Below are 57,671 nucleotides of genomic sequence, written 5' to 3' on the forward strand. Positions count from 1 at the left end.
CAATGCGGAAAAGCCGTCCTCAGGATTGTCACTCTGAGATGTTTTGTGCTGACAGTTATCAGCGGAACGTGTTATATATTATCATCCAGGCTTATAAATGTCAACAACTTTTTTATCTTTTTTTCTTTTTTATTTCATCACATGTTTTCTACTGTTTTTATGAGAAAAATTTCTGTTTGAATTTTAAATATAAATTTGCTATAATCATCAGCGTACGGATCGACGTACAAATAAATCTTATAGTTACCTAAACAAGGAAAGGGCTTTAATCAGCCAAAATAGAAATAAGTCTTCCAGGCGTAGTCTATTGTGCATTCAGTGGATTAACGCCTTTTTCATTGAAATGAATTAAGGAGGACTGATTATGCCAAAAACAAAATTTCAAGAAGTAATCTATGGACTGCTGATGACCTTTTTCATGGTTGCAGCAATGGAACTCTATAATACCGGCCTGCGTACGCGCGGACTGACAAATGCCGGTATTCTCTATGCCTTTCGTGAGATGGTCATTATTTACCCGATCTGCTTTGTGACGGGCTTCTTCTTTATCGACCGGATTGCGCCAAAGATTGCGTTCCGTCTTGTAACCCCGGGCGAAGATAAACCGATTTTCGTCACGCTTGCCAGAGCGAGCGTCACCGTCGCTTTCATGTGCCCGATCATGAGCTTCTGGGCCACTGTGATTTTTAAACATCCCGGTGTTGAATTTATTCCGGTATGGCTTCAGACATTTGTCTGCAATTTCCCGATGGCCTTTTTCTGGCAGATTTTCTTCTGCGGCCCGCTTGTGCGCTTTATTTTCCGCATGATTTTCGAAAGAAAGAGTCGTACCGAAGTCTGTACAGCCGAGTAATACGGTCAGCAGTCTTTCGCTTTCACACAAAAAGCGCCCGCACTTTTATTCGTACGGACGCCTTTTTTTACTTATTATCTGATCTGAAGGAGCTTGTCCTTTAATTCCTGCTCCATCTTTCGCAGTTCTACTTCTGCCTCCTGACGCTTTCTACGCCCGTCTTCCTGAATCTGCATTACTTCATCCAGAGTAGAAATGAGTGATTCATTGGTCGCTTTGAGCGTTTCCATATCTACAATGCCTCTTTCGGATTCCTTTGCGGTTTCTACCGTTGCCATCTTCAGAGTCTCTGCATTTTTCCTTAACAGCTCATTCGTCATATCTGTCACTTCACGCTGTGCTTCTGCTGCCTGTCTGGAATGTGCAACACCAAGGGCAAGTACCATCTGACTCTTCCAGAGCGGAATGGTATTGACAATCGTGGACTGGATTTTTTCTGCCATAATTGTATCATTATTCTGTACCAGACGAATCTGCGGCGCAGTCTGGATGGATACCATCCTTGTCAGCTCCAGATCGTGAATCTTTTTCTCAAATCTCAGACACATGGATTCCAGATCTCTGGCCGACTGCGCATCTTCAGCAAGACCGCTTCTCTGCGCTTTCAGTTTCATTTCTGCAAGATCTTTCTCCCTTACGTCTTTGAGTTTCTTTTTTCCGGCCATGATATACATGGTCAATTCTTTAAAATAGGTCAGATTTAATTCATACATCTTGTCCAGCAGGGCAATATCTTTCATAAGCTGAACCTGATGCCCTTCCAGTACTTTGCAGATCTGATTGACATTCGTCTCTGCACTTGCATATTTTGATTTCAGATTCTGCAGTTTGTTTGCCTGCTTTTTGAAAATGCCGAAAAATCCCTTTTCTTCCTCTTCATCAAAATTTTTCAGTTCCTGTACAACGCCGCTCAAAAGATCTCCCACTTCGCCAAGATCTTTCGTCCGCACATTATCAAGCGCCGTCTCCGAAAAATCGGCCATCTTTTTCTGTGTTCCGGCTCCATACTGGAGAATCATGGTCGAATTCGTCAGATCGATCTGGTTTGCAAACTGCTCTGCCATTTTCCGCTCTTCGTCTGTCAATACGTTTTCATCCATAACCGGCTCTTCTTTTTCCTCCGGTTTGATCTCCTGTTTCGTATCCTGAAACGGATCCAGGGTCAATACCGGACCTGTCTGTAAATCTTTTAAATCCTGACTCATGATTTCCCTCCTGTTTTAAAATCGTCTTCTGTAAGTCCTTCCTGTGCCAGCATCATTTTCAGCACAGTAATATCTGATGAAACATCCCAGGCTGTTTCCTGAAACAGGTCATCCAGAAGCTTCTCAAATGCGATATTCAGCGTATCAAGTGTATCTTCGATTTCTTTTTTAGAGTTCAGAATATTTTCACCCTGTACCGGCTGGTGATCCAGCTCCTCATATGCTTCCAGCAGTTTCACCGCCGTCGGGAGATAATATTCCATCAGCTTTTCAATGTCATCCACCGCATCCGGGTCCTGCTCCACTCTTTCAAAGATCCGCTTTGTCAGCTCTTCCATCCTTGAAATCTTTTCGGATACAACTTCTCCCGGTATCGCATCATTACACTCTTTCAGCTTCCGGATATAGTTCTGCCCGGTCTCGATTACGGTACGGATCTGAGGATCCATCTGCTGCCTCTTTCTGGCACGCTCCTCCTCCCTTGTTTTCGCTTCCCATGCCTTTTTCTTTTTCTCTTCTTCTTCGTTCTTTCGGGCTTCCTGCTGCTTTTGCATCAGCTCCCGATACGCGTCATAAGCATCGTTGCTTGTAATCAGGCATGTATTTGTATCATCCAGGTGTCCCTGTAAAAACCAGCGCTTTTCGATCATCCATTCCAGATCTTTTAAAACGGTTTTCTCCTTTTTCCTTGTCCGTCTGGCCAGTTCGCTTACATTACAGTATTCTTTTCCCTGCAGTTCAGAGAGATAACTCTGAAAACGCCTTACACGCCCAAGCTTCTTCAGCCCGGCCGCCCCGATTCCTCCAAAAATCACTGTAAATATCAGAAGCGTAACAAACCCAAACGTAAGGCCTGCATTTTGCTCCAGCAAAAGCATAGTCAGACCGGTGAAAATGAACCCAAGCAAAAACACTGCTCCAATTCCAAGTCCTGTAATGGAAAGTGCCATGCCGGCTGCTTTCTTACCTCCGGTTCCGGCGTACAGTACCGGCCGCTTCAGCTTGCTTAAGTCTACTTTTGCCCAGTCTTTTTTTGTGCTTTGCTCTCCGCCTGCACTCTGTCTGGCGCTCCCTGAATTTTTCCTGAAGCTTCCCGCCGCACTGTTAATCGTATCGGTAATCGTCTGATTCAGACTTCTGAAATCCATCGAATCTACGGCATCCTGAACAGTTCTCCTGATGTCTTCTCCGAATCTTTCCCAATCCCAGTAATTTCTCATTTCTGCATCCTTTCTTCCGTTTTTAAAACGGATCCATGCAATTATTATACTTTATCACTTTTAACACTTCAAGAGATTCCACCATGCCTGAGTAAATTTTCATACCTTCTCTGTCATCCATTCACCCCCACCGGACAGGCACAAATTTCCAACAAAAAAAGAAGCGGTTTGACGCTTCCACTCCTCTGATACCACGTGTAAAGACGGATACCAATACTTTAAATATCAGCACCCGTCTTTACTTTGATTCTTCAATCATTCGTTTACCTCTTTCTTCCGGATTTCATTTTGGTAAATAAGTTTACGTTTTTGGTGGTCTGTACCTCTCTTTCATAAACTTGATGTCCCGATACTCAGCGCCTGTATTTTTCTCGGAACGTCCAACACCTGTGTTGAAAGGAAATAACAACTGAATGTTTACGGCTCGCGTCCGTCTTACAATTCTGGTCTGTTATTTTATGGTTATATAATAGCACCATAATTTCGTTTTGTCAATATATTTATCTATATTTTCTTCATTAATTTATTATTTCCTTTTGCAATATTTATTTTCAGAATATTTTGTCTTTTTCGGATTGTCCTTTCACAATCTCAGAGATTCAGAAAAGACAGGGCATAAAACCCTGTCTCATTCATCCTTATCGCATCCGTTCTCCCATACCATTCATAAAGTCTTCAATGACCGGAAGCCGCTTCACCCGTCTCAACTTGATATCAGTAATCTCACAAAGCTCTTCGAGCGCCGCCTCTACAATGATATTGCTGACACGGATCTCTCTCGGTGCGCCAAACTGTCCGATAAACTCGATCAGGCTGTTTGCCAGTGATTCCAGCTGATCCTCCTCCGGCCCGAGAATCTGCGCTTTCATAATCAGCTCTGTCCTGGCCTCCGCTATCACAACCATTCTCATACTTCCCGGACGGTCGTAGCTTTTGTCATTGATTTTTGCGGCCTGATATGCCACATCCATTTCAAGAACGTAACGATTATTTGGTACATTTTTTAACGTCTCTATGATTTCTGCATCATTCAGTTTCAGACTCCGGTAATTAAAGGAGACAAACGGAAGCTCTTCCGCACCCCAGTAATGATTATCCGTATCCGGATCTATGGAATACACATACATTTCTCCACCCCGGAAGTTTACATTTACCTCCTCGCTGCGGTATGTAAGAACCGCCTCTTCCAGAAGCTCCAGATAATAGCACATCCGATGCACTTCGTCCTGATTCAGCTGATATGGATAATAGCCTTCTTTATAGGAACGGAAATAGAGCCACTGATTTTTCCCACGATATTTATATCCTGTATCTTTGATGATTTCTCTCTCTTTTTCCGTCAGCTCTTCTCTGTTTCCCCAATAGCAGGCCAGACTGCTCTGATTTCCCATTACAAACTCCGTTGACAAATTGAGTGCTTCCTGATTCAGCATCATCATAAACGTATTGAGATCCCTGTACCCCTCATATACAACAATCCCATAATATTCTCCGCCTTTTCCAAGAATGCTGACAAAGGCTGCATCCTCCTTTTCTCCTTCTCTCAGGCAAATCAGATCCAGATCCCAAAAGTCCTCCCACGGCTTCAATTCCCTGATTCTGGTCGCCACATCATATAGTTTTTTCCATTCTTCCCTGCCGGCTTCCTTCCTCATGCTTTTCACCTCAATTTCCTTTAGTTTTATACAAAACATTAAATGATAAGTTAATGTTAATCCCTTTTTCCTGTATCGTCAATATCCAGTTTGTCTGCCTGCTTAACTCGTCTCGTTATTCAAATCCCCGGATTCGTTCTATCAGGGAATGTTGTTTCATCATTTTCTTCCATGCAATAAAAGGTGCTGTCATACAGATCAGAAATACGACTGCAATTCCGCATACGAGCGGTAAAACCGGTACGGCGAATGGAGCGCCGCGGTAATTCATGGACTGGAAGATTCCATAGGTTACTGCAAGTCCGGCAGTCATGGTAATCAGAAGGGATCCTGCTGCGTAAAGCAATCCTTCCAGAAGCAGCATCCATTTCATCTGCCGGTCAGTCATTCCGATGCTTTCCATCACTGACAGTTCCACCAGCCTGTTCTGCACACTGCTGATCGAGGTATTGATATAATTCATAATACCGATCAGTGCCAGAATAAACACAAGCCCGGTTCCTACCAGCATCATATTTCCCTGTGCCTCCCGGATCGTTTCCATCAGATCAATTTTGGATTCCATCGATAAATCTCTGTATCCGGAAAGCTCTTCCAGTTCACCAAGAATCCTGTCTTCTGTCTCCTGATCATATGTTTCCTCATAATAGATCCCCATCTTAAAAAGCATTGGTTCTGCCGCAAATTCTTTGAGCGCCTGTTCTGAGACAATGATGGTCGGCGGATATCCAACCAGCGCCGTATAGTAATTGTCATCCGTCAGGCCTGCAATGGAAAATGTCTTCGTATGTTCCGGATTGGAATACTCTGCGCAGGTCACCTCTTTTCCCTCGACATCCGAACTTGTAAAATCCAGACCGTCCCGATACAGAATGCAGGTATCGCCCCGCATAAATGCTTCTTCATCCACCGGCTCTGCCAACGCCTGATTCAGATTTTCAAATGCTGCCTGATCGATCCCGATCATGGAAGTGCCAAAATTTTCAGGATGTTCCTGATATTCTTTCTTCTCATCCTCATAAGGAATCGTCATCCACATTTCATAAAATTCTTTCATCCACATGTCGGAAAACTCCGGTTCCCATGGCACAATGATCTCCGCAAAAAAGACCGGATGTACATTTTTTACACCTTGTGTCTGCTTCATGTTCTCCAAAGCGGAATCATCCAGAACCGCTTTCCTTTCCTCCTGTGTTTCTTTCCGAATCGTGTCATTTTGTACAACCAGATCCAGATCCATGGAGTTGGATGTATATTCTCTTGCTCCCTGACTGGAAAAAAGAGTTGCCAGACACAGAAATATCGAAAGCCCGGAGGCAAGAGAAACCATCACAACCCCTGTCTTCTTTTTCTCTTTCGTGATTTGTTTCTTTGCCAGTCTCCACAGCACCTTTCCTCTTCCGGTCTTGCCGGAATAGCTTCTGTTCTTCTGCGGCCGGTAGCCAATCGCTTCCAGCGCCGAACATCCTGCCGCGATCTTTGCCGGTTTCCTTCCCGCCGCCATTACCGTTATTCCTACAATCAGAATGGTAAGCGCAAAGATCAGCGGATGAAAGGAAATCTGCACCTGCCCTGCCTGCCCGGTCCGGATTCCAAGTGACTCTACCACAAAGGGGATCAGGAAAAAGGATACTGCACACGCGAGAAGGATTCCGCATGCAGCGCCGCCCCCTCCGATTACCGCCATCTGCCGGTAAATCATGCTGTAAATCTGCCGTTCCGTCATTCCAATCGTCTGAAGAAGTCCGTAATACCTTGTATTTCCTGCCACTGACAGATACATGATATTATAAATCAGAAGATAGGCACACAGACAGATCATGGCGGCCAGCCCGATCATACCCGTCACAATGGAGATCGAAAAGCTCATATCCTCTGAAAAGAACATTCTCTGCTGCTTTCCAAGATTCATATCCTCAATCAGAGCATTCTGCTCTTTTTCCGTCATCAGCTTCTGCCGGATATCCATATAAAACCGGCCGGAGGCAACATCCGAAACCTGGTAGCCGGACGCTTCATAAAAACTTTGGGAGACATAAAATATCTTTTTCTCACCGTAGCCGCTCCATTTTCCGGAAATCCGGAACTCTTTTTCAAACGATCCTTTTGGCGTTCCGACCGTCATTCGAAATGTATCACCGATATCGAGATTGCCATAGCCACATTCTTCCAGTGCCTTCTCCGTCACCATGATTTCATTTTCCTGTTTCGGATACTCTCCCTCTACAGACGTCCGGGCCGGTTCCATCATGGTGTCCCAGAACGTCGGATCCGCCCACATCAGTCCGACGTTTGGGGTATTGTCCTTGTCTGTCGCCTCTACATATCCCGACACCGCGCAGATTCCGGTCCGTAGAATATCTTTGTTTTCGTCGCAGAATTCTTGCTGCTCTTCCGTCACTCCATACATAATCGCATCAAACTCAGCTCCGTTCATTCGGATATTCTGGATCCTCTGCATTTTAAAATAAGTCACTCCGACTGTCAGCACGCTGAAAAGAAGAAAGGCGGACAATAAAACAGCGAAAAACATTGTAAGCGTTTTTCTTTTGTTTTTTACGAGCGCACTTTTTGCCAGTCTGGAAATGATCTGCCCATTATTATTTTTCATCGTGAAGGCCCCTTTCTTTCACGATTTTTCCATCTTCGATATGGACAATCCGGTCCGCCATCTGGGCAATGTCCATATCGTGGGTAATCAGGATCACCGTCTGCCGGAACTGTTTTGCAGCCACTTTCAGAAGCCCCAGCACGTCATGGCCGGATGCGCTGTCCAGATTTCCGGTCGGTTCATCGGCAAGAAGAATCCGTGGTTTTGATGCAAGCGCCCGCGCAATGGCGACTCTTTGCTGCTGGCCGCCGGACAGATTGCTCGGAAGTGCTTCTTTCTTTTCCTGAAGCTTGAGAAGATCCAACATCTCTTCCATAAATCTTTTGTCCACCGGGCGCCCGTCCAGTTCAATTGGCAGTACGATATTTTCGTATACATTCAAATCCTGCACCAGATTATAATTCTGGAAAACAAATCCAACCTTTCTGCGGCGGAATACCGTCAGCTGCTCTTTATTCATTCCGGCCAGATTTCTCCCGTCTATGCAGACGCTTCCTTCCGTGGGAGTGTCCAATCCGCCCAGCATGTGAAGAAGTGTGCTTTTCCCACTGCCCGATTTCCCGACAATCGCCACAAATTCCTGCTCTTTTACTGTAAAATCCACGCCGTCCAGCGCCTTAACAATGTGTTCCCCCAGCCTGTAATACTTTTTCAAACCTTTTGCTTCTACCATCCATTGACTCATAGATACCCTCCTCACTTTCTGCTGTCATTTTTATCTACACTTAAAGGATATCTGTCAAAAATCACAAACCTGTCTCATTACGCAATATTCTCGGTTTTGTGATTTTCCACATTCTGCTCCGGACTTTCCGGAAGATAGAGGCAGAAAACAGATCCCTCGCCTTCTTGGGATCGGACTTCGATGTATCCGTTCTGAAGTTCCAGAATCTTTCTTGTGAGATAGAGGCCGATTCCGATTCCAGGCTCTTCGTGCACCTCCGGTTCCCGGTAAAAGCGTTTAAAAATCTCCGCCTGTCGTTCCAGTGCAATGCCTTTTCCATTATCCTGAATACTGATTTTTGTAAAAATCTCCTGTCTGGTCACACTGATATGAATCTCCCCGCCTCGCTGCGTATATTTCACAGCATTATCCAGGACATTAAATATCGCTTCTTCCGTCCATTTACTATCATGAAGAAGCCACAGTCTGTCCGGGCACTCTACATAAAGCGCGATCTGTTTTCCCGCAGCCGCCGGCACAATCTCTTCAATCGCCTTCCGGATTGTAGTGCACAAATCAGAAGTTTTCATCTGCACCTGAATCAGCCCCGTCTCCAGCCGGGACATTTTCACCATGCTTTGGAGAAGAAATTCCAGCTTATCCGCCTGCTTGTCCAGGCTGTTCAGGAATTCTTCCTGACGGTCCGGCTGCGTCTCTTCCCGCAGAAGCGAAAGGTATGCCTTCATATTAGAAAGCGGGGTTCGCGTCTGATGGGAAATATCGGAAATCAGGCTTTTCAGTTCTTCCCTGCTTGCCCGGTTTTCTTCCTCTTTCTGCTTCCAGATCCGTCCAATCTGGTTCATTCTGACACTGCATTTTCCAAACAAGGTATCTTCCACTTCTTCTGTCGTATCCGGTCCTCTCCCCGACAGAAGCGCATCCATATTTCGTTCCAGCTTTCCTTCAAAAGTCAGTACGTCCTTCTTTAATTTGACATATTTAAGTCCAAGAACAAGCAAAGCCGCTGTCATCAGACCCGCCAGTATTATGCTCCAATCCATTGATATCCCATCCCGTATACATTTGAAATATATTTGTGCTCTTCATCCTCGATTTTCCCGCGCAGCCTGTTGATGTTGACTGCCAGCGCATGCTTGTCGACAAACTGATTTCCACCGTCCCACAATCGTTCCAGCAGCACATCATAGGTGAGCAGCTGCTTTCGGTTCATCAAAAACTGGCGCAAAAGCCGGAATTCTGTCGGTGTAAGAAGACATTCTTCCTCTCCCGCAAAGACTTTTGCACCATCGATATCCACTTTCAGCCATCCATCATCGTACTCTTTCGAATCATCCGGGATCATATGTTTCAGTATAATACTGATTTTTTTTAACAGAATTTTCATGGAAAACGGCTTCGTCACATAATCCACGGCTCCCATGTCATATCCGGCCAGAGCGTCCTCCTCCAGATCTCTGGCAGTCAGAAACATCACCGGAGTTTTTTTCTCGTGGTTTACCCAGTCGCAGAAAGAAAATCCGTTCCCGTCCGGCAGATTGACATCCAGAATGATCAGCTGGAGTTCTTCCTTCCGGCAGATCTCTTTGGCACTTTCCACGGATGACGCTGAAAAAACGCGATATCCCTCTTTTTCCAACACCAGGCAGATGGCATGATTCAAATCAAAATCATCTTCTACAATCAATAATGTCTGCATCCTTTTCCCTCCCATCTTTCTTGTTCCATCGTATCATATTTTGGTAGTTTTGGCTTTCTTCAAGGGAAAAATCACAGGATTGTGATTGTTTTGTAGTTTAGATGAGATATCTGGCGACGAGCTCTTCGATTCGTTTTGTATTCAGGATTGTTTTCCCCGTCTCAAATGTGAGGATCAGTCTTTCGCCCGGGAAAATGTCATTTTCTTCGTATGCGTTGATTTTTCTGACCGCATTTTCAGCGTATTCCGGACTGTCCATTTTCCCATCATGCTCCCAGTAAATTTCCTTTCCGGTCTTTTTAGACAGGAATGTAAAATCGGGATAAACAGTGCCAAAACCATTGAGATAGAGCGGACACTCATATTTATACGGAATTCCTTTTCTGTAGAAATAATCGGCCAGAATCTTCTCTGATTTCGACCGCACCCTCTCCCCTTTGTCAGTCATGATTACAGGTGTACCCTCACGGAATTCTTTCCGTTTATATTCTCCGGATTCCCATTCTTGTATCTGCTGATCCCATGATGGCTCCACCGGACAAATCAATTTTCTTCTTTCAGGATGTTCCTTCATGAATAGGTTTTCTATTTCATCATCCTCATAATCTTTTGCGATCCTTTTTAGCTGGCCAGTCTCTTCTCGGCAAGTTTCAACACTTTTTCATCATATGCTTTCTGAGCAAGTTTTTGCGGCAGTTCCTCATCGGCTTTCGGAATATATGCTCCATTTCTCTTTTCTCCCGGCATGCAGTGATAATATTGAATCCACCCCCTGCTTTTAGACAGGCGTAAGGATCCCGGCGGAGCATCTTTTACCTGTTTCCTCGTTTTGGAAAGAATCTTTTCTAATCTGTCCTGTTCCTTCAGCAGCATTTCTTTGATACCTGTCATATCATTTCCCCTTCCATTTCTGCATAGTATCGTTTGAATCACGACAATGCTGTCTTATTTTAGAAACCGTACGGTTAATACAAACTTTTTTGCTGAACTAGCTGTAGTCCAAATCGCGCCATACGGTTGTAATTTCATTTTTGTCAAATACAACTGTAGCTTTTTGTTATGTCATACGGTTGAAAACTAGTTTCCTAAAATTGTAACCGTAGTTTTTCATGATACTGTACGGATGTAACTTATTTTCCTGGAAATATAACCGTACTTTTTCTCTGCTTACTACGGTTGCAATTTCATTTTTCTTTAAAATAACCGATGCATGCTCTAAATCATACGGTTAAAAATAGATATTTATCTCATGGAGCCGAATTCGTTTCCGATTGCCACGGACAAGATAAAAAATTTCATATATATAACCGTACAAGCAGTTTCATTTGGAATTGTTTTGGCTGATTTTTGCCTTTGAATATGTTCGAATACTAAGATTTGCTTTGTGATTTGTTTTAGAAAAATCCCGGAAGCCGAGACTTCCGGGATAAAAATTCTTCTGATATTCTTCGTAAACGTGAGATTAACGTTTGGAGAACTGTGGTGCTCTACGAGCTGCTTTGAGGCCGTATTTCTTACGTTCTTTCATACGTGGATCACGTGTAAGGAATCCGTTTGCTTTTAATACTGGTCTGTATTCAGCGTCTGCCTCAAGTAATGCTCTTGAGATACCATGACGGATTGCACCAGCCTGTCCTGTATATCCGCCTCCGTGTACGTTTACTAAAACGTCAAATTTATCTGCTGTTTCTGTAGCAACGAGCGGCTGACGAACTACTACTTTTAATGTTTCAAGTCCGAAATACTCGTCGATATCTCTTTTATTGATTGTGATTTTACCTGTTCCCGGTACTAAATATACTCTTGCGATGGATTTTTTTCTTCTTCCTGTTCCATAGAATTTTGCACTAGCCACTGTAATTTCCTCCTCTCAACCTTTCCTTAAAATGTCAGCACTTCTGGTTTCTGAGCTGCATGAGCATGTTCTGGTCCAGCGTACACGTGAAGTTTCTTGATCATTGCTCTTCCTAAAGGTCCCTTCGGAAGCATTCCCTTAACAGCAAGCTCAATTACCTTTTCCGGTTTCTTTGCCATCATTTCTTTCAGAGTTGTCTCTTTCATTCCGCCAACATATTCGGAGTGGTTGTAGTAGATCTTCTGATCCATCTTCTTACCTGTTACTTTAACTTTGTCAGCGTTGATTACGATTACGTAATCTCCTGTATCTACGTGCGGTGTATAAACCGGTTTGTTTTTTCCTCTTAAAACATTTGCAATTCCAGAGCAAAGACGACCTAATGTCTGTCCTTCTGCATCAACTACATACCATTTTCTTTCAATCTTATCTGGATTAGCCATATAAGTCTTCATTGGTTGACCTCCTGTTTACAATCTCTATTTTCTTCTATAAACTCATGTATCTATTGGGAAATCAGTCCGCTCCGGGGCTTTGGTGCAAACTGTTTTCTTCTCACGCCATACTGCTTTATTATATTATGCTGCCTCTTCTGTGTCAACCTTTTTTTCACTTTTTTCTTGATTTTTCGGCAGTTTCAGGTCCCGTTTTCTTTTCTGCGCAGGGACCCGTTGAATCTTATTTTTTGTCGTGCTAAACTGATACTATTCTTTTTCAAATAGAATAGCACAAACTAACAGAAATGAGGAGGCTTTTTATGTGGGCTTATCATAGTATTTTTTATCAGATCTATCCAATCGGGTTCTGCGGTGCACCGGTGCACAACGATGGCCAGACCGTTCCCCGTATCCGCAAACTGCTCGACTGGACAGATTATCTTTCGGATCTTGGAGTGGACTCCATTCTTCTGAATCCGATTTTTGAGTCCGATAATCATGGATATGATACAAGAGATTTCCGTAAACTTGACTGCCGGCTTGGCACCAATGATGATTTTGTCGAAGTCTGCCAGGCGCTCCACAGCCACGGAATCCGTGTGGTACTGGACGGAGTATTCAACCATGTCGGCCGCGGTTTCTGGGCATTTCGCGATGTTCAGGAAAAGAAATGGGATTCTCCTTATAAAGACTGGTTCTATATTAATTTTGACGGGGACAGCGGATATCATGACGGCTTCTGGTACGAAGGCTGGGAAGGGCACTACGAACTGGTCAAACTGAATCTTCAAAATCCTGCCGTTGTGGACTATCTTCTGGACTGCGTCAAATACTGGATTGACACCTTCGACATCGATGGGCTGCGCCTGGACGTGGCTTACAGCCTGGATCACAATTTTATGCGGCGGCTCCGGAGCTTTGTTTCCGGCATCAAACCGGATTTTGCCTTGATCGGCGAAGTTTTATTCGGAGACTACAATCAGATCGTCAACGATGACATGCTGCACAGCTGCACCAATTATGAATGTTACAAAGGACTTTTTTCCAGTTTCAATGATATGAATCTGTTTGAGATTGCCCATTCTCTGAATCGGCAGTTCGGCCCGGAACAATGGTGTATTTACCGAGGCAAGCATCTCATGACCTTTGTGGACAACCACGATGTCACACGAATTGCCAGCATCTTAAAACAGAAAGAACATCTGTATCCGGTCTACGGTACTTTGATGACGATGCCGGGAATTCCATGCATTTATTATGGAAGCGAATGGGGAGAAGAAGGCATGAAAGCACCGGACAACGATTACGCGCTCCGTCCTTGCTTTGACGCTCCAAAACCAAACGAACTGACTTCCTATATTAAAAAGCTGATTTCGTTCCGCCAGAAAAGCGATGCACTCTGCAACGGTTCCTATCGAAATGTAATGATTACCAACCGCCAGCTTATTTTCGAGCGCAGGACTGACCGGGAACAGATTTTTGTTGCCATCAATGCTGAAGGAACCGAATTTACGGCAAATCACGGCGAACTGCAGGGCGAGGTCCGCGATCTTGCAGCAGACACACGCTTTACAATGAACGGACAGCTGACCATGAAGCCATACAGCGTACAGATTCTCGTATTTGATCCGGATTCCCACCCGGAATACGATACAGTAACTCAGAAAGAAGCGGAACAAAAAGGGGAAGAAAGAAACATCGAATGTAAAACCGCTGAATCTTATGCTTCTTCCGATTGCACAGCGCAAAACACAACGCTGTCCCTTGCCGACCTTACCGTCGTCCTCGGATCCGCATCCCCAAGACGCACCGAGCTTCTGACCCAGGCCGGAATCCCGCATGTGGTCTGTCCTTCCTCCTGCGAAGAGTACATCACCAGCTCCCGCCCGGAAGACGTTGTGCAGGAACTTGCAGAACAAAAAGCCCAGAACGTCTACACAGACCGGCTTGCCTCCCATCCAGGAGAACCATTTCTTGTGATCGGCTCCGATACGGTCGTATCAAACAACGGAAAGATTCTCGGAAAACCATCCGGCGAAGAAGAAGCACGACACATGATCCAGTCTCTGCAGGATCATACCCATCAAGTCTACACCGGCGTCAGCCTTATCTTCCATGACGGTGCAGACACAAAGACAAATACCTTCTTTGAAAAAAGCGATGTGGACGTCTATCCAATGACAAACACTGAAATTGATTCCTATCTCGCCACCGGCGAACCATACGATAAAGCCGGCGCATACGGAATCCAGGGCGCATTCGCCATCTACGTCCGCGGCATACACGGAGACTACAACGCCATCGTCGGCCTCCCGATCGCACGGATCTATCAAGAACTCAAAAAATGGATACGGTTTTAAATTTTGACTATTATCGGGGACGTGTTCCGGTGCACCGGAACACGTCCCCGATGAACGTAAAACCTCCGCCAGCCCAGTAATTCCAAAGGCTGGCGGAGGTTTGTTGATTTTTTCACAGGTACACGACGTGGGCTATTTTTTGTACCAGATCATGCTTTCGTACGGGCGTAGTGTCCATTTTCCTGTTTCCGGCATGGCTGCATCTTTGTAGTTTCCGAGGATGCACTGGTATCCTGTGAGATCCATATCTGTCTTCCATTCGGTTTCTTTTCCGTAGAAGTTATTAACGACGATCATATTTTCGTTCTGATAGTGTCGTTTATAGGCGAATACTGACGGATGTTCCTGGGCGAGTGGTGTAATGTCGCCATAAGCTACTACGTCCAGTTCTTTCCGAATCCGGATCAGTTTCTGGTAGTAGTGGAAGATGGAGTCTTCATCTTCCAGCTGCTGTTTTGCATTAATTTCTGTGTAATTTGGTGTGACGCCGATCCATGGTTCTGTGGTTCCGTCAGTGAATCCGGCGTTTGGTGTATCATCCCACTGCATCGGTGTGCGTCCGTTATCCCTGGAATGAACCTGTATGATGCGGAATGCATCGGATGCCGAAAGGCCTTTATCCTGCAGGATGCGGTAGTGGTTGATGCTTTCTACGTCCCGGTATTGGGTGATATCGGTGAATTTGGCGTTGGTCATTCCGATTTCTTCTCCCTGGTACACGTATGGGGTTCCGCGGAGCATGTGGATGATAGTTCCGAGCATTTTGGCGGATTCTTTCCAGTATCGGCCTTCGTCTCCGAAGCGGGATACGACTCTTGGCTGATCGTGATTACACCAGAAGACCGCATTCCATGCGTTATGCTGTTCCATTCCGGTCTGCCAGTCGAAGAGGATCTGTTTTAACTTTCCGAAATCGGCCGGTACGAGAACCCATTTTTCATTTCCCATAAAATCAACTTTTAGATGGTGGAAGCTGAATACCATGGAGAGTTCTCCGGTATCGGCCCCTGCGTACCGGAAGCAGTTTTCCATGGAAGTGCTGGACATTTCCCCAACAGTGATGATCTCCGTATCGGTTCCGAAAGTCATGTCATGGAGTTCTTTCAGGTATTTATGGATGTTTGGTCCATCTGTGTAAAATCTTCTTCCATCTCCTTCGTAATCATCCTCAAAACGGTCTTTGCTGATCAGATTGACCACGTCAAAGCGGAATCCTTTGACTCCTTTTCCCATCCAGAAGAGGACTACCTTCTGGACTTCTTTTCGTACATTTTCGTTGTCCCAGTTGAGATCCGGCTGTGTTACATCGAACAGATGCAGGTAGTATTCATCAAACTTTTCTACATATTCCCATGCGCTTCCGCCGAATTTACTTTCCCAGTTGGTCGGTGGTTCCCCGTTTTCTTTCCCTTTTTTGAAGAAGAAGAAGTCTTTGTAATACGGATCTCCCTCCATTGCTTTTTGGAACCATTCATGGCGGCTGGATACGTGGTTGAATACCATATCAAACATCAGACGGATCCCTCGCTTGTCCGCTTCGCGGATCAGTTCTTCTACATCTTCCATCGTGCCGTAACGTGGATCGATATTGTAGTAATCTTCCACATCGTATCCATTATCGTTCTGCGGTGATACGAAGAACGGTGTCATCCAGATGTAATCGACTCCAAGTTCCTGAATGTAGTCCAGCTTCCGGATGACTCCTCTTAAATCCCCGAGGCCGTCTCCGTTGCTGTCATAAAATGATTTCGGATAAATCTGATATACCGTACTTTTCCTGAAATCTGTCGTTTTCATCATACTTTCCCTTCCTTTTTATTCAAACGAGATCACTGTTGTCTTTCCTGCCTCTGCCGTCTGTCCCGGCTTCATCTGAATATTCTTTGCACTTCCTTCTCCTGTCACAATCAGCATGGTGGTTGTTGGATGTCCTGCCGCCTTGATCTTCTCCGGATCAAACTGGATCAGCGGTGTGCCGCATTTGACATGATCTCCCTGAGCTGCAAGAAGTTTGAATCCGTCTCCTCCCATGTCTACCGTATCGATGCCTACATGGATCAGAATCTCCATACCATTTGCAAGTGTCAGGCCGCATGCGTGTCCAGTCTCGGCCATTACGATGCTGACTTCTGCATCTGCCGGAGCTACCACTGTCGTGTCGGTCGGTTCAATAGCAACACCGTCTCCCATGATTTTCTGTGAAAACACATTGTCATCTACTTCTTCAATCTGAATCACGTTTCCGCTTAAAATTGCTTTGATTTCTGTAACCGGTTCTGACGGTGTTTCTTCTTTTGCTTCTGTTTCCAGAACCGCTTCTGCTTCCGGGGCTTCTGCCAAAACTTTTTCCCGAGCTTCTTTTTCCACGAGACCTCTGTCTTCTGCTGAAAGTTTCTTCATTCCTACGAAGAATGTCAGCAGGAATGGTACAACGATCGCTTCTGCCATGGCAAGCAGGAAGATCAGATAAAATTCCGGCTTGATGGAAATGATGCCCGGAAGTCCGCCGACACCGATACTCAGTGCCTGAACACCGCATCCTACGGAAATCATGGCCGCGATGGCGGAACCGATCATACCGCAGATCAGCGGGAATCCGTATTTTAAGTTGACACCGAAAAGGGCCGGTTCTGTAACTCCGAGATAACAGGAGATACATGCAGGAACATTCACCTGCTGTGCCCTTTCATTTTTCTTCTGAAGAATGGACATGGCCAGTACACTGGATCCCTGCGCGATGTTGGAAAGTGCGATCATCGGCCAGAGAATCGTGCCGTCATACGTGTTGACAAGCTGTGTATCGATAGCGTTTGTCATGTGGTGAAGGCCCGTCATGACAATCGGTGCGTACAGCAGTCCGAACAGCCCTGCAAACAGCCATCCGAAATTGGACATCAGGCCGCCGTAAACGACATCTGCGATGGCATTCCCGATTGTCCAGCCGATCGGTCCTACTACAGTGTGGGCAATAATTACTGCCGGAACGAGAGAACAGAACGGTACAACAATCATACTGATGACTTCCGGACAATGTTTCTTAAAAAACTTTTCCAGATAAACAAGTACAAAGCCTGCCATCATAGCCGCAATGACCTGTCCCTGGTAACCAATCATCTCTACCTTTGCGAATCCGAAATCCCATACCGGAATCTCACTTGCCGGAGTGTCCGCTACGCTGAATCCATTTAACAGCTGGGAAGATACCAGAGTAAGTCCAAGGATAATACCAAGGATCTGTGTCGTACCCATCTTCTTTGTGATGGACCACACAATACCAACCGGCAGCAGATGGAAAACGGCTTCGCCGATCAGCCACAGAAAGTTGTAAGTTCCTTCCCAGAACTGATACATATCCGCAAGACTCTTTGTTCCATTTTCAAAAAAATTGATCTCTCCGATAATATTCCGGAATCCGAGAATCAAACCTCCGCAGATCAGGGCCGGGATCAGCGGGGCAAAGATCTCGCCAAGCGCTCCCATAATCTTCTGCACCACATTCTGATTTGTCTTGGCCGCCGCCTTTGCCGCTTCCTTGCTGACTCCTTCGATGCCTGCGTAGGAAGTGAACTCGTTGTAAAATACGGACACATCATTTCCTATAATTACCTGATACTGCCCTGCCTGTGTGAATGTTCCTTTTACTGCCGGAATCTCTTCAATGGCCTTCTCATCCGCTTTCTTCGGATCCACGAGTACGAAACGCATTCTCGTCATACAATGGGAAACAGCCTGGATGTTTTCTTTGCCGCCGATCAGCTTTAAGAGCTGCTTCACGTCATTTTCGTATTTCGCCATGGTTCTCTCTCCTTTTCTTTTTATTGCGAACTTGTTTGAACAACTCGAATATAGCATACTTGTTTAAACATGTCAATCGTTTTTTTATAACTTTCTCTTGATTTCTGCATCTCTTCTCTTTATACTGTAACTAAGATGTTTAAACAAGAAAGGAAGTGCTCCATTTGCCAAAAGCGAAATACGATATGATTTACCATGACCTGAAACAGAAAATTGAAGACGAGACCTATCCTTATCAGGAGCTTCTCCCTTCTGAGCACATTCTTGTCAAAACATACGGCTGTTCCCGCAACACTGTCCGCCGTGCCCTGGCCGAACTGACTTCTGACGGATATGTTCAACCCATGCACGGGAAAGGTGTCCGCAACATTTTTCAGCCTGTCGAACAGGCTGCCTTTACAGTGGGCGGGATTGAATCCTTTCAGGAATCCGCTCTCCGGAACAACAAAGTTCCTTTCACACGGATTCTTCAGTTTTCCGAGCTTTCCGCCGATAAAAAAATCGCCAAAAAAACAGGATTTGCTTTCGGGACACCGCTTTACTACATACAGAGGCTGCGTTATCTGGATGGAATTCCTCTGATCCTTGACCACAATTATTTCAATGCCGAACAAATAAAAGGTCTGACCCCGGAGATTGCCCGTCATTCCGTCTATGCTTATCTGGAAAATGAACTTGGAATGACCATCGCAACAAGCAAGCGTACCATGACTGTGGAACATATGACTCAGGTGGATGAAACCTATCTGGATCTGAAAGACTATAACTGTCTTGCCGTTATTACCAATCAGACCTATGATGACAACGGTATTCAGTTTGAATACACGCAGTCGCGGCACCGCCCGGATTATTTCCAGTTCCAGGATGTTGCGGCAAGAAAGAAAAAATAAAGCCATCCGGATCTCCTTGTTTCCGGATGGCTTTGTCCTCTGGCTTTGCTTTTGATACATTTCTTACTTTTATTCAGTTATTCACATGATGATGCGGAGCATAGGAATCTATCGTCAGACCCTTGAACGCATATCCAAGTTTACGGTAATGTTCAATAATTTTCGGGAGCGCTTTTACTGTCGTATCCTTTGCATCAGTATCATGCATCAGGATATTGATATGCTTTGCGCAGGATGATGTTGCTTCCGCGACAAGCTTTTCTTCCGGGACATTATTTCCGCTGGCATCCGTAGAATCACAGTTCCAGTCAAAATACTGATATCCTTTTTCCTGAACCGCTTTTGTCAGTCTCGTCATCAGCCCCGGTACATACTTTTTACTGATGGTATTACTTGAACCTCCCGGGAACCGGATCAGGCAGGACTTCTCTCCGGTGACATTTTCCACCATATCGGATATTTCCTGAAGATCTTTAAAATAATTTTCTTCCGATGCGTAGACTGAAGCATAGTCATGCGTATATGTATGAAGACCGATGGAATGTCCCTTCTCATAAGCAAGACGGATCAGATCATTCTTTTTCTGATTATTTCCGGTAACAAAGAAAGTTCCTTTTACTTTATACTGATCAAGAATATCAAGAATTTTCTTCGTATTATCCGATGGTCCGTCATCAAATGTAAGATAAACGATCTTCTCATCCCACTCCGGATTTGCTTCCACCGTAATATTCTGCACGATTTCCTCCTGATTTCCGGAACGGTCTTTTGCAGTATAAACCGCCTGATAAGATCCAGGCACGGCAAGATCTACATTTTCAGAATGAATCTCCAGGGATGGTGACGGATCCATATCATCTGTCACAGTTACCCCCTGAGAGAAATCCAGTACCTTTCCCTGCTTCACCGTCAAATCCTGTACTCCCTGGATTTCCGGCTTTTGCGTATCTTTTTTTCTTGTCAGCACCGCGTCTTTGACCGTCTGATTGCCGCTCGCATCTTCTGCCAGGATCTCCACCGTGTAATTTCCTTCTTCATCCCAGCTTCCTTCCTCCGCAAAACGGACCGTTACATCAGAAAGGTCTTCCGTCTTTTCCACAAACATCTCCGGTTTGATTTCTTCTGTCATGTCAGTGGTATAATCCTTTACTTCCAGATCCGGCGGAGTCGTATCTCTCACCTTTACTACCGCTTTTTCACTGTGGTTTCGCCAGGTATAAACAATCGGATAATCTCCTTCTTTCGATATATCAACACTGGATTTTACAGAAACCTCCTCCGGTTTTCCAAACCATACCTTTTTTATCTGGTCCATCGGATCAAATGCCTCTCCCATCTCATGTTCGATCACACCGCCTTTCAGCTTCAGTGGATGTGTGAAGGTATATAAAAATCCTCCTGCGCCGGCTAACACAAGCAGTATCAGAACCGTCAGGCCTATTCTTATAAATAACTGCCGTTTTCTTTCTTCTTTTACGTTGCTTCTCTTTCTGTGTTCTTTCATAACTTTTCTCATGCTTTTTGTATCCTTATCTTATGTTGTCGCTTTTTGTAGTCATCAGAATAGCACCCCCTCCCACCATAGTCAATGAATCATTTTTTAAGATTTCTTAAAATTTATTTATTATATTCATATTTGTATTTAATTTAATAAACTTTCTCTCTATATTACTTGTTTGTTACGTAATTATTAATATTTATCTTCAATTTAAGAACATAAAAGGCTGTATCTGACTGACAGACACAGCCTTTCTGCTCCTCATGATTCTAATGCCTTTATCCTTTGATATGGAATGCGTCAAATCCCGGATATACCGCATAACGGGACGGATCCTTGTCACGAAGTTCCAGAGCTTCAAATTCACCAGTGGAAGCCCCGCCTTGGTCACTGTATGAAATTCTTCGTTTACTTATCTTTTTCTGTCCCATACAAAAAAAGAACCAGAGGAACTACTCCTCTGATTCTTCAATCTTTTCCAGTATTCGTTTTTTATAGGAAAGAAACTCTTCTGTCAGCTGGAAATCGTTTCTTCTTGGTTTTGGCTCTTCAATGCGGATCTCATCGATGATATGTCCCGGTTTCCCGCCGAGGATATAAATCTGGTCCGACAGAAGCACCGCCTCATCAATATCATGGGTGATAAATACGGTAGACAGATGAATCTGCTCCATCACATCCAGATACCACCGGTGCATGGACCGTTTTGTCAGCGTATCCAGCGCGGAAAACGGTTCATCCAAAAGAGCCAGTCTGTCTGAAAACAGATAAGTCCGAAGAAGCGCCGCCCGCTGCCTCATTCCTCCGGAAAGCTGTGCTGGATATTTTTTCTCAGTCCCAGCAAGTCCGAATTCTTCAAAATACGGGGCCGCTTTCTTTCTTGCTTCTTTCTTCTTCATGCCGCCAATCACAAGGGGAAGGGCAACATTATCCTCCACCGTGCGGTACGGCAGAAGCAGATCTTTCTGAAGCATGTAGCTGACATTGCCCGGCTTTCCCGTGATCTCCTCCCCGTCCAGAAACACCTGTCCCCGGTCCGGCTTCAGCAGTCCGGAAATCACATTAAACAGCGTCGTTTTTCCGCCTCCGCTGACACCAAGAAGGCTCACCAGCTCCCTGTCATGGATCTCGATGGAGATATCCTCAATAATTGTCCTTCCATCAAAGGATTTTGTCACACCTGACACTACTAAATCTGCCATCTTTCCTCCTTGCTACTCCGGAAGATATTCGTTGGAAAATCCGGTATTTTCCGGAATTTCGTTCTCGGTAAGTCCATTCTCATTCAGCCAGTTGTAAAACAGATTCCAGCGATCCGGATCGATATAGCCCCATCTGTCCGCATCTGCGATATACTGATCTTTCAGATATTCCTGGCTTGCCTTTACAAGCTCCTGATCAAGTTCCGGTGCTGCCTCGCACAGAATCTCCGCCGCTCCATCCGGATCTTCGATCGCATCTTCATATCCTTTCTTCACCGCACTCAGGAATTTCTTCGCGGTCTCCGGCTCTTTTTCCAGAAACTCGTTATTTCCAATAATTACCGGCGTATAATAGTCAAATGCCGGGTTGATATCCTTAAAAGCGAAATAATCGGTTTCCAGTCCTGCAACTTCCGTTGCCACACCTGCCCAGGCATAGAAAATCCAGATGGCATCCACGGATTTGGATTCCAGAGCGGACACTTCGTCCGTCACGGTACTTGGAATCAGCTCAACTTTACTGAAATCACCGCCGTCTGCCTCCACAACATTTTCCATCATTGCTTTCTCGATCGGAGCGTCCCAGGTGGCATATTTCTTTCCCTCCAGGCCTTTCGGAGTATCCATCCCTTCGCCCTTTCTGGAAATAATGCCTGATGTATTGTGCTGGACAACCGCTGCCACCGCTGTCGTCGGAAGTTCATCTTCCCCTACAACACCCGGCGCCATCGTATCCTGGAAGGAAATCCCGAACTGAGCCTTTCCCGAAGCAACCAGCGCATCCGCGCCATCCTCCGGCGGCTGTACAATTTCCACTTCCAGACCTTCATCCTCAAAATATCCTTTTTCCTGCGCCACATAAAGGCCGGTATGGTTGGTATTCGGCGTCCAGTCGAGCACGAACGTAATCTTTTCTTTCTCATTTTCCCCCTGCGAGGTTTCACCAGAACCACAGGCAGCCAGGGAGAGCGCCATACATCCTGCGGTTAATACTGCAACAATTTTCTTTTTCATCTAATGTTTCTCCTCCGTCTGTTCCCAGGCCATGCACTTTTTCTGCAGCAAATCTACCAGCTTCATCAAAACAAGGCTGATTACCGAGATCAGCAGGATAACCGCAAACATTTTATCAAATGCAAATGCCTTTTTTACCCTTGTCATATACACGCCAAGACCGTTAAATCCTCCGAGCCACTCGGAAATCACTGCTCCTACCACTGAATAGGACGCCGAAATCCTTAGGCTTGAAAAAAACTGGCCCATGGCTCCCGGAAGCTTGATATACCGGAAAATCTGAACTCTTCCCGCTCCCATGGAACGCAGAAGATTGATCATGTCCCGGTCCGCCGACCGGAATCCGTTCAGAAGTCCCACCGTCACCGGGAAAAAGGTCACAATGACAATCAGAATCACCTTTGGAAGCATCTCATATCCAAACCACAGCACAAGAAGCGGGGCAATAGCTACCGTTGGAATCGTCTGGGTAACGACAATCAGCGGGTAGAGAGCCTGATACAGTCGGTCAAACCGATCCATGATGACTGCCATCACAAAGCCCAGAACCACCCCGCAGAACAGACCGAGAAACGCCTCTGCAAGCGTCACTTTCGCATGTTCCATCAAAAGTGGGAAGTCACTGATTAAAGCCTGTACCACCTCCACCGGCGACGGCAGCATATATCCCGGCACCAGGCCGGCCGAAGCTGCCACCTGCCATATGACGATGATGACCACAAGGGCCGCAGCGGACCAGAGCCTACTCGTGATGCTTTGAAACTTTCTTTTCAATGGACAGCACGTCTCCTTCCGGTCTGTAGCTGACTTTGATATACGCTGCTACATGCGGCGCGCCTGCACGCACAGCAATGTGCTGACATTCTTTTACAATGTCCATCAGCTCATCATAATCACCCTCTATTGTTGTCTCGAAAGGTCCCACGTAACAGTTCAGGCCTGTACTTTTGATATAGGCAATTACCTCGTCTACAATACGAATCAGTTCCTCATCGTTTGCCGCGTCCGGTAAGGACTGGATTGCTACACTTGCATTCATTTTCTCTTTCCTCCTGTAAATTTATCATAATGAAACAAAGTGGGTAAATCACAAAAAAACTCTGCCGGAACGCCTCCGGCAGAGATATCTTATCGTCCATGGGTACGAGACTGGTTTTTTCGTCCATGCAGTACTCCACTTCTGCAATATGCTCCCTACGCCGGTATGATCCGGATCAGGTATGAGGGTAAAAGACGCATGCCGGTCCTACTCTCAGCCGGACTGTCTCCGGCTCCCCTTTGTCCTGTATTAGTCTACGACACCTTTCTGCCTGTTGTCAAGAATTTCCTTTATTGGGGACGTGTTCCGATGCATCGGAACACGTCCCCAATGATATGATTAATAAACACTCTTTATTCTTTTATATAAATCTTTTCTATTGATCCGATGTACATGGTATGGTAATCGCGGTCGGAGTACCATTTTGCATCGTTTTCTTTGACATCGAATCCTTCCGGACTCATGAACTGATGGTACTGTTTTTTGCAGAGGATGATAAGTTTTGCCTCTTCGAATGCTGCGGTTCCTTCTACGTTCACTGGTGTGAGTCCGGCTTCTTTGATTTTGTCCCGCTCTCTTCCGGATACGGTTCCGCATAAATTCAGTGCTTTCCGATATGCTTCTTCAAAAAATGTGATGGTGAAGTATTCTCCCTGATCGACAAATTCTTTTGTGTACCGGGTCTGGCGGATGTAGGCTGTAACTGATGGTTTTCCCCAGATTACACCCATGCCTCCCCAGCTTGCTGTCATTGTATTGCAGTGTGTTTCATCTCCTGCTGTAATCAGCATCCATTCTTTTCCGATGGCGGTAAATGGATTCACATTCAGTTCTTCCGGTTTGATTTCTTTCCATCCCATGGCAGTGTTCCCCTTTCTTTTCTTTCAATATTTCTATGATACGCTATCATACCATTTCTTCTTTTCGTCCGTCTACAGTCTCCTGCTCATCCAGGAAATGTTTCTTTCTCAGTTCTTCTTCGATGGCATCGAGGATTTCTTCGCTTTCGGCGCTGATGGTGTGAAAATGACTTCCGCTTGTAATGTTTTTCAGCGGACTGGACTGCCCGGCTTTGATGTCTTCTACAAAATCCATCACCTGTTTTCTTGTCCGGATGCCAAGTTCGGCCCGCAGGATTCCGTACACGTTATGGCTGATAAATACATCTTCCGCAGTCCCGCCGAAATCCACAATCGTATTCAGTTCTTCCATGATCTCATCGTCTGTATGTTTCACCCGGATGACTCTGCTGGCTCTGTGGCTTCCCTGGCAGATGTATCCCCGGCAGGTGGAAACGATCTCATTTCCGGCAGCCCGAAGTACCGCGATATCCTGCACAATCACCTGACGGCTTACTTCAAAGTTTCTGGCAAGCTGAGTTCCGGATACCGGGCTTTCACTTCCCTGAATCTCTTTTAAAATCTTCTGTCTGCGAACTTCTCCGTCCATGGCTTTTCATCCTTTCTCATCATCCTTCGCCTAGTCAACCGGATGCAGGTTTTTCAGCGAAATGTCCAGAATCGGAGCGGAATGGGTCAATGCTCCGCTGGAAATATAGTCTACACCTGCTGCCGCAAGCTGTGCAGCATTTTCTTTTGTCACGTTACCGGAACATTCTGTGCTTGCTCTGCCGTCAATATAATCAACTGCCTCTTTCATCATTTCCAGAGACATGTTGTCAAGCATGATAATATCAGCACCTGCTTCCACCGCTTCTTTTACCATCTCCAGAGTTTCCGTCTCCACCTCGATCTTCCGTACAAACGGTGCGTACTCCCTGGCCATTTCCACTGCCTTTTTAACGCTGCCTGCCGCCCCGATATGATTATCTTTTAACAGTACGCCGTCGGAAAGATTGTACCGGTGATTATAGCCGCCTCCTGTGCGGACGGCGTATTTTTCAAAAATCCGCATGTTCGGCGTTGTCTTTCTTGTGTCAAGCAGTTTAGTCTTCGTTCCTTCCAGAAGTTTTGCCACACTTCTTGTATAGGTGGCGATTCCGCTCATTCTCTGAAGATAGTTTAAGGCCGTGCGCTCCCCGGAGAGCAGTACACGAATGTCTCCTGTCACAACTCCCATCTTCTGACCTTTTTTGACTTCATCTCCATCTTTTACAAACAGGGTGACCCTCGTAGATGGATCCAGCAGAGTAAACACTCTTTCAAACACCCAGAGCCCTGCAATGATACCGTCTTCTTTGCAGATCAGCTCTACTTCTCCTTCACGCCGTTCTCTCATCACCGCATTGGTAGTGATGTCCTCGCTTGTAATATCTTCCTCCAGTGCCTGCATGATCAGTTTATCTGCCACCAGTTTCATCGTAATCTCATTCATCTTGCTTTCCTTACCCTTTCTATCTCATCCAGCACTTCCTCCCGGTATATCTGTGGAAGTCTGTCTTTTTCCTTTTGAATCTGCGCCTCTGCCGCTTCTGCAAGTCCTGCCGTCTCTTCCCGGCTTGCATCGTTCTCCTCCCAGGTCTCCGTCAGATGTCTGGCTGCTCTCGCCCCGAACACCAGACTTTCCAGAAGGGAATTGCTTGCAAGACGGTTTGCTCCGTGCACACCGTTACAGCTTGTCTCCCCTACTGCGTACAGATGCTCCATTGATGTCTTACTGTGTTTGTCGACATGAATTCCTCCCATGAAATAATGCTGTGCCGGGACAACCGGAATCCAGTCTTTTGTCACATCGTATCCTTCTTCCAGACAGCGCTCATATATATGCGGGAAATGGCCTTTGATGACTTCTTCTCCCAGAACGGTCATATCCAGCCATACATACGGCGTCTGGTCTTTTTCCATCTGCTTTCTGATTTCCGCCGTAAGCAGATCCCTTGGAAGCACCTCATTTGCAAACCGTTTTCCATCCGCACCATAGAGCTTTGCTCCCTCTCCCCGCACGGATTCGGAAATCAAAAACCGCCGTCCCGGCTTTTTGGAATAAAGCGTCGTCGGATGAATCTGGATATAATCAATGTGCTCCAGCTCGATATGATGACGCAGGGCAAGCGCCAGCGCGTCCCCGGTCAAATGCGGATAATTGGTCGAATGCTTATAAAGCCCTCCGATTCCGCCTGTTGCCAGAATCGTATACTCCGCCTCCAGGAAACAGTCTTCCCCGTCTTCCTGCGAAGCCACGACACCATAACACCGATTGTCCTTTTCCACCAGATCCAGCATCGTCACATGTTCCAGAATAGTCACATTACTTCTTGTCCGGACTGCTTTCAGAAGTTTGCTCGTAATCTCCTCCCCGGTAATATCCTCGTGAAACAGAATTCTCGGTTTGGAGTGGCATCCTTCCCTTGTATAATCGAATTCTCCGTCTTTTTTCGCAAAATCCACGCCGTAATCAACCAGTTCCCGGATCACGTCTCTGGAAGACCGGATCATAATATCCACGGATTCTACCCGGTTCTCATAATGCCCTGCTTTCAGTGTATCTTCCATGAAACTGTCGTAGTCCGTATCGTCTCTTAACACACAGATTCCGCCCTGTGCAAGAAAGGAATCGCTGTGCTCCACCTCATCCTTCGTAATCATCAGGACCTGTCTGTCTTCCGGCACATGGAGGGCGGCAAACAGTCCGCTCGCTCCGGTTCCTACGATCAAAATATCTGTCTGTATCGTTTTCATTTTACACACCCCTCTGTTATTTCGCAAGCTTCAGCATCTGCTCCATGGCATGTTTTGCCTTTTCACTGACTTCGGCATCCACCTGCACCTCATTACTCTCATCCCGCAGACAATCCCGGATTTTCTCCAGTGTCACCTTTTTCATATCATGACAGCACTGTTCCTTCTGAATCGGGTAAAACTTCTTGTCCGGATTCTGTTTCTTCAGTTCGTACATCACTCCGGTCTCCGTTCCAATCAGAAATTCTCCGGCATCGCTTTCTGCCGCCGCCTTGATAATGCCGGAGGTACTTCCTGCATAATCTGCAAGATCCACCACTTCTTTCGGACATTCCGGATGAACAAACACCAGGGCATCCGGATGTGCTTCTTTTGCGCTTAACACTTCTTCAGCAGTCATCTGATGATGTACCGGGCAGTACCCGTCTCCGAGAATAATCTCCTTTTCCGGTACCTGAGCTGCCACAAAACTTCCCAGATGCTGGTCCGGTATAAAATAAATCCTCTGGTTTGGCAGTGCCTTTACCACCTTCACCGCATTCGCCGATGTCACGCAGACATCGGAATACCGCTTAAGCTCCGCAGTCGAATTAATGTAACATACCACCGCCAGTTCCGGATCACTCTCCTTCATCGCTTTGATTTTTTCCACATCGGCCATATGCGCCATGGCACAGTCTGCCGTCGGATCCGGAAGCAGCACTTTTTTCTCCGGATTTAAAATCTTGGCACTTTCTCCCATAAAAGAAACTCCTGCAAAAACAAGAATCTTTGCATCCGTCTCCTTTGCCACCTTGCTCAGATAAAACGAATCCCCGGTATAATCTGCAATCTCCTGTACCTCACCCGGTACATAATAGTGTGCCAGTATCACGGCCTGTTTCTCTTTTTTCAGTATCTCAATCTCTTCTCTCAAAGAACTCATTGCGGTTTCCTCCCGTATCTTTACTCATTTACACCGCATTATACACCTGATTTTTACAGGTGACAAGACACCTGTTTCAGAATTGTAAATTCTGCTGGCAGAACAAAGAAAAATAAGGACGATTTCAATCGAAATGACAATACAGGAAAGAGAATCTGTGGTACAATAAATTTTCAGGAAATGCGAAAACCTTACGGACAGAAAGTACAATATCTGCGAAGTAAAAGAGACATAAATAATCTACTATAACCAGGAGGTGCAACGAATGGAAGGTGTAAAGCGCTATTGCGTTCGTCTTCTCACTCATAACGAACAGTGGAAGGAAGAATTTCAAAAAGTAAAGCAGTCTATTCAGGAGCAGTGGGCTGATAATGTTCTCGATATCCAGCACGTTGGAAGTACCGCCGTTCCTCTCATCTGTGCCAAACCGATTCTCGATGTGGCTGTCCGGCTCCGGTCGGTCCGGCAGTTGGATCCGTCTTTTCTCGAAGCACTCGGTTATGACTACTGTGGAATCCAGCACGGAAATCCTCTTCACCACTTATTTGTCCTGCGTGGTCCCGGTGAGATTTCTCTTCAGCATATCCACTGTTACGATCAGACCGCCCCGGAATTTGATCAGATTGTCGGTTTCCGGGACTATTTAAACGCCCACCCGGATGCTGCAAGGCAGTATGAAGCATTAAAAAAGGATCTTGCCGAAAAATATCCGGACAACCGTCTGGCCTACACAAAAGGGAAAGAGGATTTCATCCAAAATATCTGTGAAAAATTTTGAGTATAAAAACAGCCGGCACGTTTTCGTACCGGCTGCTTTTTTACGCGCTTATTTTGTTTATCGTTAATGTGCATGCATAAACATCATGCCGAGAAGGATCCCAAGAACCGTGAAAAATGCAGGCATTTTCCCTCTGTAGAGAGCGTTTGCCTCCGGCAGGATCTCGCCAAAATTGACGTAGAGCATGGCTCCGGAAGCAAAGCTTAAGCTGATGGCAAGTCCCATCTGCCCCATGTCGCCGATCCAGTACCCAAGGACGCCTCCGACAATGATCGCCGCCCCGCTCAATGCGGTCAGCAGGACTGCTCTGCCTTTGGACATTCCCGCTGCCAGAAGAGGTGCGCAGATCGCCATTCCTTCCGGCACATTGTGGATCCCGATAAAGATGGCGAGAGTCAGGGCCGGGCTTCCGATCAGGCTTCCGTGGCTTACCAAAGATGCACCGATCGTCATACCCACCGGAATATTGTGACACGCCACTGCAACCATCATTGCGACTCCGGCAGTCATCATCTTCCGGCTCATACGGCTTTTTGCCTGCTCTGCCTTCTGATCCATCACCCGTTCCAGAAGATAGACGGTCAGGAAACCAATGATCACAAAGACGGCAATCCCACCTTTGGACATTCCGGTTTCCAGTGCGTCGTGAAACAGATCCAGACAGACAATGCTGATCATGGTTCCGGACGCAAAGCTCAACAAAAGACTCATCGCCTTATCCGAGCCCTTCCTTACCGTCGTGCTGAGCGCCGCTCCGATTCCGGTTCCTCCGATTCCCGACAATGCTGTCAATACAATAATCGTAATAAGCATTTTCATATTATTTCACCACTATTTTACGGAAATTTTTCTTTCCTCTCCTTAAAACAAAGTCTTCTTCAAAATCTTCCTTCGTGTATGCGGTGTAGGTATCCGTTACCTTTTCGCCGTTGACTGCGGCTCCTCCCTGCTGTACTGCACGTCTTGCCTCAGACCTGGACGGTACCAGACCGCTCTTATGGAGCAGAGTCAGGATATCGATTTTTCCCTCTGTAAAGTCTTCGTCAGTAAGCTCACAGGTCGGCATCTCAGCTGCGCTTCCGCTGGAGAACAGTGCACGGGCGCTGTCCTGTGCCTTCTTCGCCTCTTCCTCACCGTGAACCAGCTTGGTCAGCTCGTATGCAAGAATCTCTTTTGCCTGATTTAACTGGCTGCCTTCCCAGGAATCCATCTTGTCAATTTCTTCCAGCGGAAGGAAGGTCAGCATACGGATGCATTTTAATACATCGGCATCTGCCACATTTCTCCAGTACTGGTAGAATTCAAACGGAGATGTCTTGTTCGGATCCAGCCATACCGCTCCGGACTGTGTCTTGCCCATCTTCTTTCCTTCAGAATTCAGAAGCAGTGTGATTGTCATGGCACACGCATTCTTTCCTAATTTCCGGCGGATCAACTCGGTACCGCCAAGCATGTTGGACCACTGATCATCCCCGCCGAACTGCATATTGCAGCCATATTTCTGGTACAGCATGTAGAAGTCGTAGCTCTGCATGATCATGTAGTTAAATTCCAGGAAACTAAGTCCCTTTTCCATTCTCTGCTTGTAGCACTCCGCACGCAGCATGTTGTTGACACTGAAATGCGGTCCCACTTCACGGAGAAAATCAATGTAGTTCAGATCAAGAAGCCAGTCAGCATTATTGACCATGAGTGCTTTCCCGTCTGAGAAATCAATAAATTTACTCATCTGCTTTTTAAAGCATTCACAGTTGTGCTGAATCTGCTCCGGCGTCATCATGGAACGCATATCTGTTCTTCCGGACGGATCCCCGATATATCCGGTTCCGCCTCCTACCAGGGCGATCGGCTTGTTCCCTGCCATCTGAAGACGTTTCATCAGGCAGAGCGCCATGAAATGCCCTACATGAAGGCTGTCCGCTGTCGGGTCAAACCCAATGTAAAAAGTCGCCTTTCCGTTGTTGATCAGCTCTCTGATCTCTTCTTCGTCTGTAACCTGAGCAATCAGGCCTCTTGCTTGTAATTCCTCGTAAATCTGCATCTTCCTTACCTCTTCTTTCCTTATATTATGTGAACATGATCTGTGAAATTCGTCCGCTTTCGCGTCTATTTCGGCCCTGCCGGGAAATTTCCCCGGACAAAGCGCCCCTCTTTTTCCACCTGTTTCACAAAACGGTTCACTTCTTTTCTTGTCTTTAAGACAATCAGCTTGGTGCCGGAAAGTTTCTTCATATATCCATAGTAATGCGCCTTGCTTCTCCGGTCAAAATTCCAGATCCGTTTTAGAAATCCCGGATCAAACTTCTCCGGACATCCCGGATTCATGCTCGGCCTTGGCTTCCCGTAATTTGTGATCACCCTTCTTAGCACGCTCAGAATGCAAAACCACCGTTTAAAATCCAGATAAATCACGGTGTCGCACACATCCATCCGATGCTCCACTGTCCGTGGAAAATTTCCGTCCATGATCCATTCCGGCTTGCGGATCTCGCTTTGGGTGAGCCGGTCAAACTCATCGAAAGGCTTCCGCTTCCACCCGTTGTCCCATGACAGCGCATCCAGGTAGACAACCGGGAGATCCATGATCTTCCCAAGTTGCCCGGCCAGCGTAGACTTTCCGCTTCCGCTGCACCCGAGAATAACGATCTTCTTTGATTCCTGTCTGTTCTTTCCCCGGCAAACCGGGTATCGCTCTTTTCTCCGGTCTTCCCTCAAAAAAACTTCCATCTTTTCCCTGAGTCGGCAAAACCGCTGATAGATCGGAGGGGCAATCTTTCCTTCTTCTCCCATCCGGACAAACTCCGAAAGACTCACCCACCTGGCATCTGCGGTCTCTCCTTTCTGAAGACGGATTTCTTCAACAGGAACAGTTTTTCTGACAATGTAGAAATCGATAAACGCATACTCTTCCATCTGGGAATCCAGAAGATGAAGCTCGTTTTCCCTCACCCGGATCCCGGTCTCCTCAAACAGCTCCCTTACCGCTGCCGCCCTGCTTTCCTCGCCGGCCTCCAGAGCTCCGCCTGTATTCTCCCATGTTCCCGGATACTTCTCCTTATCCGGAGAACGCAGCGTCAGCAGGATCTCATTTTGGTCATTGACGACACACGCAACCACAACAATATGAAATTCTCCCTTTACCATCAGATCTTTCCTGCCCGCCTGCTTCCCAAGCGGCTGCCGGTTTTCATCAAATAAATCCCATACCTCCATGGCCTGTAACCTCTCAGAACAAAGTTTCCTGGAACAAAGTTTCCTGTTAAATAAAAATCCCCCGTCCTTAGAAAGGACGAGGGTTATGCTCGTGGTACCACCTTTTTTCCCGGAATCAATCCGGCTCAGTAAGACATCTCCTTCCTCCACTCACCATGGAATCCCGGAAATATCCCGGCACTATAACGTGTGCCCTGACGTCACAGCCTACTTACTTTCGGTGTGAAGCTCCAAGATGTATTCACAACAAACTTTTCCTGCACCTCTCATCAACCGGTAACTTTCTGTCTGAACCTGATCTGCTGCTACTTCTTCTTTTCTTCGCCTGTTTTCCTATACGCTTATGTCAAATACTAACCGATTCCCGTGCGCTTGTCAAGCCTCTTTTTCGTGTTTACGCTTTCCATTTCCGTATTTCCATAAGCCCTGGAACCAGAACTTTCGCACTCGTCTCCAGAATAATCCGGCCTTTTTCGGCCGTAGCTCCGCCCGGATCGCCTCCGATACCGATCGGTTTCCCTTCCGCTGTCTTCCAGTCTTCTGAAACCCATCCGATTGTAACATTTCCTCCGGTCTTCAGCGTCTGATTGCCTACAAACGCACTTGGTATTCCCGCCTCGGAAGTCTCCAGCTTCACCAGTGTCTCGTCGACCGCCATCACCATGGATGTCTCCATTTCTCCTCCATGAAAATCGTAATGATTGCCTTCTGATATTGTTGCCTGTACATCCGGATGTCCAAATGCTCCCGATGACAGAATAAACGGCGACATTCCAAGTTCACTCCGAAGCTCACGGCTTAAGATCTGAATCACCGGCAAATTTCCTCCGTGACATACAAGAAATGCGATCTTCCGAAAACCATGGCGGTAAAGGCTCTCACTGATATCATAGAGCAGATGATAGTACGTATCCGGCTTTAAAGTAATGGATCCGCAGAAATTCTTGTGCTCTGTGCTCAGGCCAACCGGAATAACCGGAAACGCAAGAATCGGGAAGTCTGCTTCTCCGGCTTCCTCCAGCGCTTTTCCGAGGTATTCCACCATTGCTTCCGCAATGATGTCATCTGTCCCAAGCGGCGCCTGATTTCCATGCTGCTCCAGTGCTCCCACCGGAATCAGGACGATCGTCTCCTCCTTATCCACCTGTTCCATTTCCAGACGCGTCAGTTCTCTGTACTTACGAATCATACCGTTCCCTCCATCCTTTGACAACTCCCACTTCTTTCAGCCTGTCATACAGAAGATATCCCACAATATAATTCAGCAAAAGCTTGATCAGATTGAACGGGATTGTCGCCAGTATGAGAAACAGCGGAAGATTTCGAATCAGAGGATTGACTGCTCCCACGGTGCGGACCACTTCATCCAGAGAAAGGCCCATCGCCGATGCATAAAGCGGAAGTGTAATGCACGCATTCAGGACACAGGAAAACGCAATCCGGACCGGAAGATTGATCCCAAGCGAAATCACTGCCGCCTTTCTCGTCTGTCCCATCTTTTTGAACACGATCCACAGCGGGAGCACAAACAGCAGCGTCCCTAGAAGATTGGCGAATTCACCGACAAACATTGTCGTTGTCCCAACCGTGATCAGCTTGATCAGAATTTTGATGACCTCCACACAGATTCCGGACACCGGCCCCAGCAGAAATGTCGCGATCACAGAAGGGACGTCGCTGAAATCCACCTTATAAAACGGCGGCATCAAAGGAATCGGAAATTCCAGCGACATCAGGATACCGGCAACAGCCGAAAGCATGGCCGTAATGATGAAGTAGTAGGTTTTGTTTTTTGTTCTCATATACTTTTCTCCTTTCGAATGATGTTACAAATTTCGTAAATCCTTCGAAAGAAAAAAATCCCAGCACCAGGGGCACTGAGATTCTATGTTCACTGTTTCTTCTCCCATCCAGACTGTCACTGTCGGTTTTGGAATTTCACCAAATCAGCCACATACGTGGGTCACGGACTATACCGTCGGTAGGGAATTACACCCCGCCCCGAAGAATTTATTCATTTGCAGTATTATCGTAGCACACTCATATCCATTGTGCAATACATCTGATGCAATTTATGGATTTGTAAGTGCGCGGGCCGTATCCTGCAAAAACGCATCGATCCGCTCCTGATCCTGTTCGAGGCAGCAGGCATACAGCAGGTCCATCATAACCAGAATCGGAAACTGAGGAGAAATCGCATCTCCATACTCCAGATTGTCCAGTGCCGGGACGAGAATCACCTCGTCACAATACTCCATGAAATCCGGGTTGTTCCGCGCTGTCACAAGGACACATCCGGCTCCTCTCCGCTTCGCCTCCTGAAGCATATACTGAACCTCTTCCGTCTGCCCTTTCATGCTGAATCCGATGACCAGAGAGGTTTCATTTTGAAAGACCGCCCGCATCCGGATCATGTCCCGGTCCACGAGAGAATTGATATTCAGCCCGATCCGCATAAACCGAAGCTCGGTCTCTCTGGCGGCAATCCCGGAGCTTCCAACGCCGCAGACAAAAATTCTCTCCGCCTGAAACAGCATCCCGGCAATCTTTTTGAATTTCTTTTCATCAGCCAGATTATACGCCTTATTCAAAAGCTCCTGATAAGTATCCAGCACCCGTCTTGTATTATCTGCAAAGGGTCTGCTTTTCTTCTCCCGAAATGTATCCTCGTACTGATAGATAAACTCCCTGTATCCCCGGAATCCGCATTTTTTTGCAAACCGGGAGAGAGATGCCTCGGAAACATAAAGCCGTTCAGAAACCGCCTTTGCGGAAAAATCCCGCTTCTTTTTATTCTGGATAAAGAAATCCGCGATGGTCCGCTCCAAAGCTGTAAAATTCTCATAGTTGTACTCAATCACCGGTATGATCGACCTTGCGTAGTGCTCCATGTTCTTTTCCTTTCTTCTGTCTGTATTTTACATAACACTACCGAGAGTATAACACAGGTTTCACAAAAATAATACTAACTCTCCCATAGTTTTTGTGTTATAATAAGATTGTTTGAAAATGGCATGTTTGCCGGAAAAATAGGAGGTTTTTATTATGAACGTACCTGAAAGAATCGCAAAATTGCGTACTCTTATGGAAGAAAAGGGAATTGACATCTATGTTGTTCCGACAGCTGACTTCCATCAGAGCGAGTATGTTGGGGAACATTTTAAAGCGAGAAAATTTATTACCGGATTCTCCGGATCTGCAGGAACAGCTGTCATCACAAAAACAGGCGCTTACCTCTGGACAGACGGAAGATATTTCATCCAGGCTGCAAAGCAGCTCGAGGGCTCTACAGTTGAACTGATGAAAATGGGCGAGCCGGGTGTCCCGACTATCCATGAGTTCCTTGCTGATACATTACCGGAAAACGGCACACTCGGATTTGACGGACGTGTAGTTTCCATGGGTGAGGGACAGGATTACGAGTCCATCGCAACCGAGAAACACGGAAAAATCGTTTACGAATATGACCTCATCGACCAGATCTGGGAAGACCGCCCGGCACTTTCTGAGGAACCGGTTTTCGCACTGAATCTGAAATATACAGGTGAGACAGTTGCATCCAAGCTGTCCCGTATCCGTGAAGACATGAAAAATGCCGGAGCAACTGCTCATGTCCTCACAACACTGGATGATATCTGCTGGACACTCAACATCCGCGGAAATGACATCGAGTTCTTCCCGCTTGTGCTGTCCTACGCAGTGATCACCATGGATAAAGTAGACCTCTACATCAACGAGGCAAAATTAAGCAGCGAAATCAAGGCGGATCTGGAAAAAGACGGTGTTGTCTTCCATCCGTACAATGACATTTACGAAGACATCAAGAAAGTCGGATCTGACGAAGTGCTTCTGATCGACCCTGCGAGACTGAACTACGCACTTTACAACAACATCCCGGAAGGTGTTGCAAAAGTGGAAGAGCGTAACCCGGAGATCCTCTTCAAGGCAATCAAAAATGAAGTAGAGATCGAAAACATCCGTCAGGCTCAGATCAAGGACAGCGTTGCACATGTGAAATTCATGAAATGGCTCAAGGAAAATGTGGGCAAGATGACGATCACAGAGATGAGCGCATCTGACAAACTGGACGAGTTCCGTGCAGAACAGGGCAACTTCATCCGTCCAAGCTTCGAGCCGATCAGCTCCTATGGTGAGCACGGTGCCATCGTACACTACACATCCTCACCGGAAACAGATGTTGAGCTGAAAGAAGGCGGACTGTTCCTGACTGATACCGGTGCCGGATTCTACGAAGGTTCCACAGACGTTACACGTACCTACGCCCTCGGAGAGATCCCGCAGATCATGAAAGATCACTTTACACTGGTCGCAATCAGTAACCTCTCCCTTGCAAACGCACGCTTCTTAAAAGGCTGCACCGGAATGACTCTGGACATGCTTGCAAGAAAGCCGTTCTGGGACAGAAACTTAAACTTCAACCATGGAACAGGACACGGCGTTGGATACCTTCTGAACATTCACGAAGGCCCGGCAGGATTCAGATGGCAGTTCCGCGCAGGCGAGATTCAGCCGTTTGAGAAAGGTATGATCATCACAGACGAACCTGGTATCTACATCGAAGGAAGCCACGGTATCCGTCTGGAGAACGAGCTTCTCACATGCGAAGGTGAGAAAAACGAATACGGACAGTTCATGTACTTTGAACCGATCACTTACATCCCGATGGACCTTGACGCCATCAATCCGGAAATCATGACAGCAGAAGAAAAGAAAATGCTCAATGATTACCACAAGACTGTTTATGAGAAAATTTCTCCATACCTTGACAATGAGGAGAAAGAATGGCTCAGAACATACACAAGAGAGATCTAAACCGAAAACTGATTTCAGATGCAGCGATACGGCTCCGGTGCCTTCAGGTGCCGGAGCCGTATCTGTTACTACCATGAACAGGAGATGATATTATGCCATCCATCTATGCACACTACACCTTCGGAGAAATGATGAAAAAAGCATTTCCGGCCGATATCCGCAAGCTGATTTCCCTCCATGAGGATCTGTTTGAAATCGGACTGCACGGCCCGGATCTGTTCTTTTATTACCATGCACTTCTCAAAAACCGTGTCAACCGGACCGGCTACCACATGCACGATGTAAGCGCTGCACCATTCTTCCGGCGCTCCAGAGATGTGATTTTATCCGCAGCCTCCATATCCGAGAAACATGCCCGGTTAGCCTACATTCTTGGCTTTCTCTGTCACTTCACACTGGACAGCGTCTGCCACAGCTATATTGAGAAAAAACTCACGGAAGATCCGGTTACCCACTCCGATATTGAAACCGAGTTTGACCGCTATCTTCTGTTGAAACAGAATAAACGCCCGCTTCACGCAAAGGTGACTTCACACCTCCACGCTTCAACGGCAGGAGCAAAAGCAATCCAGGCGTTTTTCCCGACACTGAGCGTCCGGCAGGTAGAGTCCTCCATTTCTTCCATGATCTGGTACAATGACCTGTTTACAACCTCTGACCGGCTCACACGCAGTCTCGTAACATTCTTTATGCACGCCACCTTTACCTACAAAAGTCTCGGCGGACTGCTGATGAAGGAAAAAGCCAATCCGCACTGCGCGGACAGCAACCTCAGGCTTCACAAACTGATGGAGGCATGCGTGCCGCTTGGCCTCTCACTTACGAAAAATTATGTTGCATTTTTCAATCACGGAGAACCGCTCTCGCCTTATTTCCGCCATACTTTCGGACCAAAACCAGGCTGGGAACATATCCCGGTCTTATCCTTAAAAGAAGAGCGCTGTTACAAACCTGACACGGAGGAACTTTCACAATGAAATGGAAGACAACATCACTGGAAAAGAAATGGATTTTTTACGACGTAGGAAACTCAGCTTTTACTCTCCTGGTTTCCACCATTATGCCGATTTATTTTAACTACCTTGCATCGAGCGCCAACGTCTCGGAAGTCGATTACCTCGCTTTCTGGGGATATGCCACTTCGGCTGCAACGATTATCACCGCCATCCTCGGACCGGTTCTCGGAACAGTCTCGGATTTCAGAGGATGGAAAAAGCGGCTTTTTCTCTTCTCTCTTCTGGTAGGGGCCTGCGGCTGCGTGGTGCTTGGGTTCTTAAGCTCCTGGATCTGGTTTCTGCTGATTTTTGTACTTGCAAAGGCAGCGTACTCTCTGAGCCTGATCTTCTATGACTCCATGCTCACTGACGTCACTACCGAAGAGCGGATGGACGAAGTTTCCTCCCGCGGCTACGCCTGGGGATATATCGGAAGCTGTATCCCGTTTCTGATCAGCCTTGCCCTCGTTCTCTTTTACGAAACGCTGGGAATTACCATGAACATGGCCATGAGCATTGCTTTTCTTCTGATCGCCGTGTGGTGGGTCTGCTTTGCGGTACCGCTTCTTCGAAGCTACAAACAACTGCACTGTATCGAAAACCACGATCATGCAGTCTCCTCCGGACTTCGCCGTCTCGGCCATGTGTTCGGAGAACTGAAGAAAAACAAGAAGGTGCTCTTCTTCCTGATTGCCTTCTTCTTCTACATCGACGGCGTGTACACCATCATTGACATGGCAACCGCCTACGGAACTGCTCTGGGTCTGGATACGACCGGACTGCTTCTGGCACTTCTTGTGACACAGATCGTTGCCTTCCCGTCCGCACTGATTTTCGGGCGTCTGAGTGGCAAATACAAAAACGCAAGCCTGATCAAGATTTGTATCGCAGCATATTTTCTGATCGCCCTTTACGGCATCACTTTAAAAGAACAGTATCAGTTCTGGATTCTGGCTGTCTGTGTCGGAATCTTCCAGGGCGCGATCCAGTCCCTCTCCCGGTCCTATTTCGCCCGGATCATTCCGGCTGAACGCTCCGGAGAATACTTTGGAATCTACGACATCTGCGGAAAGGGCGCATCCTTCCTCGGAACCACTCTGGTCTCCGCAATGAGCCAGCTCACAGGAAACATGAATCTTGGCGTCGGTTCTCTCGCCGTCATGTTCCTGATCGGATTTTTCTTCTTTCTTCGTACCGAAAAATTATCCTAAAACAAAAAAGGATCTCTTCCGGCACGCCTCATTTAAAGGCTGTCCAGAAAAGATCCTTTTTTATTTCTGTATGCTATTATTTATGCGTATTTCCGAACGATCTCCTGCATCTTATCAAAGCACTGCTCCATCTCGTCCACCAGGCGAAACTGCGTCCGCGCACGCACCAGATTGTGCTCCGGATACTCTGTCTTAAAGTAGGTATCTCCCTGAAGATAGTCTGTCAGGAAACGGATACCGCACTCCAGTGTCATCAGTCTGGCCCCCCACGGAAGGCTTTCGATCTCTTCCTTTGTAAGCACATCCTTCGTCTCCTCCAGATATCCTTTTACATAAAGCTCGTACAGAGAAATATCAAAATGGACCAGATCCAGGTTTTTCTCATCCTCTGCCGCTGTCGCCGCGCCAAACCGGATGGAATCACCAAAATCATTCGCTGCAAGGCCCGGCATGATCGTATCCAGATCGATAATGCACAGTCCTTTTCCAGTCCTGGAATCAAAAAGAATATTATTTAACTTCGTATCATTGTGAGTCACACGAAGCGGAAGCGTTCCGTCATCCTGCTGTTTCACAAGCACTGCACAGTCATCCTTGCGTTTCAGGACGAAATCAATCTCCGGACGGCAACTGCCTTTCCGGTTTTTCAGATCCCGTTTCAGGGCAACCTCAAACGCTTCAAATCTCTTAACCGTATTGTGGAAGTCCGGAATCGTCTCATGCAGTCTGGATGCCGGATAATCGCCAAGCTGTTTCAGGAAATGGCCAAAACTGCTGCCGGACTGATAGAACTGCTCCGGCTTCTCCACCAGCTGGTAGCACTCAGAATCCGGGATAAAGTTGTAGCATCTCCACGGCTCCCCTTCACTGTCCTCAAAATAGTTGGCTCCGCTCTTTGTCTTGATATAGGCAAGCGTCTCCCTGTCCGGATCTCCGCCTTCCTCGCGGATCACATTTCTCAGGTATTCGGTTACACCGAAAATATTTTCCATGACACCAGCCGGATCCTTGAATACATTGCTGTTGACTCTCTGAAGAACATAGGAAAGCTCATCTCCATTTTCACCCGGTGTATAAACCGCATACGTCTCGTTGATATGGCCTGCGCCAAACGGCTTCACATAGCTGCATCTCGGTCCAAAACCAAACGCATAGATCGCATCCTCCAGATCACGATTGTCCACACCGTCAATCTTCCGGTGGGTAGAAAAGATCACATCTCCAGCCTCTACCTTCTGTTTGATTCCGATATTACAGTTTGCCTTTACCACACTGTTCAGGCTGATATGAGCACCCTTTGCCACATGGGAATCATGATCGACTACCGCACCACTGTTGATCAGAACTCCGTGTTCGATCACCGTATGCGTATTAATCACTGCCTTCTGCATGACAAATGTACCATTTCCAATGACAGCGCTCTGGCTTACAAAGGCTGTCGGATGAATGATCGCCGGCACCTTGTATCCTGCTTCCATCAGCTTTTCCGTCCAGAAAAGCCGCATATTATTATCACCAAGAGCTGCTACCGCTGTGTCATACTTTTCAAGAAAACTCTTATAATCGCAGCACTTTCCGACAACGTCCTTGTCCTTTACCGCATCATCCAAAAATACAACGTCCTCATAGCCTAAAAGCCATGCTGTCTCCTGAATCATGTGCCCGAATCCGCCGGCACCTAAAATCAATAAACTCTTCATTGCATTTCTCTGTAAGAGATATTCTATTCTCTTATCTTCCCTTTCTCCATATTTTACTCATATCCTCTGCCACCGGGCTAACTCCCTTTCCCGGCTCCTTCGGCGGCAAAAGGCCAGGGCCTTCATCTGGCACCCCGGCCTTAAGTATATCTATTATATCAGATTTCCAGTAAAAAGTCTTATTTTGCCGAAAATTTCTTTACGACTTTTTCCAGAATCTCTGCAATTTTATTACAAGGTTCTTTACAAATCAAAGAAGTTTTTCCGGTATTACTCCCAGATTTTCAAAGAATACTGCCATGTTGGAATACCGTTTGAGTGAATTCCCGTTTTCCATAATAAACTTCCACCAGAAGCAGAATGATCTTCTTAGTCATGCACTCCCACCTTTCCTGCCCGGCGCATGGCCATTTCTATCTCATAAATATTTGTCTCGTTATACAACTTCTCCTTCTGACCTCCCAGCTTGATGCTCCGCAGATAGGACAGCCTGGTATTCTGAGTATTTTTGATATAAATCGATCTGATATATCGATTTTCCGGATTCACTGTTGTATAGATCAGGAATTCATTTTTCAGCACCTCCAGCGGGCGTAAATTGTGTGAAGTAAAGATGAGCTGGCCTTTCGCCTTTTCCTGCATAACTTCCAAACACTCACCTAATAAATACTCATATATTCCGGAATCCAGTTCGTCCACCACTAAGCAGTAGGATGGCCGGTTGTAGCAAGCCACCAGATTACTACAGATGGAAATCAGTTTCTTAATCCCTGCAGACTCATATAGAAGCGGGATACGCGCTCCTCCCCGCATGGTAATCACTTCAAATTGGATACCATCCTTCCCTTGTTCCGTTAACTTATCAAAAGCATTATAAATCTGGATCCGAATATCCGGTACCAGTGCTTTCATCACAATGTTGATCTGCTCAATAGTCTTTTCTACATAAGGGAATATATCTCTAGGTACAATATTTATATCTGTCAACTTCAGCAAGATACCCGTGATCTTCGGCTTCATGGTATCCGGCCAGTCCACATTAAGGGGAATGGCATCCAGATTTAATGCCAGGAGTCCGTAATGTGTATTCTCAATAACTGCCAGATCATACATCCCGTAGTTCTGCAGAAGATGGGACAGAGCATAGATTCTTTCTGTATCTCCGTCTGCTTTTTCAAAGACTTCTTTTGCTTTCCGTGAAAAGAGGAAAGATCCAACTTTAGGGATTTGCTTCTCTTCATCAAATTCTTCTGTTGTCTGACGGGCAATCCCTAACGCCACCATACTTTCCATGTCCTTTTGAAAACGGGCATAATATTTTAAAGGCCGGAAAAGCTCTTTATCCCCTTTTTGATATTCAAAAATAGGGGTAAGACGGGTACGTTTCCCTTCCTCTATTTCCCGTACACTTAGTCTTTCTGCACTGATGCAGAAACTATTTTCCCCGTTTTTCGTAATCTCAACTTCATATACCGCATACATCGTTTTCGCATCCGTCCAGATCTCAAATCCATACTGCACACGGGCAGTCTCTGCAAGAGCATTGATATAATGATAAAAACGAGCCGGCATCCGTCTTCCGGAAAGCAGGCACTTTAACATCACCATGCAATCTACCACAACTGTTTTTCCTGAACCATTCTGACCATAAATTCCAAGGATACTCCCTTTTTTACCCCTTGCAAATTCAATTTTTCCATACTGGACATTTTTAATATTCTCGATCTCCAGCGTAGATAAACGAATGATATGCCGCATAAACATCCTCTCCCTTTTCGTTTTTTTCATTATAGGTTAGGATTTCCAAAAAGTCAATTCTTAATCTGACTTTGTTAATTTTATTAACAAATGACATTTTTAAATTTTAATCAAGGCGTAACAAATATAGCTTGAATAAGATCCTAGACAAATGTCTCTGCCGTATTTCATTTGATACTTAATTGGGATTATTTCGGTGAACACCGTTGAATGTCGAAAGACAGAGCGTCTTTTGGATAATATTAACACGACGTAAAACCTGACTGATAATTCTGATACATATCAGGCAGATTTCGTTTCAGCTTCTTCTTCCATTGCTTGAACAATCTGCTCTACATCTTCGATAAACCCTGCGGCTATCTCTTCTCCTGATTTTAAGGCTTCTTCTATATCCTTCATTCTAAGCTGGATATTTTCATATTTTTCTGTACGATTCCATCTCTCTTCATAAATTTCGCACAAACCATATTTGGTCAACTCATGCATATAGAAATCAAAAGCGCTGGCTAAAAATATGATTTGTGCACGCCAGATATTTTCTGCTTCTTCTTTTTTCCCAGAATGCCAGAGATCATCAGCAACGGTAAACTGCGCATGAATTGCGCATAGTGATTCTTCACAATGCTGTCTAATCTGCCGGATTTCAAACCGTACCACTTTTCTTTGTACTTTTTCTCGTGTATTTCGTTTCTTGACATCAGGTCAAAATTTCTTTTTCCCATGTATCCCCTCCTATTCTTCACCATCTTTCCCTGCTTTTCGGAAAAATACGTGATTCAGCATAGGAATTGCTCCATATTTACCAGACACATAACCCTTGGCAAGATTTTCTGATTTCCGTACATCCTTGATCTCTACGAGGGAATATAAATCCGTCGCCCGATCTTTGTTTAATTGCGTAAACCAAACCTGATCTCTACGAAACAGTTCCCTGTTCAACAGACTGGTATCATGAGTTGAAAAAATCAACTGGGCAAATATATCTTTTTTATAATTCTGAAACAGCTGCACAATTTTATAGATAACAGCCTCATGCAGACTCGCTTCCAACTCATCGCAAATCAATACTTTACCCGTATTCAATATGTCAATCATCGGGCAAATAATTTCAAAAAGCCGCTTGATTCCGGATGATTCCTCACTTAATAAATCTATCTCGAATTGGTCATATACGACTTTCGCTTCTATACGGTTGCCCTCCTGTTCTGGAATCAGGCCCATCAAATTATCAGGAAGTTGTAAATCCCTCTTTAAGTCAGTAAATTTTACCTTTTCTACCTTTAACTTCACATCCTGGATTCCGGTATCCAAAGCGTTCAGCATCTGCAAAAATTCTTCTTTGATAGAAGGATTATCCTGCATAAGACGAATCGAATATTCCGTCCAATTATTCATGGAAGGATTGTAAATCACAATGTCTGTAGTATAAAAGAGAAATGCTTCTTCCAGTTCTCTCACATTACTATAATTGGCAGCACACGAAAGAAATAAACGGTTTTCTTTTAACACATCTTTAATACTGACATCAAAGGATGATTTATAACGGTTTCCCGGCTGAATGTTCATTCTGTCCCGCTCAAATATTTTTACCTGTCTGCCATTTGGAAAATAATACAAATATTCTTCAGTAATGACTCCTCCCTCTATGCTGAAACCATACGCATACCTGACATTATTACGTATAAACTGAATGTCAAACGTGCTTGGATTCTCTTTTTCAGATAATTTATGTGCAGCCTGAGGGATCTTCTGCCCCGGCTGATATGAAATACTGATCTGAACCAGATTGCACATAAACAGCAGGGCGTTGATAAAATTACTTTTGCCAGATCCATTTGCTCCATATATGACAGCCGATCGTAAAACCCGAAAATTGTTATAAACTTTCAAAAGCTCTTCTGATGTGTCGTCTTTTCCCGCGATCATAGAAAATCTGATCTCTTCTTTAATAGACTTAAAGTTCGAACATCTGAATTCTAATAACATTGCGCCACCTCCTTTATATCCTTATGATACCCCTTTTTCTTTATTTTTGCCAACGGATTTGCATTTTTTATGCAAATCACGCATTTTAAATATTTCATTTTAAGTTTTATTTTCTCCATAAGGATTCCATTTATTCAGGTGATGCAACTAATATGAATATTCCAAAATAATTTCCTGCATACTCTCCCCTGACAAATGTCTCTGCCGTATTCTGTTTGTAAATAAGTTGAATCGTTCGGCGAACACCGTTGAAACTCGAAAGGCAGACTGCCGTTCGGATAATGATAAAGTAACATAAAGAATCGGCAGAGACAAGATGCCGGGAAATGAAAATTTTCTAATGTCTGCTGAATGGTCTAGAGGTTAAAATTTTCTCCAGACCATTTTGTTTACAACACCGGTATAGCTTTGAATGATCTTGACTACTTTGGTGCTGACATTTTCTTCGATGTAATCCGGAACCGGAATTCCATAATCCCCGTTCTGGTTCATTTCAACTGCTGTATCCACAGCCTGAAGAAGCGAATTCTCATCGATTCCAGCCAGAATAAAGCAGGCCTTATCAAGAGCCTCCGGCCGTTCTGTAGATGTACGGATGCAGACTGCCGGGAACGGATTTCCAATGGAGGTAAAGAAAGAACTCTCCTCCGGCAGAGTTCCTGAATCCGATACAACCGCAAAGGCATTCATCTGAAGGTGGTTATAATCGTGGAATCCAAGCGGCTCATGCTGTACTACCCGCGGATCCAGTTCAAATCCTGATTCTTCCAGACGCTTTCTGGAGCGCGGATGACAGGAATACAGAATCGGCATGTCGTACTTTTCTGCCAGTTTGTTAATTGCTGTAAATAATGAACGGAAGTTTTTCTCCGTATCGATATTTTCCTCTCTGTGGGCGGAAAGCAGCATATATTTGCCCGGTTCCAGTCCAAGCCTGTCCAGAATATCCGAACTCTGAATTGCTTCCAGATTCTGATGCAGCACCTCTGCCATCGGACTTCCCGTTACATAAACACGCTCTTTTGGCAGTCCACATTCATGCAGATACTTTCTTGCATGCTCACTGTAGGCCAGATTGACATCGGAAATAATATCCACGATCCGGCGGTTTGTCTCTTCTGGCAGACACTCGTCCTTGCAGCGGTTTCCTGCTTCCATATGGAAAATCGGGATATGCAGCCGTTTCGCCGCAATCGCAGACAGACAGGAATTGGTATCTCCAAGGATCAGAAGCGCATCCGGCTTGATCTGGTTCATCAGCTTGTATGAGCAGTTGATGATATTTCCAACTGTCGCTCCCAAATCATCACCCACTGCGTCCATATAAACTTCCGGATCATCAAGTTTCAGATCCCGGAAAAAGACGCCGTTCAAGTTGTAATCATAATTCTGTCCCGTATGGGCCAGAACACAGTCAAAATAGCTCCTGCACTTGTTGATCACCGCGCCAAGCCTGATAATCTCCGGGCGGGTTCCAACGATAATTAATAATTTTAATTTTCCATTTTCTTTAAAATGAATATCTGAATAATCTGTTCTCATATTTTCTCCTATTCTACATCAATCGCATAATACATGGGAATACAGCCTTCTTCCGCTTCTTCCAGAGAAAAACTGATATCATCATCCAGTTTTTCAAATCCGTTTCGCAAATATAAATGATACCCTTCCTCAGTAGAACTCAAAGTAACAAACGTAAATCCAAGATGCTTAACTCTGATTTCTTTAATCTTTTCCATACAGTCAAGAAGCAGAAAATCCGAGGTGTGTATCACCGTTCCGTCTTCTAAATATTCCTGAACAGTCCCTTGATATTCTCTGTCCAATGCAAAACAATTAATATGTACAGCTCCACCTATTTTCCGCCTTATCCCATATTCAGTCTGCTCAATGTAGCCAACACCTAAATTATAGTATCCAACAATTTTTTTATTATCATCTGTTAAAAGTACATAAGTTTTTCCAAAATTATTATCTAATGAAATGGAATCTTTTAAGAATTGATCGAGATATTCATTACCAGAATGGAAAGATGATGCCAGCTTCTGATAGCTGGCATCGTAAAGAACAACATTGATCTGATTATATGCCATACTACTCCTTTGTAATAATTGCTTCCGGCCTCTGAGTCAAAGGATTAACACCAAAAGAGATTTTATGAGTCTTAAAATATTCTCTTCTCGCTTTTGCCTCTTTTGACAATGGCTTTCTGACAGTTAAATCCTTTGATGTAACAAAAGGCTGGTCTGAAATGCGAGCATAATTCATGATAATCCCCCTTTCTGTTTTTCCAAGTATAACACCCGTAAAACAGATTGTAAAGATTCCAGATGCTGTTCTTTTTTATTCTTTCCGAGTGATAATGATTTTATTATACCGTCTCGCCAAAGGTGTCCGGATGCTCCGGATCAAACGGCTCATTTGCCCACATAACCGTCACCAGATTCTCTGTTTCTGACAGGTTGATGATATTGTGGGTATACCCTGGAATCATATCCACTACCGTAATATCATCGCCGTTTACTTCATAATTGACAACCGGATACGGATTTCCATTTTCATCTTCACCGATCTTGCTTCACTGTATCTACATCCATGCTAATTACATCAGAATCTTTTTTCACCGCTGTGATCAGATATCTCGATAATAATAATTCTCTATTATCCTGACGCTCTCTATTGCTTTCAGGTCTATACTTGCAACCCAAACCGTCATATAATGCAACCATTTATCAAAATTTGAACATCTAATCTTTAATTACTATTTTCTAACATAATAGTTAGGCTCATTAGAAATAATACGAGCAGGATTTCCTGCTATCCTACAATTTCCTTCTGGAAATGATTTGCATACTACAGTATTTGCACCTATCATTGTATTGTTGCCAATTTCAATTTTACCAAATATTTTAACTCCAGGTCCTATCCACACATTATCGCCAATCATAGGAACCGAATTTTTCTCAATATTCTGCCCGATATTAACACCCTGATGAATATCACACCACTCCCCGATTTTGGCGTTTTCATTGATAACTATTAATCCAAAATGATTAATTCGCAATCCTGCTCCCACAACATTACATGGTATGGAAAACCCTAATTTTAATCCGTACTTTTTATGCAAAAAACTATACAGTTTTCGTAAAAAAAAATTTGAATTTGTATTAACATAATATTCATGTTTTCGCAAAATTATTTCAAATTTCCAAATATCATCTCCAAAGAAATGTGGTCGTTTATATTCTTTTCCCAGAGCACTTTTATCCATTTTTAAATATTGTTTTAAATCTTCTTTATTTTTTATCATTGTTAAATATATCTCCTATTATTGTAGGATTTCTATAAATTCACACTAAATTGCACCATTTACTTCGCTATTAAATAACTTTTTGTATCTTTCATACAGGCGAGAGTTAGTTAACCGAGAAGTGCATATCTATTTTCTCTCTAATATATCAGCTATCCTCTTGCATGCAAAACCATCCCCATACGGATTCACCGCCTGGCTCATTCTTTGATATTCGTTTTCATCATCTAGTAGTAATTTAAAATTATTATAAATTATTTCTTCATCCGTACCAACAAGTTTTAATGTACCTGCGGCAATGCCTTCTGGTCGTTCAGTTGTATCTCTCATAACAAGCACCGGCTTTCCCAATGAAGGCGCCTCTTCTTGTATTCCACCTGAATCTGTCAGTATCAAATAGCTTCTTGATAAAAAATTGTGAAAATCCACAACATCCAATGGTTCAATAATATGTATCCTGTCATCTCCACCTAAAATCTGATCAGCTGTTTCTCTAACTACCGGATTCATATGAATCGGATAAATTGCCTTTACATCCGGATGCTCATCGCAAACCCGTCTAATCGCACGAAACATATGTTGCATAGGTTTCCCAAGATTTTCTCTTCGATGTGCTGTAATCATAATCAATCGACTATCTTTCGCCCACTCTAATTCAGGATGAGTATAATCTTTTCGAACAGTAGTCTTCAAAGCATCAATAGCAGTATTACCAGTCACATAAATACTTTCCTTATTTTTCCCCTCTTTTAAAAGATTCTTTTTTGAAATCTCAGTTGGAGCGAAATTATAAGTAGCAAGAATGCCAACTGCCTGACGATTAAATTCTTCCGGATATGGAGAATAAATATTATATGTTCTTAATCCAGCTTCTACATGTCCAACGGGAATCTGCAAATAAAAACAAGCCAATGCGGTTGCAAATGTTGTGGAGGTATCTCCATGAACAAGAACCACATCTGGCTTGGCTTCTTCTAAAACTTCTTTTATTTTATTGAGTATATTGGTTGTTACATCAAACAATGTCTGCCGTTCTTTCATAATTGATAAATCATAGTCTGGTTCAACCGAAAATATTTTTAAAACCTGATCTAACATTTGTCTATGCTGACCTGTTACACATACTATCGTTTTCAATGTTTTTCTTTTCTTTAGCTCGTTTACTAATGGGCACATCTTAATAGCCTCAGGCCGAGTGCCAAATACTAACATTATTCTTTTCATTTTTTAACCCTTCTTTATTTTTTTATTAAAATAAATAAATATTTTTTTCCGAAATACATAACTATTACTGCTTCTATTATCAATAAAATTATAATACCTGATGTTTTAAAACAATAGTAGGCTATCATTGAACAACTTAGCAAAATTAAAGGCAAAACTATTCTAGAAAAATATATGGTAATATTAACAAATTTTTTTACGGATTTTAATCTGACAAGCAAAAAAATACCATATGAAATAATGTTTGCTAGTGGATATCCATATATTCCTATAATCGGAATTAAAATAAAAGAAGAAACAATATTAGCTATTGCAGCATAAATTGTTGTTGAAAATGCATCTTTCGTTTTCATCGATGCAGTATAAACTGTTCCCAAAAATGTTGCCGCTGCATTTAAAAGCATTGATATAAATAATAATGGTATAATTCTATTTGCTTCTTCATATTGATCTGACACCATAAACTCCATATATAATCTAACAATTAAAATTAATCCGGAAATTCCCACTATAAGAAACAAAAGCAGTCCATTGAAGTTTTCAGAAAAATATTCATCTTTATCTTCACTGTCTATTTCATAAATAGAATTTTCTGTCCAGGCTAGGAAATAAATTTGCATTACCACTGAAACAAGATTTGGGAATCTCGTTGCTAATGCAATAATTCCATTTGCCGAAATGCCGACAAAATGATTAACAATATATTTCCCAACAATACCATTAAACCACCAACAAATTTGATTAGGTACTAACGGAAGACTATATTTTAACTGTTTCTTTATTTCATTTTTGGTTAAACATTTAAAATCGATGTATTCCCACAGTTTTGTTTGCCAAATACCATAAACTGATATGACTATAGAAGCTACAAGAGGAGCAATTAATAATGAAGTTTCTTTTAAACTATGAATGAGTGCAATATTTACAATAGCTTGTACAAAAGTTGATAATACGCCCGTTATTGCATATTGCACATTTTTTTGTATTCCTCTCAACACTTGTTGATTGAAAATCCCTAGATATAGCGCAATAAAATACATACAAAAAATTGTTGTATATGCAAAATCAGTCACTATGGCATATGGGATAAAACATATCAAGAAAGCCCCAATTCCTACTAAATATATGAAAAAAGCACTTGTGGTAGCCTTCTTTCTTTCTTGTTCATTTTTACAATTAAACAGAAACCGAAATATACTTTCTGTAGTTTGCAAAGTAAAAACAGGACCAATTAAAGGAACCACACTTAAAATCAAATCCACACTACCAAAACGTTCTGGTTCCAAAACACTAGTGTAGAGCGGCAGTAAGAAAAAGGATAATAATTTTGATCCAAAATTTCCAATGAAATAGATCATTGTTGTTTTAATCATTCTTTTATTCCTATTCATTATCTTTTCCTCATTCTATTTAATATTCTGTAAATTTTTACTTTCGCAAGCTGTTTGCAGTTAATTTTTTTATCTAAAGCTCTCAATGAGTCTTGTCCTCGTAACATTTCGAAAATCTCATTATAATTTAAAGGACGCCTTAAATTTTTCATTTGTTGATATTTCAAACAGTCCTGAATATCCCCCTCTTCAACATGAAATTCTTCTGATCTCAAAAGATCGTTGATAATTATATTGCCCTTTTGAGACATAGGAATAATCATACTTCTTCCTTCCTTATTATTTAAAAATCTTGGCCCCCAATAATCGGCTACTCGAATATCTGAACATCCTTGATCTCTAAAGCTACATTCATAACAACATGAATTATATGTTTTTCCTACATTGAAAAAATGAAAAAAGAGATCTTTTTCTTCAGTCTCACAATATTCCATGCTATCATAGTGATATGACATTGTTTTACTTCTCCAACCGTTACGCTTATCTCTAAACTTAAGAGAATTTATTGTTTCTCCATTCAAATATTTTTTCCATACAAGATATGAAGGGACTCCGTGGCAAATAATATCTATCAAAAGAAAATTTTCCCTTTTTTTCTTTTGTATTAAGTAACGATCCACAGATGCTATCTGACAAGGCGTACCAATAATAATTCCTTTTTCTAATTCTGATAAATATTTAAAACCTTCCAAAGAATAACTTTGTAAATACTTTGATCCCGCTGCATTCCATAATTCTTTATCATTAGTAATTAAAATATGCTCAGCACGATTATTTATATAACTATAGTGTACTCCAACAACAGGTATTTGTTTTTCCAAAGCTTTTTCAGAAATAAAAGTGCAAAATCCTCCTGAACTTACATTTTTTAATTTTTCTCTATTTAACCAATATCCAGAATATATCTTTTGATTTTCTACTTGAGGTATGCTTAATCTTTTTATATTTTGTCCACATACTCTAACGCATTGTTTACAAGATATACATAGGTTATAGTCAATTTTGGCCTCATAAAATCCATTTCTATTCAATGCTACCGTAATACAATTTTGTGGACACGCTACTGCACACACTCCACATCCACAGCAATTCGAAGTAATAGTAACTTTTTTATTTAATTCATGTTTTAGTGATTCATTAAGTGCTTCTGACAAATATCTAATAGATCTCTTTTTTTCACGTTCTAAAATTTCATTGCTCTTTTTAAAATTAATATCCAATAAATTGTTTTCAAAATACTTTTGATTATGATCATATAATCTTTCCTGTAATTCAAACATTCTTAGTGCATTGTATACTCTTGAGTTTTGAGACAATTTATTATCTTTAAATCGCTTAAATGTAACAAATGGAACTTTAAAATTAATAGAAAAAATTGTTCCATGAAATGAATCAGTAAAAACACATTTTGCATTTTTTATTAGTCTTAGAAAGTCTTCCGGACCTTGTGATTTTTCTACCACTTCTTTATATTGCATATCTTTAGGCTTTGTCGGCAAGAGAACCAAATTCAATCCATATTTATTGGCCAATTTTCTACATATGGTTATATATTTATCATTATCTCCTAAAAAATAAGCCAAAGCATACGATGAATCTGTATTATTCTGGTGATCTATTATTTTTTCCCATCCCTGTTCATCTATAAGTAAAGTTGGATCTAGTACGACCTCAGGCTTTTTCCCACATATCTTTTGAATTAATGACTGTCCTTCCTTTTCCCTTATAGACAAATAAGAAAATCTAGAGATTAAACGCTTCATTTCTGCCTCTACATATTTATTTTCAATTACTGGGAGACCAATACTTGGCGCATATGCAATTTTTTTATATTCTTCTGCTACAAAATCTAAAAAATAGTTTTTATCAAATACAGTTGGTGCCCATATTTGATCACTTCCACAAACAAATACATCATATCTATCATTTAGCTGATAAAGTTCATTATCAGTCCAAGCTGTTGTTCCTATATTTAAATATTTATTTCGGAACTCGTTGTATTTATCATTCTTTGGTAATTTATATTTTCGCCCCTGTGTTTTATTTCGAATTTTTTTTAATACTTTTAATCCGTAATTTTCTTTAATTCTATAAGCACTCTTTGGCTGATAATTAATTATTTCAACATCCAAATTTAACGTCTTTATAGTTTCCTGCAATGCATATGCCTGTAACAAACTTCCATAATTATCATAAGTAAACCATGTCATAATACCGGCTTTTTTCATTATTTTACTTCCTTTTTTTATGTACTAATCGCTTTATGTTCACTAAAATATTTGTTATATTAGGTCCTAAAAAATTTGTAACTCTATTTTTAAATTTACTTTTTTTACTCAACCATGACCCATCAAAATGATGAATTGTATATGTTTGACTTGTAATCTTTAATTTGTGTGTCTTTACATCTTTTGGACAAAAATATTCTGCTGGGTATAATGTAAACCCTTCAACTGTCTGCTTTTTTCCATTTAGACTTAATCCCGCTTTTATGCAGGCATTAGTTATAAGTGTAACATTTGTTGTTAAATCCATTGTTCCATCTTCTCTAAAAAAATGTTTATCCGTATATTCCGAAAGCAATTTTCCAAAAAAAGGTTGTTTCTTTTCACTAGCCATTATACCAGTTGGAACAGATGTCTTTGTTTCAAATCCTGAAAACGCTTCTTCTGATAAAAAAGGGTCCAGTGGCTTTAGTACCTCCACGTCCGTATCCATATATATTCCCCCATAATTAAATAGTGCATATAATCGAACGTAGTCCGTTACAAAAGCCCATTTTTTTGCCTTATACGCTTCTTCACAATATGAATTAGAAGAAATGTCAAAGTTCGTTTCATTCCATTCTACTATTTTATAATCAGGTAAATATCTTTTCCAACTTTCAATACATCTTTTTGCTAATTGCGGTTTTTCGTTCCCACCAAACCAACAATAATGAATAATTTTAGGTATCATAACATCCTCCTTTTCTGATAATTAGCATAACAATAAAGTAGCATTCCTAAGAAAAACACCCCTAAGTACCCTACCGCTTCAAAAATATATACGAATAATATTCCTATCAATGCAATCAATATATATACAACACATTCATCTTTTACTTTTGTAATTCCTCTTATATAAAGCACAAACAAAACTAACGGAATCAGTGAAATAAACCCGCCATAATATAGTTCCTGAAGATACGTATTATGAGAACTAAAAAATCCCGTCATGGAATATGCTGAATTGATTATTTTATTCATAAAAATAATATTGGCTGATTCTGTCATTCCATTACCCAATAATAAATTTTCTTTTATTATCGGAATAACATTTTCCCAAATATATGTTCTTCCGCTAAAAGTAACATTTTTACCGAAGAAATTGTAAATAAAATCTCTAAAATATACCTGTATGTTTTGGAAAATAATTAGATATACGAAAATTGCATATCCTACAATAATAGAGAAAAAATCAAATTTTTTTACAACATTTTTAAATCCTTTCACGATATATAAGATCAAACAAATTATCCAGGCCATTTTGGCATTTGAAGAATAAAAAAGGAAAATATTAGCCAATGAAAATAACAGCAAATAAAAACTGAAAATCAGGTGTGAATGTTTAGCCTTATTAATTTTAGAATCCAGATAAATGCAGCATATTCCTACTATATATATAACTCCCATCTGATTAGCAACACCAAGAAAATACTGATATTCCCCATATCTGCTAGGATCAACAAGATAGATTATTATATTCAGCGTAAGTAAAACTTTAAATATTAATGCTATTGAAGAAATAAGAATCTTAAAATCTTTCTTTGTATAATATTCCATTAGCATAGCTAATCCTATAGTTGGATATGCAGTCATAATCAATGTTCTTAGGCTATGCCCATTTAAAAGCGTACTTATGGAAATCATAAGATAGTATAAAAAAATTAGTACTATAGGAATTGATATTTTTTTGTACTTAAACAGATACAAAAGTAAAACGACTAAAAAGGCCATTCTTGAAGCATTTGTATAGAAGAAGTTTCCACTAAGCTCCTCAATCACATAAAATCGCATCAATAAAAACAATCCTAGTATAAGTAAACATTTTTGACATAGACTTTTCGGACTCTCGATACGCATTTACCTTCTCCTTGCTATTTTTTTAATAATTTATGAAAAATCAAATACAAATCCGGGCTAATCATAAATAATCCAACTTTAATTTTATTTTTTGTCCCAATTGCTTTATGATATAGTAGCCCTTTATCAACAAATCTCTTCCTTTTAGACTTAGGAATTCTTGCTTCATAAAACATATATAGATACTTTTCTACCAAAGAATTATTCAACAACTTTTTTAGATCATTATCTTCTAACTCGGAATAAATTTTTTCTAATTCTCTAAGAGATGCAAATAAATCTTCCGCGTTTTTCAACTTATTTTTTTTCGTTGTAATAGTATTGGAATTTATAAAATAGTTGTAAAAGCAAAAACGAAGAGGTAATACCCTTGAAGCCGCTAATAATGCTCTAGGAGTAAACTCTTCATCTTCATGCAGTATTCCTTTTTTGAATCTTAATTTTTCATTATCCAGGAATTCCTTTTTATAAATATAAGACCATGATGCCATAAACATTGTTTTATTCTGTAATTCTGTTTTTAAAAAATCATTTCCATTCTTAGCTATTTTCTCTTTTGAGCTATGTTTATAATATTTCTTTCTACCCTCTTCTATTCTTACAAAATCACATGCAATAATGTCATAGTCATGCTTCATTAAAATTTCTGATAAAATTTCACATGTATTATTCCTTATTGCATCATCGCTATCTACAAACAATATGTATTTTCCCTTTGCAGCATCGATTCCTACATTTCTAGCATCAGATAATCCACCATTTTCTTTATCTATAATACGGATTATAGGATATTTTCTAGTATAATCTTCTGCAATTTCCCTACTTGAATCCTGGCTCCCATCATTAATCAATAATATTTCAACATCATCGAGTTTACTTTGATTAATAAGACTCTCCATGCATCTTCTGATATATTTTTCGACATTGTACATCGGTACGACTATAGATATTAACATTTTTTCCCCTTTCTATATTCGTGCTTTCATTCCTTCTAACATAGTTTTATAAATCTGGATCATTGACAAATTCGATTTATACAACTTTCTATGCCTGATTATGTCCAGAACACAAAAGGCATAACAACCATATTTACTAATCTGTTTATACAGTACTCCCTTATCATAAAAATATTTTTTGTCATAGCCGTTAAACCAAGAAGATTCCTCTTGCTTTATATCTGCTATCAAAATTGGTACTGCATATATTTTCAATCCTTTATTGAGACATTCTATCAGAAACAGTGAATCTTCTCCGGCTGAATATTTTGCTCCTCCACCAAATAATGTTGAAAAATGCACATTAGCATATTTCAATCTATCAAGTCTCACAGCGATTCTAGCCGCCCCATATTTCAAACAATTCCATTTGTAAACCCTATGTGTTTTTCTAATCATCTTACGTGCACGTGTTTCATGTCCGATAGTTTCTATATTGAAAATAATGATATCTGCCTTTGGTATTTTGTTAAAATATTTTACTATTTTTTTTGCATAACTATCTTGGTAATGCATATCATCATCAGCTAATATACATATTTGTCTATCCGCATATGCTAATGCCATGTTTCTATTTTTTCCAACTCCTTTATGAGAATTTGAAACAAATTGAATTTTTTTTCCATTTAGTATATTTTCTTTGTAACTCACTTCATTACCTTGGTTTGAAATTACTGCATCTGTTTGAAGATTCATTCTCCTGTAGAGTTCCAGTCCATCGTTTTTCTGTGTTGTTACAACTAAAACCTGCACATCATTTTCACTAAACACTTTTCATTATTCCTCTCACTCTTGATTGAATTATAATCGGGCATTTCTTTATCATATTTTTGGCACTTTTTAATGTTTTTACTTTCACAGATAGACCATTATAATAGACTTTATATGCTTCCTTGATTTTATTTTTTTTAAGATAATCAAGTATTTGTTCACGCTTTCTTGCATCATATTCTCTTGGTTTACCATAAGATTGTGCTGAAATTATTTCTTCAAACTCGACCTTCTTCGTTTTTAAGTATGGAGAAATTTCTTTGAAAATTTCATATCCCTTTTTTGTATTAACAATAACTGCTGATACACCTTCCATATTAGATGCGTATCTTTTTCCCCAAAAATCCCCTATTCTCAAATCAGAATACTCTACCGTACTTCGAGCTTTGCACTTATAACACGAATTGTTGAAACATAGTTCGGAAAAAAACAAATCATAAAACTGATCATTAGTTCTTTTTGATAAAATTTCTTTTTTATCCGCATCAATAAAGCGTGTTGCAAAATTATGCCATCCATAATCTTTAGTTCTAAAGTCTACTTTCAAAAAGGGACTTTGAAATTCTTTTATATAACTTTTCCACAAAGAAACTGGTGCAATACCATGACAGAAAAAATCAATCAATAGTAAATTATCTTTTTTATGTTCTTCAGCCCATTTTCGTAATGCATAAATTTGGCATGGCGTCCCTATAACTGCATATTTATCCTCTTTGTTCTTAGTAATCTCCTTAAATGCTTCTACTGTATAACTTTGAAAATACTTTGATCCTCTATATTTCGTTATACTATTTACATCCGAAG

Annotated in this window: 53 protein-coding genes, 1 pseudogene, 2 riboswitches and 1 other annotated feature (1 of these 57 running past the window's edge); of the genes and pseudogenes, 7 read left to right on the forward strand and 47 right to left on the reverse strand. The window is 43.0% G+C overall.

Features of this window, described 5'->3' with window-relative positions:
- The first annotated feature begins 364 nt into the window (after positions 1-364).
- Positions 365-853 carry a DUF2798 domain-containing protein gene (locus H6A32_RS11735; RefSeq protein ID WP_204864416.1) on the forward strand — a complete coding sequence of 163 codons (489 nt, stop codon included), beginning with the start codon at positions 365-367 and terminating at the stop codon, positions 851-853.
- A gap of 74 nt (positions 854-927) precedes the next feature.
- On the opposite strand, the gene H6A32_RS11740 is transcribed toward H6A32_RS11735, so the two are convergent.
- From H6A32_RS11740 to rplM, 11 genes are all read right to left on the reverse strand, one after another.
- Positions 928-2,058: a toxic anion resistance protein gene (locus H6A32_RS11740; RefSeq protein ID WP_087252747.1), complete on the reverse strand. Its 1,131-nt coding sequence runs from the start codon at positions 2,056-2,058 to the stop codon at positions 928-930.
- Complete coding sequence (locus tag H6A32_RS11745) at positions 2,055-3,278, reverse strand: 5-bromo-4-chloroindolyl phosphate hydrolysis family protein (protein ID WP_087169707.1); 1,224 nt, start codon at positions 3,276-3,278, stop codon at positions 2,055-2,057. The genes H6A32_RS11740 and H6A32_RS11745 overlap by 4 nt, the downstream gene beginning before the upstream one ends.
- 638 nt (positions 3,279-3,916) lie before the next feature.
- The gene (locus H6A32_RS11750) at positions 3,917-4,933 is read right to left on the reverse strand and encodes a DUF7309 domain-containing protein (protein ID WP_138373726.1); all 1,017 of its coding nucleotides are present in this window, start codon (positions 4,931-4,933) and stop codon (positions 3,917-3,919) included.
- Positions 4,934-5,048: 115 nt separating this feature from the next.
- Entirely contained in the window at positions 5,049-7,544 is a 2,496-nt protein-coding gene (locus tag H6A32_RS11755; protein ID WP_204864417.1) for an ABC transporter permease, read from the reverse strand.
- A complete protein-coding gene (locus tag H6A32_RS11760) occupies positions 7,534-8,229 on the reverse strand; it encodes an ABC transporter ATP-binding protein (protein WP_204864418.1) in 696 nt (231 codons plus the stop codon). The genes H6A32_RS11755 and H6A32_RS11760 overlap by 11 nt, the downstream gene beginning before the upstream one ends.
- A 77-nt stretch (positions 8,230-8,306) precedes the next feature.
- Positions 8,307-9,269 carry a sensor histidine kinase gene (locus H6A32_RS11765; protein ID WP_204864419.1) on the reverse strand — a complete coding sequence of 321 codons (963 nt, stop codon included), beginning with the start codon at positions 9,267-9,269 and terminating at the stop codon, positions 8,307-8,309.
- Entirely contained in the window at positions 9,254-9,925 is a 672-nt protein-coding gene (locus H6A32_RS11770; RefSeq protein ID WP_087169702.1) for a response regulator transcription factor, read from the reverse strand. Before H6A32_RS11770 ends, H6A32_RS11765 begins: the two co-directional genes overlap by 16 nt.
- A 97-nt stretch (positions 9,926-10,022) precedes the next feature.
- A complete protein-coding gene (locus H6A32_RS16430; RefSeq protein ID WP_243424916.1) occupies positions 10,023-10,460 on the reverse strand; it encodes a hypothetical protein in 438 nt (145 codons plus the stop codon).
- Between the two features lie 86 nt (positions 10,461-10,546).
- Positions 10,547-10,816: a hypothetical protein gene (locus tag H6A32_RS16435; protein ID WP_243424917.1), complete on the reverse strand. Its 270-nt coding sequence runs from the start codon at positions 10,814-10,816 to the stop codon at positions 10,547-10,549.
- Positions 10,817-11,387: 571 nt separating this feature from the next.
- On the reverse strand, positions 11,388-11,780 hold the full coding sequence (rpsI, locus tag H6A32_RS11780) for a 30S ribosomal protein S9 (RefSeq protein ID WP_087168484.1): 393 nt from the start codon (positions 11,778-11,780) through the stop codon (positions 11,388-11,390).
- Between the two features lie 26 nt (positions 11,781-11,806).
- On the reverse strand, positions 11,807-12,235 hold the full coding sequence (gene rplM, locus H6A32_RS11785) for a 50S ribosomal protein L13 (protein ID WP_087168485.1): 429 nt from the start codon (positions 12,233-12,235) through the stop codon (positions 11,807-11,809).
- A 302-nt stretch (positions 12,236-12,537) separates the two neighbouring features.
- On the opposite strand from rplM, the gene H6A32_RS16920 reads away from it, so the two are divergent.
- Complete coding sequence (locus tag H6A32_RS16920) at positions 12,538-14,577, forward strand: Maf family nucleotide pyrophosphatase (protein WP_204864420.1); 2,040 nt, start codon at positions 12,538-12,540, stop codon at positions 14,575-14,577.
- A 132-nt stretch (positions 14,578-14,709) separates the two neighbouring features.
- On the opposite strand, the gene treC is transcribed toward H6A32_RS16920, so the two are convergent.
- Together treC and treP are read right to left on the reverse strand one after the other, a co-directional pair.
- The gene (treC, locus tag H6A32_RS11795) at positions 14,710-16,377 is read right to left on the reverse strand and encodes an alpha,alpha-phosphotrehalase (RefSeq protein ID WP_243424918.1); all 1,668 of its coding nucleotides are present in this window, start codon (positions 16,375-16,377) and stop codon (positions 14,710-14,712) included.
- 15 nt (positions 16,378-16,392) lie between these two features.
- Positions 16,393-18,372, reverse strand: coding sequence for a PTS system trehalose-specific EIIBC component (treP, locus tag H6A32_RS11800; protein ID WP_204864421.1), 1,980 nt, complete (start codon positions 18,370-18,372; stop codon positions 16,393-16,395).
- 155 nt (positions 18,373-18,527) lie between these two features.
- Here treP and treR point away from each other — a divergent pair, with 155 nt between their 5' ends.
- On the forward strand, positions 18,528-19,262 hold the full coding sequence (gene treR, locus H6A32_RS11805; RefSeq protein WP_430749589.1) for a trehalose operon repressor: 735 nt from the start codon (positions 18,528-18,530) through the stop codon (positions 19,260-19,262).
- Between the two features lie 73 nt (positions 19,263-19,335).
- Here treR and H6A32_RS16450 read toward each other — a convergent pair whose 3' ends face one another.
- From H6A32_RS16450 to nadA, 11 genes are all read right to left on the reverse strand, one after another.
- Positions 19,336-20,778 (reverse strand): polysaccharide deacetylase family protein, encoded by a 1,443-nt coding sequence (locus H6A32_RS16450; protein ID WP_118637753.1) that lies wholly within the window; start codon positions 20,776-20,778, stop codon positions 19,336-19,338.
- Positions 20,779-21,038: 260 nt separating this feature from the next.
- A complete protein-coding gene (locus H6A32_RS11815; protein ID WP_204864422.1) occupies positions 21,039-21,191 on the reverse strand; it encodes a hypothetical protein in 153 nt (50 codons plus the stop codon).
- Between the two features lie 21 nt (positions 21,192-21,212).
- Positions 21,213-21,962: an ABC transporter ATP-binding protein gene (locus H6A32_RS11820; RefSeq protein WP_204864423.1), complete on the reverse strand. Its 750-nt coding sequence runs from the start codon at positions 21,960-21,962 to the stop codon at positions 21,213-21,215.
- A gap of 12 nt (positions 21,963-21,974) precedes the next feature.
- Positions 21,975-22,976 carry an ABC transporter substrate-binding protein gene (locus tag H6A32_RS11825; protein WP_204864424.1) on the reverse strand — a complete coding sequence of 334 codons (1,002 nt, stop codon included), beginning with the start codon at positions 22,974-22,976 and terminating at the stop codon, positions 21,975-21,977.
- A complete protein-coding gene (locus H6A32_RS11830) occupies positions 22,977-23,750 on the reverse strand; it encodes an ABC transporter permease (protein ID WP_087168491.1) in 774 nt (257 codons plus the stop codon).
- Entirely contained in the window at positions 23,719-24,015 is a 297-nt protein-coding gene (locus tag H6A32_RS11835; RefSeq protein ID WP_087168492.1) for a thiamine-binding protein, read from the reverse strand. The genes H6A32_RS11830 and H6A32_RS11835 overlap by 32 nt, the downstream gene beginning before the upstream one ends.
- A 135-nt stretch (positions 24,016-24,150) precedes the next feature.
- A riboswitch (TPP riboswitch) is annotated at positions 24,151-24,264 on the reverse strand.
- 104 nt (positions 24,265-24,368) lie between these two features.
- On the reverse strand, positions 24,369-24,875 hold the full coding sequence (locus tag H6A32_RS11840) for a flavin reductase family protein (protein ID WP_191427357.1): 507 nt from the start codon (positions 24,873-24,875) through the stop codon (positions 24,369-24,371).
- Between the two features lie 46 nt (positions 24,876-24,921).
- The gene (locus H6A32_RS11845) at positions 24,922-25,464 is read right to left on the reverse strand and encodes a transcription repressor NadR (protein ID WP_204864425.1); all 543 of its coding nucleotides are present in this window, start codon (positions 25,462-25,464) and stop codon (positions 24,922-24,924) included.
- A 30-nt stretch (positions 25,465-25,494) separates the two neighbouring features.
- Positions 25,495-26,349: a carboxylating nicotinate-nucleotide diphosphorylase gene (gene nadC / locus H6A32_RS11850; RefSeq protein ID WP_204864426.1), complete on the reverse strand. Its 855-nt coding sequence runs from the start codon at positions 26,347-26,349 to the stop codon at positions 25,495-25,497.
- On the reverse strand, positions 26,346-27,653 hold the full coding sequence (locus H6A32_RS11855) for an L-aspartate oxidase (protein WP_204864427.1): 1,308 nt from the start codon (positions 27,651-27,653) through the stop codon (positions 26,346-26,348). Before H6A32_RS11855 ends, nadC begins: the two co-directional genes overlap by 4 nt.
- A gap of 16 nt (positions 27,654-27,669) precedes the next feature.
- The gene (gene nadA, locus H6A32_RS11860) at positions 27,670-28,578 is read right to left on the reverse strand and encodes a quinolinate synthase NadA (RefSeq protein WP_204864428.1); all 909 of its coding nucleotides are present in this window, start codon (positions 28,576-28,578) and stop codon (positions 27,670-27,672) included.
- Positions 28,579-28,843: 265 nt separating this feature from the next.
- Here nadA and H6A32_RS11865 point away from each other — a divergent pair, with 265 nt between their 5' ends.
- A complete protein-coding gene (locus tag H6A32_RS11865) occupies positions 28,844-29,356 on the forward strand; it encodes a GrpB family protein (RefSeq protein ID WP_204864429.1) in 513 nt (170 codons plus the stop codon).
- Positions 29,357-29,419: 63 nt separating this feature from the next.
- Here H6A32_RS11865 and H6A32_RS11870 read toward each other — a convergent pair whose 3' ends face one another.
- The 6 genes from H6A32_RS11870 to H6A32_RS11895 form a co-directional block, all read right to left on the reverse strand.
- Entirely contained in the window at positions 29,420-30,175 is a 756-nt protein-coding gene (locus H6A32_RS11870; RefSeq protein ID WP_118637775.1) for a ZIP family metal transporter, read from the reverse strand.
- Between the two features lies 1 nt (position 30,176).
- On the reverse strand, positions 30,177-31,397 hold the full coding sequence (gene tyrS, locus H6A32_RS11875) for a tyrosine--tRNA ligase (protein WP_087252722.1): 1,221 nt from the start codon (positions 31,395-31,397) through the stop codon (positions 30,177-30,179).
- Between the two features lie 65 nt (positions 31,398-31,462).
- Positions 31,463-32,569: an NUDIX domain-containing protein gene (locus tag H6A32_RS11880; RefSeq protein ID WP_087168501.1), complete on the reverse strand. Its 1,107-nt coding sequence runs from the start codon at positions 32,567-32,569 to the stop codon at positions 31,463-31,465.
- 69 nt (positions 32,570-32,638) lie between these two features.
- Positions 32,639-32,900, reverse strand: a binding site (T-box leader).
- A 63-nt stretch (positions 32,901-32,963) separates the two neighbouring features.
- The gene (locus tag H6A32_RS11885) at positions 32,964-33,758 is read right to left on the reverse strand and encodes a creatininase family protein (RefSeq protein WP_087168502.1); all 795 of its coding nucleotides are present in this window, start codon (positions 33,756-33,758) and stop codon (positions 32,964-32,966) included.
- Positions 33,748-34,371, reverse strand: coding sequence for an ECF transporter S component (locus tag H6A32_RS11890; RefSeq protein ID WP_191435073.1), 624 nt, complete (start codon positions 34,369-34,371; stop codon positions 33,748-33,750). Before H6A32_RS11890 ends, H6A32_RS11885 begins: the two co-directional genes overlap by 11 nt.
- A gap of 92 nt (positions 34,372-34,463) precedes the next feature.
- Positions 34,464-34,582, reverse strand: a riboswitch (FMN riboswitch).
- 59 nt (positions 34,583-34,641) lie between these two features.
- Positions 34,642-35,460: a MurR/RpiR family transcriptional regulator gene (locus H6A32_RS11895; RefSeq protein WP_087168504.1), complete on the reverse strand. Its 819-nt coding sequence runs from the start codon at positions 35,458-35,460 to the stop codon at positions 34,642-34,644.
- A 154-nt stretch (positions 35,461-35,614) separates the two neighbouring features.
- Between H6A32_RS11895 and H6A32_RS11900 the strand changes: the two genes are divergently transcribed.
- The 3 genes from H6A32_RS11900 (at position 35,615) to H6A32_RS11910 (ending at position 39,608) form a co-directional block, all read left to right on the forward strand.
- Complete coding sequence (locus H6A32_RS11900; RefSeq protein ID WP_191435074.1) at positions 35,615-37,402, forward strand: aminopeptidase P family N-terminal domain-containing protein; 1,788 nt, start codon at positions 35,615-35,617, stop codon at positions 37,400-37,402.
- Positions 37,403-37,494: 92 nt separating this feature from the next.
- Complete coding sequence (locus H6A32_RS11905; protein WP_204864430.1) at positions 37,495-38,379, forward strand: zinc dependent phospholipase C family protein; 885 nt, start codon at positions 37,495-37,497, stop codon at positions 38,377-38,379.
- Positions 38,376-39,608: an MFS transporter gene (locus H6A32_RS11910; protein WP_204864431.1), complete on the forward strand. Its 1,233-nt coding sequence runs from the start codon at positions 38,376-38,378 to the stop codon at positions 39,606-39,608. The genes H6A32_RS11905 and H6A32_RS11910 overlap by 4 nt, the downstream gene beginning before the upstream one ends.
- 80 nt (positions 39,609-39,688) lie before the next feature.
- Here H6A32_RS11910 and H6A32_RS11915 read toward each other — a convergent pair whose 3' ends face one another.
- The 17 genes and pseudogenes from H6A32_RS11915 to H6A32_RS11995 all read right to left on the reverse strand — a co-directional run.
- Positions 39,689-41,308 carry a phosphotransferase gene (locus H6A32_RS11915; RefSeq protein ID WP_138373971.1) on the reverse strand — a complete coding sequence of 540 codons (1,620 nt, stop codon included), beginning with the start codon at positions 41,306-41,308 and terminating at the stop codon, positions 39,689-39,691.
- Positions 41,309-41,677: 369 nt separating this feature from the next.
- Positions 41,678-43,066, reverse strand: a complete 1,389-nt coding sequence (locus H6A32_RS11920) for an AAA family ATPase (RefSeq protein WP_204864432.1) — start codon at positions 43,064-43,066, stop codon at positions 41,678-41,680.
- A gap of 282 nt (positions 43,067-43,348) precedes the next feature.
- The gene (locus tag H6A32_RS11925) at positions 43,349-43,723 is read right to left on the reverse strand and encodes a hypothetical protein (RefSeq protein ID WP_204864433.1); all 375 of its coding nucleotides are present in this window, start codon (positions 43,721-43,723) and stop codon (positions 43,349-43,351) included.
- 75 nt (positions 43,724-43,798) lie between these two features.
- A complete protein-coding gene (locus tag H6A32_RS11930; protein ID WP_204864434.1) occupies positions 43,799-45,052 on the reverse strand; it encodes an AAA family ATPase in 1,254 nt (417 codons plus the stop codon).
- A 363-nt stretch (positions 45,053-45,415) separates the two neighbouring features.
- A complete protein-coding gene (wecB, locus tag H6A32_RS11935) occupies positions 45,416-46,594 on the reverse strand; it encodes a non-hydrolyzing UDP-N-acetylglucosamine 2-epimerase (protein ID WP_204864435.1) in 1,179 nt (392 codons plus the stop codon).
- An 8-nt stretch (positions 46,595-46,602) separates the two neighbouring features.
- Positions 46,603-47,145: an N-acetyltransferase gene (locus tag H6A32_RS11940; RefSeq protein ID WP_204864436.1), complete on the reverse strand. Its 543-nt coding sequence runs from the start codon at positions 47,143-47,145 to the stop codon at positions 46,603-46,605.
- Between the two features lies 1 nt (position 47,146).
- A complete protein-coding gene (locus tag H6A32_RS11945; protein ID WP_158099232.1) occupies positions 47,147-47,320 on the reverse strand; it encodes a hypothetical protein in 174 nt (57 codons plus the stop codon).
- Positions 47,321-47,423: 103 nt separating this feature from the next.
- Positions 47,424-47,627, reverse strand: a pseudogene (locus tag H6A32_RS11950) (capsular polysaccharide biosynthesis protein CapF); the annotation flags it as partial.
- Positions 47,628-47,813: 186 nt separating this feature from the next.
- Entirely contained in the window at positions 47,814-48,362 is a 549-nt protein-coding gene (locus H6A32_RS16725; RefSeq protein WP_204864437.1) for a serine acetyltransferase, read from the reverse strand.
- 129 nt (positions 48,363-48,491) lie between these two features.
- On the reverse strand, positions 48,492-49,586 hold the full coding sequence (gene wecB, locus H6A32_RS11960; RefSeq protein ID WP_204864438.1) for a non-hydrolyzing UDP-N-acetylglucosamine 2-epimerase: 1,095 nt from the start codon (positions 49,584-49,586) through the stop codon (positions 48,492-48,494).
- Positions 49,587-49,600: 14 nt separating this feature from the next.
- Positions 49,601-50,959: a lipopolysaccharide biosynthesis protein gene (locus H6A32_RS11965; protein ID WP_204864439.1), complete on the reverse strand. Its 1,359-nt coding sequence runs from the start codon at positions 50,957-50,959 to the stop codon at positions 49,601-49,603.
- A gap of 17 nt (positions 50,960-50,976) precedes the next feature.
- Entirely contained in the window at positions 50,977-53,205 is a 2,229-nt protein-coding gene (locus tag H6A32_RS11970; protein WP_204864440.1) for a polysaccharide pyruvyl transferase family protein, read from the reverse strand.
- Between the two features lie 4 nt (positions 53,206-53,209).
- Positions 53,210-53,935: a glycosyltransferase family 32 protein gene (locus H6A32_RS11975; RefSeq protein WP_204864441.1), complete on the reverse strand. Its 726-nt coding sequence runs from the start codon at positions 53,933-53,935 to the stop codon at positions 53,210-53,212.
- A complete protein-coding gene (locus tag H6A32_RS11980; RefSeq protein ID WP_204864442.1) occupies positions 53,932-55,101 on the reverse strand; it encodes an O-antigen ligase family protein in 1,170 nt (389 codons plus the stop codon). The genes H6A32_RS11975 and H6A32_RS11980 overlap by 4 nt, the downstream gene beginning before the upstream one ends.
- A gap of 14 nt (positions 55,102-55,115) precedes the next feature.
- Positions 55,116-56,057, reverse strand: coding sequence for a glycosyltransferase (locus tag H6A32_RS11985; protein WP_275950823.1), 942 nt, complete (start codon positions 56,055-56,057; stop codon positions 55,116-55,118).
- A gap of 12 nt (positions 56,058-56,069) precedes the next feature.
- Entirely contained in the window at positions 56,070-56,867 is a 798-nt protein-coding gene (locus tag H6A32_RS11990) for a glycosyltransferase (RefSeq protein WP_204864444.1), read from the reverse strand.
- Positions 56,860-57,671, reverse strand: partial view of a Coenzyme F420 hydrogenase/dehydrogenase, beta subunit C-terminal domain gene (locus tag H6A32_RS11995; protein ID WP_204864445.1) — the 3' portion only. Its footprint extends 421 nt past the window's final position; 812 of the gene's 1,233 nt are visible here — the last part of the coding sequence; its start codon lies beyond the right edge, outside the window; it ends in the stop codon at positions 56,860-56,862. Before H6A32_RS11995 ends, H6A32_RS11990 begins: the two co-directional genes overlap by 8 nt.

The organism is Drancourtella massiliensis (genome assembly GCF_016900655.1).
Lineage (GTDB): Bacteria > Bacillota > Clostridia > Lachnospirales > Lachnospiraceae > Sellimonas > Sellimonas catena.

Bases quoted from the DNA above. Each gene is read 5' to 3' on its own strand.
- H6A32_RS16450 (WP_118637753.1), bottom strand. From the start codon at position 20,778: ATGAGAAAAGTTATGAAAGAACACAGAAAGAGAAGCAACGTAAAAGAA.
- rplM (WP_087168485.1), bottom strand. From the start codon at position 12,235: ATGAAGACTTATATGGCTAATCCAGATAAGATTGAAAGAAAATGGTAT.
- nadC (WP_204864426.1), bottom strand. From the start codon at position 26,349: ATGAATGAGATTACGATGAAACTGGTGGCAGATAAACTGATCATGCAG.
- H6A32_RS11980 (WP_204864442.1), bottom strand. From the start codon at position 55,101: ATGCGTATCGAGAGTCCGAAAAGTCTATGTCAAAAATGTTTACTTATA.
- H6A32_RS11880 (WP_087168501.1), bottom strand. From the start codon at position 32,569: ATGGAGGTATGGGATTTATTTGATGAAAACCGGCAGCCGCTTGGGAAG.
- H6A32_RS11945 (WP_158099232.1), bottom strand. From the start codon at position 47,320: ATGAATTATGCTCGCATTTCAGACCAGCCTTTTGTTACATCAAAGGAT.
- H6A32_RS11770 (WP_087169702.1), bottom strand. From the start codon at position 9,925: ATGCAGACATTATTGATTGTAGAAGATGATTTTGATTTGAATCATGCC.
- wecB (WP_204864438.1), bottom strand. From the start codon at position 49,586: ATGAAAAGAATAATGTTAGTATTTGGCACTCGGCCTGAGGCTATTAAG.
- H6A32_RS11840 (WP_191427357.1), bottom strand. From the start codon at position 24,875: ATGGGATGGAAAGAAATCAAACCGGAAGAACTGAATGTGAATCCATTT.
- H6A32_RS11870 (WP_118637775.1), bottom strand. From the start codon at position 30,175: ATGAAAATGCTTATTACGATTATTGTATTGACAGCATTGTCGGGAATC.
- treC (WP_243424918.1), bottom strand. From the start codon at position 16,377: ATGATGAAAACGACAGATTTCAGGAAAAGTACGGTATATCAGATTTAT.
- nadA (WP_204864428.1), bottom strand. From the start codon at position 28,578: ATGAGTTCTTTGAGAGAAGAGATTGAGATACTGAAAAAAGAGAAACAG.
- H6A32_RS11740 (WP_087252747.1), bottom strand. From the start codon at position 2,058: ATGAGTCAGGATTTAAAAGATTTACAGACAGGTCCGGTATTGACCCTG.
- H6A32_RS11865 (WP_204864429.1), top strand. From the start codon at position 28,844: ATGGAAGGTGTAAAGCGCTATTGCGTTCGTCTTCTCACTCATAACGAA.
- H6A32_RS11890 (WP_191435073.1), bottom strand. From the start codon at position 34,371: ATGAGAACAAAAAACAAAACCTACTACTTCATCATTACGGCCATGCTT.
- H6A32_RS16725 (WP_204864437.1), bottom strand. From the start codon at position 48,362: ATGATAAAAAATAAAGAAGATTTAAAACAATATTTAAAAATGGATAAA.
- H6A32_RS11815 (WP_204864422.1), bottom strand. From the start codon at position 21,191: ATGGGACAGAAAAAGATAAGTAAACGAAGAATTTCATACAGTGACCAA.
- H6A32_RS11750 (WP_138373726.1), bottom strand. From the start codon at position 4,933: ATGAGGAAGGAAGCCGGCAGGGAAGAATGGAAAAAACTATATGATGTG.
- H6A32_RS11735 (WP_204864416.1), top strand. From the start codon at position 365: ATGCCAAAAACAAAATTTCAAGAAGTAATCTATGGACTGCTGATGACC.
- tyrS (WP_087252722.1), bottom strand. From the start codon at position 31,397: ATGCAGATTTACGAGGAATTACAAGCAAGAGGCCTGATTGCTCAGGTT.
- H6A32_RS11975 (WP_204864441.1), bottom strand. From the start codon at position 53,935: ATGATACCTAAAATTATTCATTATTGTTGGTTTGGTGGGAACGAAAAA.
- H6A32_RS11965 (WP_204864439.1), bottom strand. From the start codon at position 50,959: ATGATTAAAACAACAATGATCTATTTCATTGGAAATTTTGGATCAAAA.
- H6A32_RS11985 (WP_275950823.1), bottom strand. From the start codon at position 56,057: ATGTTAATATCTATAGTCGTACCGATGTACAATGTCGAAAAATATATC.
- H6A32_RS11885 (WP_087168502.1), bottom strand. From the start codon at position 33,758: ATGATTCGTAAGTACAGAGAACTGACGCGTCTGGAAATGGAACAGGTG.
- H6A32_RS11765 (WP_204864419.1), bottom strand. From the start codon at position 9,269: ATGGATTGGAGCATAATACTGGCGGGTCTGATGACAGCGGCTTTGCTT.
- H6A32_RS11895 (WP_087168504.1), bottom strand. From the start codon at position 35,460: ATGGAGCACTACGCAAGGTCGATCATACCGGTGATTGAGTACAACTAT.
- H6A32_RS11845 (WP_204864425.1), bottom strand. From the start codon at position 25,464: ATGGACGGAGAAGTTCGCAGACAGAAGATTTTAAAAGAGATTCAGGGA.
- H6A32_RS11910 (WP_204864431.1), top strand. From the start codon at position 38,376: ATGAAATGGAAGACAACATCACTGGAAAAGAAATGGATTTTTTACGAC.
- H6A32_RS11760 (WP_204864418.1), bottom strand. From the start codon at position 8,229: ATGAGTCAATGGATGGTAGAAGCAAAAGGTTTGAAAAAGTATTACAGG.
- H6A32_RS11755 (WP_204864417.1), bottom strand. From the start codon at position 7,544: ATGAAAAATAATAATGGGCAGATCATTTCCAGACTGGCAAAAAGTGCG.
- H6A32_RS16920 (WP_204864420.1), top strand. From the start codon at position 12,538: ATGTGGGCTTATCATAGTATTTTTTATCAGATCTATCCAATCGGGTTC.
- H6A32_RS11915 (WP_138373971.1), bottom strand. From the start codon at position 41,308: ATGAAGAGTTTATTGATTTTAGGTGCCGGCGGATTCGGGCACATGATT.
- H6A32_RS11970 (WP_204864440.1), bottom strand. From the start codon at position 53,205: ATGAAAAAAGCCGGTATTATGACATGGTTTACTTATGATAATTATGGA.
- H6A32_RS16435 (WP_243424917.1), bottom strand. From the start codon at position 10,816: ATGACAGGTATCAAAGAAATGCTGCTGAAGGAACAGGACAGATTAGAA.
- wecB (WP_204864435.1), bottom strand. From the start codon at position 46,594: ATGAGAACAGATTATTCAGATATTCATTTTAAAGAAAATGGAAAATTA.
- H6A32_RS11920 (WP_204864432.1), bottom strand. From the start codon at position 43,066: ATGCGGCATATCATTCGTTTATCTACGCTGGAGATCGAGAATATTAAA.
- H6A32_RS11855 (WP_204864427.1), bottom strand. From the start codon at position 27,653: ATGAAAACGATACAGACAGATATTTTGATCGTAGGAACCGGAGCGAGC.
- H6A32_RS11820 (WP_204864423.1), bottom strand. From the start codon at position 21,962: ATGGCAGATTTAGTAGTGTCAGGTGTGACAAAATCCTTTGATGGAAGG.
- H6A32_RS11825 (WP_204864424.1), bottom strand. From the start codon at position 22,976: ATGAAAAAGAAAATTGTTGCAGTATTAACCGCAGGATGTATGGCGCTC.
- H6A32_RS11745 (WP_087169707.1), bottom strand. From the start codon at position 3,278: ATGAGAAATTACTGGGATTGGGAAAGATTCGGAGAAGACATCAGGAGA.
- H6A32_RS11835 (WP_087168492.1), bottom strand. From the start codon at position 24,015: ATGAATGCAAGTGTAGCAATCCAGTCCTTACCGGACGCGGCAAACGAT.
- H6A32_RS11900 (WP_191435074.1), top strand. From the start codon at position 35,615: ATGAACGTACCTGAAAGAATCGCAAAATTGCGTACTCTTATGGAAGAA.
- H6A32_RS11930 (WP_204864434.1), bottom strand. From the start codon at position 45,052: ATGTTATTAGAATTCAGATGTTCGAACTTTAAGTCTATTAAAGAAGAG.
- treP (WP_204864421.1), bottom strand. From the start codon at position 18,372: ATGGCGAAATACGAAAATGACGTGAAGCAGCTCTTAAAGCTGATCGGC.
- H6A32_RS11940 (WP_204864436.1), bottom strand. From the start codon at position 47,145: ATGGCATATAATCAGATCAATGTTGTTCTTTACGATGCCAGCTATCAG.
- H6A32_RS11905 (WP_204864430.1), top strand. From the start codon at position 37,495: ATGCCATCCATCTATGCACACTACACCTTCGGAGAAATGATGAAAAAA.